The 57671-nt window shown below is 60.2% G+C and carries 56 protein-coding genes and 1 pseudogene (1 of these 57 running past the window's edge); 18 read left to right on the top strand and 39 right to left on the bottom strand.

The window, feature by feature from the left end:
* On the bottom strand, window positions 1-6 hold the beginning of the coding sequence (locus KW838_RS17365) for a hypothetical protein (RefSeq protein ID WP_256358887.1). It extends 198 nt beyond the left edge of the window; 6 of the gene's 204 nt are visible here — the first part of the coding sequence; its start codon is at window positions 4-6; its stop codon lies beyond the left edge, outside the window.
* Between the two features lie 7 nt (window positions 7-13).
* Here KW838_RS17365 and KW838_RS17360 point away from each other — a divergent pair, with 7 nt between their 5' ends.
* Window positions 14-1609 carry a beta (1-6) glucans synthase gene (locus tag KW838_RS17360; protein ID WP_218501956.1) on the top strand — a complete coding sequence of 532 codons (1596 nt, stop codon included), beginning with the start codon at window positions 14-16 and terminating at the stop codon, window positions 1607-1609.
* 126 nt (window positions 1610-1735) lie between these two features.
* Here KW838_RS17360 and KW838_RS17355 read toward each other — a convergent pair whose 3' ends face one another.
* A complete protein-coding gene (locus KW838_RS17355) occupies window positions 1736-2104 on the bottom strand; it encodes a hypothetical protein (RefSeq protein ID WP_218501955.1) in 369 nt (122 codons plus the stop codon).
* A gap of 225 nt (window positions 2105-2329) precedes the next feature.
* On the opposite strand from KW838_RS17355, the gene KW838_RS17350 reads away from it, so the two are divergent.
* Complete coding sequence (locus KW838_RS17350) at window positions 2330-3628, top strand: serine/threonine protein kinase (protein ID WP_218501953.1); 1299 nt, start codon at window positions 2330-2332, stop codon at window positions 3626-3628.
* Window positions 3621-4409, top strand: a complete 789-nt coding sequence (locus tag KW838_RS17345; protein WP_102701995.1) for a VacJ family lipoprotein — start codon at window positions 3621-3623, stop codon at window positions 4407-4409. The genes KW838_RS17350 and KW838_RS17345 overlap by 8 nt, the downstream gene beginning before the upstream one ends.
* 127 nt (window positions 4410-4536) lie before the next feature.
* On the opposite strand, the gene KW838_RS17340 is transcribed toward KW838_RS17345, so the two are convergent.
* Window positions 4537-5451 (bottom strand): DUF808 domain-containing protein, encoded by a 915-nt coding sequence (locus KW838_RS17340; protein WP_218501951.1) that lies wholly within the window; start codon window positions 5449-5451, stop codon window positions 4537-4539.
* Between the two features lie 134 nt (window positions 5452-5585).
* Here KW838_RS17340 and KW838_RS17335 point away from each other — a divergent pair, with 134 nt between their 5' ends.
* Window positions 5586-6194 carry a TetR/AcrR family transcriptional regulator gene (locus KW838_RS17335; protein ID WP_015096199.1) on the top strand — a complete coding sequence of 203 codons (609 nt, stop codon included), beginning with the start codon at window positions 5586-5588 and terminating at the stop codon, window positions 6192-6194.
* Between the two features lie 110 nt (window positions 6195-6304).
* Here KW838_RS17335 and KW838_RS17330 read toward each other — a convergent pair whose 3' ends face one another.
* Together KW838_RS17330 and KW838_RS17325 are read right to left on the bottom strand one after the other, a co-directional pair.
* Complete coding sequence (locus KW838_RS17330) at window positions 6305-6763, bottom strand: transposase (RefSeq protein WP_102701997.1); 459 nt, start codon at window positions 6761-6763, stop codon at window positions 6305-6307.
* A gap of 212 nt (window positions 6764-6975) precedes the next feature.
* Complete coding sequence (locus KW838_RS17325) at window positions 6976-7416, bottom strand: heme-binding protein (protein ID WP_218501949.1); 441 nt, start codon at window positions 7414-7416, stop codon at window positions 6976-6978.
* A 268-nt stretch (window positions 7417-7684) separates the two neighbouring features.
* Here KW838_RS17325 and gcl point away from each other — a divergent pair, with 268 nt between their 5' ends.
* From gcl to KW838_RS17285, 8 genes are all read left to right on the top strand, one after another.
* The gene (gene gcl, locus KW838_RS17320; protein ID WP_008020595.1) at window positions 7685-9460 is read left to right on the top strand and encodes a glyoxylate carboligase; all 1776 of its coding nucleotides are present in this window, start codon (window positions 7685-7687) and stop codon (window positions 9458-9460) included.
* A 137-nt stretch (window positions 9461-9597) separates the two neighbouring features.
* Window positions 9598-10380, top strand: coding sequence for a hydroxypyruvate isomerase (gene hyi, locus KW838_RS17315; RefSeq protein WP_007971414.1), 783 nt, complete (start codon window positions 9598-9600; stop codon window positions 10378-10380).
* 157 nt (window positions 10381-10537) lie between these two features.
* On the top strand, window positions 10538-11431 hold the full coding sequence (locus KW838_RS17310; RefSeq protein ID WP_095963879.1) for a 2-hydroxy-3-oxopropionate reductase: 894 nt from the start codon (window positions 10538-10540) through the stop codon (window positions 11429-11431).
* A 205-nt stretch (window positions 11432-11636) separates the two neighbouring features.
* Window positions 11637-12917: a glycerate kinase gene (locus tag KW838_RS17305; RefSeq protein WP_218501946.1), complete on the top strand. Its 1281-nt coding sequence runs from the start codon at window positions 11637-11639 to the stop codon at window positions 12915-12917.
* Complete coding sequence (gene pyk, locus KW838_RS17300) at window positions 12907-14322, top strand: pyruvate kinase (RefSeq protein ID WP_218501943.1); 1416 nt, start codon at window positions 12907-12909, stop codon at window positions 14320-14322. Before KW838_RS17305 ends, pyk begins: the two co-directional genes overlap by 11 nt.
* Window positions 14323-14467: 145 nt before the next feature.
* Window positions 14468-15382, top strand: coding sequence for an urea transporter (locus KW838_RS17295; protein WP_218501941.1), 915 nt, complete (start codon window positions 14468-14470; stop codon window positions 15380-15382).
* A 21-nt stretch (window positions 15383-15403) separates the two neighbouring features.
* Window positions 15404-16228 (top strand): ion transporter, encoded by an 825-nt coding sequence (locus KW838_RS17290; protein ID WP_218501939.1) that lies wholly within the window; start codon window positions 15404-15406, stop codon window positions 16226-16228.
* Window positions 16229-16411: 183 nt separating this feature from the next.
* Window positions 16412-17410, top strand: coding sequence for a sulfate ABC transporter substrate-binding protein (locus tag KW838_RS17285; RefSeq protein ID WP_102702002.1), 999 nt, complete (start codon window positions 16412-16414; stop codon window positions 17408-17410).
* 162 nt (window positions 17411-17572) lie between these two features.
* Here KW838_RS17285 and KW838_RS17280 read toward each other — a convergent pair whose 3' ends face one another.
* On the bottom strand, window positions 17573-18016 hold the full coding sequence (locus tag KW838_RS17280) for a hypothetical protein (RefSeq protein ID WP_218501937.1): 444 nt from the start codon (window positions 18014-18016) through the stop codon (window positions 17573-17575).
* A gap of 325 nt (window positions 18017-18341) precedes the next feature.
* Between KW838_RS17280 and KW838_RS17275 the strand changes: the two genes are divergently transcribed.
* From KW838_RS17275 to KW838_RS17260, 4 genes are all read left to right on the top strand, one after another.
* The gene (locus KW838_RS17275) at window positions 18342-19547 is read left to right on the top strand and encodes an MFS transporter (protein WP_218501936.1); all 1206 of its coding nucleotides are present in this window, start codon (window positions 18342-18344) and stop codon (window positions 19545-19547) included.
* 46 nt (window positions 19548-19593) lie between these two features.
* Window positions 19594-20481 (top strand): LysR family transcriptional regulator, encoded by an 888-nt coding sequence (locus KW838_RS17270; RefSeq protein WP_218501935.1) that lies wholly within the window; start codon window positions 19594-19596, stop codon window positions 20479-20481.
* A gap of 82 nt (window positions 20482-20563) precedes the next feature.
* Window positions 20564-21031: a helix-turn-helix domain-containing protein gene (locus KW838_RS17265; RefSeq protein WP_102702006.1), complete on the top strand. Its 468-nt coding sequence runs from the start codon at window positions 20564-20566 to the stop codon at window positions 21029-21031.
* Window positions 21028-21603 (top strand): PIN domain-containing protein, encoded by a 576-nt coding sequence (locus KW838_RS17260; RefSeq protein ID WP_126046731.1) that lies wholly within the window; start codon window positions 21028-21030, stop codon window positions 21601-21603. The genes KW838_RS17265 and KW838_RS17260 overlap by 4 nt, the downstream gene beginning before the upstream one ends.
* A gap of 92 nt (window positions 21604-21695) precedes the next feature.
* Here KW838_RS17260 and phnN read toward each other — a convergent pair whose 3' ends face one another.
* The 11 genes from phnN to ccmA all read right to left on the bottom strand — a co-directional run bounded on the left by phnN (window position 21696) and on the right by ccmA (window position 30463).
* Complete coding sequence (phnN, locus tag KW838_RS17255; RefSeq protein ID WP_218502276.1) at window positions 21696-22262, bottom strand: phosphonate metabolism protein/1,5-bisphosphokinase (PRPP-forming) PhnN; 567 nt, start codon at window positions 22260-22262, stop codon at window positions 21696-21698.
* Between the two features lie 833 nt (window positions 22263-23095).
* Window positions 23096-23503: a hypothetical protein gene (locus tag KW838_RS17250; RefSeq protein ID WP_015096214.1), complete on the bottom strand. Its 408-nt coding sequence runs from the start codon at window positions 23501-23503 to the stop codon at window positions 23096-23098.
* A gap of 15 nt (window positions 23504-23518) precedes the next feature.
* Window positions 23519-24721, bottom strand: coding sequence for a c-type cytochrome biogenesis protein CcmI (ccmI, locus tag KW838_RS17245; protein ID WP_218475329.1), 1203 nt, complete (start codon window positions 24719-24721; stop codon window positions 23519-23521).
* Window positions 24714-25187: a cytochrome c-type biogenesis protein gene (locus tag KW838_RS17240; RefSeq protein WP_102702641.1), complete on the bottom strand. Its 474-nt coding sequence runs from the start codon at window positions 25185-25187 to the stop codon at window positions 24714-24716. The genes ccmI and KW838_RS17240 overlap by 8 nt, the downstream gene beginning before the upstream one ends.
* Window positions 25184-25720, bottom strand: coding sequence for a DsbE family thiol:disulfide interchange protein (locus tag KW838_RS17235; RefSeq protein ID WP_218501934.1), 537 nt, complete (start codon window positions 25718-25720; stop codon window positions 25184-25186). Before KW838_RS17235 ends, KW838_RS17240 begins: the two co-directional genes overlap by 4 nt.
* Window positions 25717-27705 carry a heme lyase CcmF/NrfE family subunit gene (locus KW838_RS17230; protein WP_218501933.1) on the bottom strand — a complete coding sequence of 663 codons (1989 nt, stop codon included), beginning with the start codon at window positions 27703-27705 and terminating at the stop codon, window positions 25717-25719. Before KW838_RS17230 ends, KW838_RS17235 begins: the two co-directional genes overlap by 4 nt.
* 3 nt (window positions 27706-27708) lie before the next feature.
* On the bottom strand, window positions 27709-28164 hold the full coding sequence (gene ccmE / locus KW838_RS17225) for a cytochrome c maturation protein CcmE (protein ID WP_007980760.1): 456 nt from the start codon (window positions 28162-28164) through the stop codon (window positions 27709-27711).
* Window positions 28161-28337 carry a heme exporter protein CcmD gene (gene ccmD, locus KW838_RS17220; RefSeq protein WP_007980758.1) on the bottom strand — a complete coding sequence of 59 codons (177 nt, stop codon included), beginning with the start codon at window positions 28335-28337 and terminating at the stop codon, window positions 28161-28163. The genes ccmE and ccmD overlap by 4 nt, the downstream gene beginning before the upstream one ends.
* Window positions 28334-29089 carry a heme ABC transporter permease gene (locus KW838_RS17215; RefSeq protein ID WP_007980756.1) on the bottom strand — a complete coding sequence of 252 codons (756 nt, stop codon included), beginning with the start codon at window positions 29087-29089 and terminating at the stop codon, window positions 28334-28336. The genes ccmD and KW838_RS17215 overlap by 4 nt, the downstream gene beginning before the upstream one ends.
* Before the next feature lie 73 nt (window positions 29090-29162).
* Complete coding sequence (gene ccmB, locus KW838_RS17210; protein WP_007980754.1) at window positions 29163-29831, bottom strand: heme exporter protein CcmB; 669 nt, start codon at window positions 29829-29831, stop codon at window positions 29163-29165.
* Window positions 29828-30463 (bottom strand): cytochrome c biogenesis heme-transporting ATPase CcmA, encoded by a 636-nt coding sequence (ccmA, locus tag KW838_RS17205; RefSeq protein ID WP_102702636.1) that lies wholly within the window; start codon window positions 30461-30463, stop codon window positions 29828-29830. The genes ccmB and ccmA overlap by 4 nt, the downstream gene beginning before the upstream one ends.
* A 199-nt stretch (window positions 30464-30662) precedes the next feature.
* Here ccmA and KW838_RS17200 point away from each other — a divergent pair, with 199 nt between their 5' ends.
* A complete protein-coding gene (locus KW838_RS17200) occupies window positions 30663-32237 on the top strand; it encodes a flagellar hook-length control protein FliK (RefSeq protein ID WP_218501932.1) in 1575 nt (524 codons plus the stop codon).
* Complete coding sequence (locus KW838_RS17195; protein WP_218501931.1) at window positions 32234-32563, top strand: EscU/YscU/HrcU family type III secretion system export apparatus switch protein; 330 nt, start codon at window positions 32234-32236, stop codon at window positions 32561-32563. Before KW838_RS17200 ends, KW838_RS17195 begins: the two co-directional genes overlap by 4 nt.
* 173 nt (window positions 32564-32736) lie before the next feature.
* On the opposite strand, the pseudogene KW838_RS29545 reads toward KW838_RS17195, so the two are convergent.
* The 22 genes and pseudogenes from KW838_RS29545 to flhA form a co-directional block, all read right to left on the bottom strand.
* Window positions 32737-32829: pseudogene (locus tag KW838_RS29545) on the bottom strand (DUF2802 domain-containing protein); the annotation flags it as partial.
* Between the two features lie 30 nt (window positions 32830-32859).
* Entirely contained in the window at window positions 32860-33924 is a 1065-nt protein-coding gene (locus KW838_RS17185) for a DUF6396 domain-containing protein (protein WP_218501925.1), read from the bottom strand.
* A 72-nt stretch (window positions 33925-33996) separates the two neighbouring features.
* Window positions 33997-35061, bottom strand: coding sequence for a sel1 repeat family protein (locus KW838_RS17180; protein ID WP_218501923.1), 1065 nt, complete (start codon window positions 35059-35061; stop codon window positions 33997-33999).
* A gap of 73 nt (window positions 35062-35134) precedes the next feature.
* Window positions 35135-36166, bottom strand: coding sequence for a DUF6396 domain-containing protein (locus KW838_RS17175; RefSeq protein WP_256358885.1), 1032 nt, complete (start codon window positions 36164-36166; stop codon window positions 35135-35137).
* A 3-nt stretch (window positions 36167-36169) separates the two neighbouring features.
* A complete protein-coding gene (locus tag KW838_RS17170) occupies window positions 36170-38131 on the bottom strand; it encodes a phosphatidylserine/phosphatidylglycerophosphate/cardiolipin synthase family protein (RefSeq protein ID WP_218501921.1) in 1962 nt (653 codons plus the stop codon).
* A gap of 2 nt (window positions 38132-38133) precedes the next feature.
* Window positions 38134-41010: a type VI secretion system Vgr family protein gene (locus KW838_RS17165; RefSeq protein WP_218501919.1), complete on the bottom strand. Its 2877-nt coding sequence runs from the start codon at window positions 41008-41010 to the stop codon at window positions 38134-38136.
* A gap of 35 nt (window positions 41011-41045) precedes the next feature.
* A complete protein-coding gene (locus tag KW838_RS17160) occupies window positions 41046-42125 on the bottom strand; it encodes a hypothetical protein (RefSeq protein WP_218501917.1) in 1080 nt (359 codons plus the stop codon).
* Between the two features lie 9 nt (window positions 42126-42134).
* On the bottom strand, window positions 42135-42461 hold the full coding sequence (locus KW838_RS17155; protein WP_371317858.1) for a PAAR domain-containing protein: 327 nt from the start codon (window positions 42459-42461) through the stop codon (window positions 42135-42137).
* A 445-nt stretch (window positions 42462-42906) separates the two neighbouring features.
* On the bottom strand, window positions 42907-43299 hold the full coding sequence (locus KW838_RS17150) for a DUF2802 domain-containing protein (protein WP_218501912.1): 393 nt from the start codon (window positions 43297-43299) through the stop codon (window positions 42907-42909).
* Window positions 43300-43785 (bottom strand): chemotaxis protein CheW, encoded by a 486-nt coding sequence (locus tag KW838_RS17145; protein ID WP_060541431.1) that lies wholly within the window; start codon window positions 43783-43785, stop codon window positions 43300-43302. It lies immediately after the preceding gene.
* A 73-nt stretch (window positions 43786-43858) separates the two neighbouring features.
* Window positions 43859-44794: a CheW domain-containing protein gene (locus KW838_RS17140; RefSeq protein WP_218501909.1), complete on the bottom strand. Its 936-nt coding sequence runs from the start codon at window positions 44792-44794 to the stop codon at window positions 43859-43861.
* A gap of 126 nt (window positions 44795-44920) precedes the next feature.
* Entirely contained in the window at window positions 44921-45709 is a 789-nt protein-coding gene (locus KW838_RS17135; RefSeq protein WP_007980740.1) for a ParA family protein, read from the bottom strand.
* A 43-nt stretch (window positions 45710-45752) separates the two neighbouring features.
* Window positions 45753-46643 carry a flagellar motor protein MotD gene (gene motD, locus KW838_RS17130; protein WP_008052273.1) on the bottom strand — a complete coding sequence of 297 codons (891 nt, stop codon included), beginning with the start codon at window positions 46641-46643 and terminating at the stop codon, window positions 45753-45755.
* 12 nt (window positions 46644-46655) lie between these two features.
* Window positions 46656-47396: a flagellar motor protein gene (locus KW838_RS17125; RefSeq protein WP_007980738.1), complete on the bottom strand. Its 741-nt coding sequence runs from the start codon at window positions 47394-47396 to the stop codon at window positions 46656-46658.
* Window positions 47396-48526 carry a chemotaxis response regulator protein-glutamate methylesterase gene (locus KW838_RS17120; protein WP_102699417.1) on the bottom strand — a complete coding sequence of 377 codons (1131 nt, stop codon included), beginning with the start codon at window positions 48524-48526 and terminating at the stop codon, window positions 47396-47398. The genes KW838_RS17125 and KW838_RS17120 overlap by 1 nt, the downstream gene beginning before the upstream one ends.
* Before the next feature lie 48 nt (window positions 48527-48574).
* Entirely contained in the window at window positions 48575-50863 is a 2289-nt protein-coding gene (locus KW838_RS17115; protein ID WP_218501907.1) for a chemotaxis protein CheA, read from the bottom strand.
* A 46-nt stretch (window positions 50864-50909) separates the two neighbouring features.
* Window positions 50910-51698, bottom strand: coding sequence for a protein phosphatase CheZ (locus KW838_RS17110; RefSeq protein ID WP_102699419.1), 789 nt, complete (start codon window positions 51696-51698; stop codon window positions 50910-50912).
* 21 nt (window positions 51699-51719) lie between these two features.
* Entirely contained in the window at window positions 51720-52091 is a 372-nt protein-coding gene (locus KW838_RS17105) for a chemotaxis response regulator CheY (protein WP_003183998.1), read from the bottom strand.
* Between the two features lie 167 nt (window positions 52092-52258).
* Entirely contained in the window at window positions 52259-52999 is a 741-nt protein-coding gene (fliA, locus tag KW838_RS17100; RefSeq protein ID WP_007894214.1) for an RNA polymerase sigma factor FliA, read from the bottom strand.
* The gene (fleN, locus tag KW838_RS17095) at window positions 52996-53826 is read right to left on the bottom strand and encodes a flagellar synthesis regulator FleN (RefSeq protein WP_007975361.1); all 831 of its coding nucleotides are present in this window, start codon (window positions 53824-53826) and stop codon (window positions 52996-52998) included. Before fleN ends, fliA begins: the two co-directional genes overlap by 4 nt.
* Window positions 53827-53942: 116 nt before the next feature.
* On the bottom strand, window positions 53943-55271 hold the full coding sequence (gene flhF / locus KW838_RS17090) for a flagellar biosynthesis protein FlhF (RefSeq protein ID WP_218501905.1): 1329 nt from the start codon (window positions 55269-55271) through the stop codon (window positions 53943-53945).
* Between the two features lie 11 nt (window positions 55272-55282).
* A complete protein-coding gene (flhA, locus tag KW838_RS17085) occupies window positions 55283-57412 on the bottom strand; it encodes a flagellar biosynthesis protein FlhA (protein WP_102699422.1) in 2130 nt (709 codons plus the stop codon).
* Window positions 57413-57671: the final 259 nt, after the last annotated feature.

Raw genomic sequence — 57671 nt, 5'->3', positions numbered from 1 at the left:
AAGCATGCGGTAAATGCAGGTAACATGCGCCGCTTTGCTCCCACACGGCCTGACCATGTCCGCGACATACCGCTTCCCTTTTGCTGCTTATCTATTCGCTTGCCTGCTCGGGCTGTTCGCCCTTGGCGGCTTCTGGTACGGCCTCGGCAAACCGGTGATCCTGCCGGACGCGGCCAGCGCCACGCACAAGCTGCAATGCGCGTCCTATACGCCGTTCGACAAGGACCAATCGCCGTTCGACCAACCCTTCAAGCTGCGCCCCGAGCGCATGGACGCCGACCTCGCGTTGCTGGCGACCCGTTTCGAGTGCATCCGCACCTATTCCATGACCGGCCTTGAAGCCCTGCCGGACCTTGCACGCAAGCACGGTCTGAAGTTGATGATCGGCGCCTGGGTCAACAGCAACCCGGTGGACACGGAAAAAGAAGTCGACCTGCTGATCGCTTCGGCCAACGCCAACCCGGATGTGGTGAGCGCAGTGATCGTCGGCAACGAAACCCTGCTGCGCAAGGAAGTCACCGGGGCGCAATTGGCGAAGCTGATCAACAAGGTCAAGAGCCAGGTCAAACAGCCCGTCACCTATGCCGACGTCTGGGAGTTCTGGCTCAAGCACCCTGAAATTGCCCCTGCCGTGGACTTCCTGACCATCCATTTGCTGCCGTACTGGGAAGACGATCCTTCGAACATCGACGCCGCCCTGCAACATGTGGCCGAAGTGCGTCAGGTGTTCGGCAACAAATTCGCACCCAAGGACGTACTGATCGGCGAAACCGGCTGGCCGAGCGAAGGCCGCCAGCGCGAAACCGCCCTGCCGAGCCGGGTCAATGAAGCCAAATTCATTCGTGGTTTTGTCGCCATGGCCGAGCAGCAAGGCTGGCATTACAACCTGATCGAAGCCTTCGACCAACCATGGAAGCGCGCCAGTGAAGGCGCGGTCGGCGGCTACTGGGGACTGTTCGATGCCGATCGCCAGGACAAGGGCATACTGGCCGGGCCAGTGACAAACGTCCCGTACTGGTCGCAATGGCTGGCAGTGGGCGGCCTGATCTTTATCGGCACCCTGCTGCTTGGTGGCCGGGTTCGCACGACGCGCGCGGCGCTGGTACTGCCACTGCTCGGCGCATTGGCCGCTTGCTCGATTGGCGCCTGGGGCGACCTGGCACGCGTCACCACTCGCTTCACCAGTGAATGGCTGTGGGTCGGGTTGCTGACCGTGCTGAATCTGCTGGTGCTGGCCCATGCGGCACTGACGCTGAGCCCGCGTGACGGGTGGCGCGGGCAGGCATTCGATTTACTGGAGCGCCGTGCTGGCTGGCTGGTTGCAACGGCAGGTTTCTCGGCGGCCGTGATGATGCTGGAACTGGCTTTCGATCCGCGTTATCGCAGCTTCCCGAGTGTCGCGTTCATCGTGCCGGCGATGGTGTATCTGTGCCGTCCGGTGAACGTGCCGCGCCGGGAAATCGCCCTGCTGACCTTCATCATTGGCGCCGGCATCGCGCCGCAACTGTTTCGTGAAGGTTTACAGAACCAGCAGGCCTGGGGCTGGGCGCTGGTGAGTGTGTTGATGGTGGCGGCGTTGTGGCGCTGCTTGCGGGTTCGCACAGCTTGATGTTGCATTGACCCGACTGGCCTCATCGCGAGCAAGCTCGCTCCCACAATTGATCTTTGTCGCACACGGATTTTGTGTTCACTGAAGATCCACTGTGGGAGCGAGCTTGCTCGCGATAGCGGACTATCAGGCGCTGCGGGAAGCCCTGACCAACCGCAACCCCGCAATCACCACCGCAAACACCGCCAGCGTGGTGTTGTACAACGCCAGCGCCGGAAACCCCAACACCAGCGCCAGCACCGCCAGCCACCAGCCTGCCCGCCCCGGCACGATAAAGCCGATGATCGCCGTGCCCAGCGCAGCCCAGCCCAGAACCCCGAAGTGAATCATCAGCCCCAGGTTCGAACGCACCTGGCATTCCCAGCGGCTCGCCTCATCCACGCAAATGCCGACCCACTGCGCATCCTCCATGAAGCCATAACGCGCGCCATAACTGGCGGCCAGCCAAACAGGCAGCAAAACAAGCAGCAGGATCACGGGCAGGTGGCGGGACATGAAACACTCCAATTGGCGAAAAACGGCGGCCAGCTTAATCGCCCTTAAGCGTTTCGCAAGCGATAACAACTGTTAACTGGGCATTCAATCGCTGCAAAGTGTATCGTCCAGCTACTATAACTTCGAAATCAGGCCTGTTTGGTGCCGAGGGTTGGCACTTTGGCGCAAATCCGGTGGTCATAGCCTGCGAAATTCATTTGGCACCTTCTCCTAAGGGATTTAGTCATGCTCCGTTCCTTGCGCTTCGCCGCCCTGTTTGGCGGCCTTATATTGAGTGCGTCCGCACTGGCGGTCGACGTTGACGCCACCAGTTATGGCTACCCCCTGACCAACCCGTTCGAGGCGACCATTGCGACCACGCCGCCGGACCTGCGTCCGGAGCTACCCCTGGACGATGACATCGATCAGACAGTGCGCAGCGTCACCTTGCGTCCGGAACGGGCGTTCGAATTGCCGGACAATTTCTGGGCGGTCAAGAAACTCGACTACCGCATTGCCACGCAGGATCACGCCGCGCCGCTGATTTTCCTGATCGCCGGCACCGGTGCGCGCTATGACAGTACCCTGAACGAATACCTGAAGAAGCTCTATTACAAAGCCGGCTACCACGTGGTGCAGTTGTCATCGCCCACCAGCTATGACTTCATGAGCGCCGCCTCGCGCTTCGCCACGCCGGGCGTATCCAAGGAAGATGCCGAAGATCTGTACCGGGTGATGCAGGCCGTGCGGGCACAGAACCCGAAAGTGCCCGTCACCGATTACTACCTGACCGGGTATAGCCTGGGGGCACTGGATGCCGCTTTCGTCGCGCACCTGGACGAAACCCGCCGCAGCTTCAACTTCAAGAAAGTCCTGCTGCTCAACCCGCCGGTCAACCTCTACACCTCGATCACCAACCTCGACAAGCTGGTCCAGACCGAGGTCAAGGGCATCAACAACAGCACCACGTTCTATGAACTGGTACTGAACAAACTGACCCGCTACTTCCAGCAGAAAGGCTACATCGACCTCAATGACGCCCTGCTCTACGACTTCCAGCAGTCCAAGCAGCACCTGACCAACGAACAGATGGCCATGCTGATCGGCACCTCGTTCCGCTTTTCGGCGGCGGACATTGCCTTCACTTCGGACCTGGTCAACCGTCGCGGCCTGATCACCCCGCCCAAGTTCCCGATCACCGAGGGCACCACACTCACGCCATTCCTCAAGCGTGCGTTGCAATGCGACTTCGACTGCTACATCACCGAACAAGTCATCCCTATGTGGCGCGCCCGCACCGATGGCGGCAGCCTGCTGCAACTGATTGACCAGGTCAGCCTGTATGCACTGAAGGACTATCTGCACGAAAGCCCGAAAATCGCCGTCATGCACAACGCCGACGACGTGATCCTCGGCCCTGGCGACCTGGGCTTCCTGCGCAAGACCTTCGGTGACCGCCTGACCGTTTACCCGTACGGGGGCCACTGCGGCAACATTAACTACCGCGTCAACAGCGACGCCATGCTGGAGTTCTTCCGTGGCTAAATTTCTCCTGCTTTTCGCAGCGTTACTCTGTGCAGGCGTCGCCCATGCAGACAACAGCAAAGCCAACGCCCCCGTAGTCGTCGACAGTGACGGCTACAAGGAACCATTGAGCAAACTCAAATTCAACCCGGGCCTGGATCAGCGCGAGTTCGAGCGTTCGACGCTCGGTGCACTGGCCGTCTACGATCCGCTGGAAGAGTGGAACCGGCGCGTCTATCACTTCAACTACCGCTTTGACCAATGGGTGTTCCTGCCAGTGGTCAATGGCTATCGCTATGTCACCCCGAGCTTCCTGCGCACCGGCGTCAGCAACTTCTTCAACAACCTCGGCGACGTGCCGAACCTGTTGAACAGCCTGCTGCAACTCAAGGGCCAGCGCTCGCTGGAAACCACCGGACGCCTGCTGCTCAACACCACCATCGGCATCGCCGGCCTATGGGACCCGGCCACCGCCATGGGCCTGCCGCGCCAGAGCGAGGACTTCGGCCAGACGCTGGGCTTCTACGGCGTGCCGGGCGGCGCTTACTTCGTGCTGCCGATCCTCGGTCCGTCGAACCTGCGTGATACCGGCGGCCTGCTGGTGGATTACACGGCCGAGAATGCGATCAACTTCCTCAACGTGGCCGAGGTCAGCTCCAACCATCCGGAAGTCTTGATCCTGCGCGGCATCGACAAGCGCAACCAGACCAGCTTCCGCTATGGCCAGATGAACTCACCGTTCGAGTACGAGAAAGTGCGTTACGTGTACACCGAAGCACGCAAGTTGCAGATCGCCGAGTAAACCCGGCAGCCGAAAAACACTGTGGGAGCGAGCTTGCTCGCGATGAGGTCGTTACATTCAACATTGATGTTGACTGTTACACCGCCATCGCGAGCAAGCTCGCTCCCACATTTGTTTAGCGTTGTCTTCAGCCTTTCAGCGCTTTCCAGATCTTGCTGACAACCATAACCCCAACCAACACCACCGCACCCGCCACAATCCCCGCCACGCCATTGAGCAGCACCGGCACGATAAATCCGCCGCCACCCGCCGCCGCACCGACACTTTCGATCCAGTGATGCACCACCGGCACACCGTGCGTGAGAATCCCGCCGCCGACCAGGAACATCGCCGCCGTGCCGATCACCGACAGGCTCTTCATCATGTAGGGTGCCGCACGCAGAATCCCGCCGCCGATGCTTTTCGCCATCTGCCCGGGTTTCTGGGTCAACCACAGGCCAAGGTCGTCGAGCTTGACGATACCCGCCACCAATCCGTACACACCGACCGTCATGACAATGGCAATGCCCGAAAGCACGATGATCTGCTGGGTCAACGGAGCACCGGCCACGGTGCCGAGGGTGATGGCGATGATTTCCGCCGAAAGAATGAAGTCGGTGCGGATCGCGCCTTTGATCTTGTCCTTCTCGAACGCCACCAGGTCAGTGGCAGGATCGGCCACCGCCTCGACCAGCTGCGCATGCTCGACGGCGTCTTCAGCCTTGCTGTGCAGGAACTTGTGGGCGAGTTTTTCAAAGCCTTCGAAGCACAGATAGGCGCCGCCGACCATCAACAGCGGTGTGACCAGCCACGGAATGAACGCACTGATCGCCAATGCCGACGGCACCAGGATCAGTTTATTGATGAACGACCCCTTGGCGACCGCCCAGACCACCGGGATTTCCCGCTCGGCCCGCACGCCGCTGACTTGCTGGGCATTGAGTGCCAGGTCGTCACCGAGTACGCCGGCCGTTTTCTTGGCGGCCATTTGGGTCATCAGTGAGACGTCATCCAGCACGGCCGCGATGTCGTCGATCAGTACCAGCAAACTGCTTCCTGCCATGAATCGGGTTTCCTTCTGCAATGAATGCGCAGCAGCATAGCGCGGCATCACGGGCTGCGGTGCATTCTTGAGCGCCGCGCGAGGCCGGTGATACCATGCGCAACCGCCAGAACAGGCAAGGAATCACCGGGTTTATGAGCACTATCCGCGAGCGCAACAAACAATTGATCCTGCGTGCCGCCAGTGAGGAGTTCGCCGACAAAGGCTTCGCTGCGACCAAAACCAGCGACATCGCAGCCAAGGCGGGATTGCCCAAGCCCAACGTCTACTACTACTTCAAATCCAAGGAAAACCTCTACCGCGAGGTCCTGGAAAGCATCATCGAACCGATCCTGCAGGCTTCGACACCGTTCAATCCGGACGGCGAACCCGGTGAAGTGCTCAGCGGCTACATTCGCTCGAAAATCCGCATCTCCCGCGACCTGCCTTTCGCCTCCAAGGTGTTCGCCAGCGAAATCATGCACGGCGCGCCCCACCTGAGCAGCGATCTGGTCGAACAGCTCAATGGCCAGGCCAAACACAACATCGAGTGCATCCAGACCTGGATCGACCGCGGACAAATCGCCCCCATCGACCCCAACCACCTGATGTTCAGCATCTGGGCCGCCACCCAGACCTACGCCGACTTCGACTGGCAGATCACCGCCATCACCGGCAAGGCCAGGCTGGATGAAGAAGATTACGAAGCGGCGGCGCAGACGATTATCCGGTTGGTGCTCAAGGGGTGTGAGCCGGAGCGGTAGACCGTAGCGCGGCCTTCGCGAGCAGGCTCGCTCCCACAAGGGTTTTGTGAGCACTGGAGATCCGCTGTGGGAGCGAGCCTGCTCGCGAATAGCGGCACCACGGTTTCAGCTCAAACCCAAACAGCATCCCACAGTGGATAGTCGCCCAGCTTCTCGACCAGCCCTGCCCGCAACGGGTTGGCCACAACATACCGCGCCATCTTCACCAAATCCTCATCTTGCCTCAGTGCTCGGTCGTGATAACCCTGTTGCCAAAGGCAGATCTTCCGGCCGACGGACCGATTGACTGCCTTGGTGCTTAGCGACTTGGTCCTTTGCATCAATCCACTGAGCGAACCCCGCTGCAACTCAACCAACCAATGAAAATGGTCAGGCATGACGACCCAAGCCAATGACTTGGCACAACCTTGCGCCTGAGCATTGCGAAATTGGTCAACGACCAATCTGCCCAAGGTGAAATTCTTGAAGACAGGTCGGCGTTCGAAGGTATTGGCAGTCAATAGGTAGATACGGTTTTGTTCTGCGTAACGGCCGATACGCAGGCGATGTGAGGCAGACAACTTGGGCATTCCCTTTCCACTCTCATGATGAAGTCATGAAAAGGCTAGCCCCGCAATTGCTCGAGGGTAATGCAGACTTTTAGCTGAATGTGACTGAAAGAATGCCTTCGCGAGCAGGCTCGCTCCCACAGTGATATTGCGGTGATCAGACATTTTGTGTCCGCCACCGCCCCTTGTGGGAGCGAGCCTGCTCGCGAAGGCGATTGATCAGGCGCTACAGATCAAGCCGCCACCCCCGCATCCGCCACCAACCCCAACGCCTCGATGGCAGTGATCGCGCACTGCTCGTCGACATCCGACAGATCGCCGCTGATCCCCACCGCCCCCAGCACGTTCCCCTCCTGATCCCGCACCAGCACACCACCCGGTGCCGGCACGACGCTGCCCTGCCCCAGGCTGTTCAACGCGGCGATAAACGCCGGGCGTTGCTGGGCGTCCAGCGCCAGCAGGCGTGACCCCTTGCCCAGCGCAATGGCGCCCCAGGCTTTACCGATGGCGACGTGCGGGCGCAGCAGGCTGGCGCCGTCTTCGCGTTGCAGGGTGATCAGATGCCCGCCGGCATCCAGTACCGCGATGGTCAAGGGCGCCGCGGCGATTGCACGCCCGGCGGTAATAGCCTCGTTGACCAGGTTGACTGCGACTTTCAAGGTTAAAGCGCTCATGGTGCCGTCCTCATTTTGTTATAGGGAAAGTCGTGGGGCTGCGGTTTTGTGCCGCAGCCCGATGCAACAAATAGAACACAATGAATTATTTTTTTGTATACAATAATTCTCGAAAGGCGCCACATGCGACGAAAAGCCACAGTAGAAAGGGCTTCCGACGAATGAAACAAGCGCTTGAGAAAATGGATTGACCTGCGCCGTCCACCGTGAATACACTCTGCGCAAAGCCACTTGTATACAATTACAAAACGTAAAGAGGCACAAAACCATGAGCAAAATGAGAGCAATCGAAGCCGCCGTTCTGGTGATGCGCCGTGAAGGGGTCGATACCGCTTTTGGCATCCCGGGTGCCGCCATCAACCCGCTGTACTCCGCCCTGCAAAAGGTCGGCGGCATCGATCACGTACTCGCTCGCCACGTTGAAGGCGCCTCGCACATGGCCGAGGGCTACACCCGCACCAAGGCCGGCAACATCGGCGTGTGCATCGGTACTTCCGGCCCTGCCGGCACCGACATGGTCACCGGGCTCTACAGCGCCTCGGCCGACTCGATTCCAATCCTCTGCATCACAGGGCAGGCACCCCGCGCCCGTATGCACAAGGAAGACTTCCAGGCTGTCGACATCACCAGCATCGTCAAGCCAGTCACCAAGTGGGCAACCACCGTTCTGGAACCGGGCCAGGTGCCTTACGCGTTCCAGAAAGCCTTCTATGAAATGCGCTCCGGCCGTCCAGGCCCGGTGCTGATCGACCTGCCGTTCGACGTTCAAATGGCGGAAATCGAATTCGACATCGACGCTTACCAGCCACTGCCGCTGGCCAAGCCGACCGCCAGCCGCGTTCAAGTCGAGAAGGCCTTGGCCTTGCTGGATCAGGCCGAACGTCCATTGCTGGTGGCCGGTGGCGGCATCATCAACGCCGATGCCAGCGACCTGCTGGTGGAGTTCGCCGAGCTGACTGGCATTCCAGTGATCCCGACCTTGATGGGCTGGGGCACCATCCCGGACGATCACCCGCTGATGGTGGGCATGGTGGGCTTGCAGACCTCGCACCGCTACGGCAACGCGACCATGCTCAAGTCGGACGTGGTGCTGGGCATCGGTAACCGTTGGGCCAACCGTCACACCGGTTCGGTCGACGTCTACACTGAAGGCCGCAAGTTCATCCACGTCGATATCGAAGGCACTCAGATCGGCCGCGTGTTCACCCCGGACCTGGGCATCGTGTCCGACGCCGCTGCCGCACTGACCGTGTTCATCGAAGTCGCTCGCGAATGGCAAGCCGCCGGCAAGCTGAAGAACCGCAGCGCCTGGCTGCAAGACTGCCAGCAGCGTAAAGCCAGCCTGCAGCGCAAGACTCACTTCGACAACGTGCCGGTCAAGCCGCAACGCGTTTACGAAGAAATGAACCAGGTGTTCGGCAAGGACACCTGCTACGTCAGCACCATCGGTCTGTCGCAGATTGCCGGCGCGCAGTTCCTGCACGTCTACAAGCCGCGTCACTGGATCAACTGCGGTCAGGCAGGCCCTCTGGGCTGGACCATTCCGGCAGCGCTGGGCGTGGTCAAGGCTGATCCGAACCGTAAAGTCGTGGCCCTGTCGGGTGACTATGACTTCCAGTTCATGATCGAGGAATTGGCGGTGGGCGCGCAGTTCAAGCTGCCGTACATCCATGTCGTGGTGAACAACTCGTACCTGGGCCTGATCCGCCAGGCACAGCGCGGTTTCGACATGGACTACTGCGTTCAGCTGTCCTTCGACAACCTGAACGCGCCGGAACTCAACGGCTACGGTGTCGACCACGTCGCGGTGGCCGAAGGCCTGGGCTGCAAGGCACTGCGTGTGTTTGAACCGGCTCAGATCCAGCCTGCCCTGCGCAAGGCCCAGGAACTGATCGAGGAGTTCAAGGTTCCGGTGATCGTCGAGATCATCCTGGAGCGCGTGACCAACATTTCCATGGGTACAGAGATCAACGCCGTCAACGAATTCGAAGACCTGGCGCTGGTCGGCGACGACGCACCGACTGCGATTTCGCTGCTGGACTAACTGCTGACCGCTCCCCCTGTGGGAGCGGGCTTGCTCGCGAAAGCGGTCTGACATTCACAGTTGATGTCGACTGACACTCCGCCTTCGCGAGCAAGCCCACTCCCACAAGGGACCTCATACATATACGGGAGACCACCATGCCGCGTTTCGCAGCCAACCTGTCCATGCTGTTCACCGAACAGGACTTTCTTGCCCGCTTCGAAGCGGCCGCCAAAGCCGGCTTCAGTGGTGTTGAATACCTGTTCCCGTACGACTTCAGCTCCGCCGAAATCAAGGCCAAGCTCGACGCCAACGGTCTGACCCAAGTGCTGTTCAACCTGCCGGCCGGTGACTGGGCCAAGGGCGAGCGCGGTATCGCGTGCCTGCCGGACCGGGTTGAAGAGTTCCGTGCCGGTGTCGACCTGGCCATCGCTTATGCGCAAGTGCTGGGCAACACCCAGGTCAACTGCCTGGCCGGTATCCGGCCGCAGGGCTTTGACGATGCCACCGTGGAGAAAACCTTCGTCGCCAACCTCAAGTACGCGGCCGACAAGCTGCAAGCGGCGGGCATCAAGCTGGTGATGGAAGCGATCAACACCCGTGACATTCCAGGCTTCTACCTGAACAACACGGCGCAAGCCCTGTCGATTCGCGAGCAGGTCGGCAGCGCCAACCTGTTCCTGCAATACGACATCTACCACATGCAAATCATGGAAGGCGACCTGGCCCGCACCCTGCAATCGCACTTGGGCGAGATCAACCACGTGCAGCTCGCGGACAACCCGGGGCGCAACGAACCAGGCACCGGTGAAATCAACTACCGCTTCCTGTTCGAACACCTGGACCGTATCGGGTATCAGGGCTGGGTCGGTTGCGAATACAAGCCGCTGACCACCACGGAAGCGGGCCTGGGCTGGCTCAAAACCCATAACGCGATCTAACACAAATCCCTGTGGGAGCGAGCTTGCTCGCGATAGCGGTGGGACAGTCAACTTCAATGCTGAATGTTATGGCCCCATCGCGAGCAAGCTCGCTCCCACATAAAAGCAGCACTCCCCTATTTGCTTGAAGCAGCAACAAAAACAAGAGGATTTTCTCATGGCTAAAATCGGATTTATCGGCACCGGCATCATGGGCCACCCAATGGCGTTGAACCTGCAGAAAGCCGGTCACAGCCTGTTCCTGTCGGCGCACCACGACGCCGCCCCTGCCGACCTGGTCGCCGCTGGCGCCGTTGCTCTGGCGAACCCGAAAGAAGTCGCCCAGGAAGCCGAGTTCATCATCGTCATGGTGCCGGATACCCCGCAGGTCGACGACGTGCTGTTCCGTGCCGACGGTATCGCTGCTGGCGTGGGCAAAGGCAAAGTGGTGATCGACATGAGCTCGATCTCGCCGACCGCCACCAAGGCTTTCGCCGCGAAGATCAACGAAAAAGGCGCGCAATACCTCGACGCCCCGGTCTCCGGTGGTGAAGTCGGCGCCAAGGCGGCGACCCTGAGCATCATGGTCGGCGGCGATGCCGACGCCTTCGAACGCGCCCTGCCGCTGTTCCAGGCCATGGGCAAGAACATCACTCTGGTCGGTGGCAACGGCGACGGTCAAACCGCCAAGGTGGCCAACCAGATCATCGTGGCCCTGAACATCCAGGCGGTGGCCGAAGCCCTGCTGTTCGCTTCGAAAAACGGCGCCGACCCAGCCAAGGTGCGTGAAGCGCTGATGGGCGGTTTCGCTTCCTCGAAGATCCTCGAAGTGCACGGCGAGCGCATGATCAAGGGCACCTTCGATCCTGGCTTCCGCATCAGCCTGCACCAGAAGGACCTGAACCTGGCCCTGCAAGGCGCCAAGGAGCTGAACATCAACCTGCCGAACACCGCCAACACCCAGCAAGTGTTCAGCACCTGCGCGGCCATCGGTGGCAGCAACTGGGATCACTCGGCGCTGATCAAGGGTCTGGAACACATGGCGAACTTCTCGATTCGCGACAAGAAGTAAGTCCTGCCCCATCCCCATGTGGGAGCGGGCCTGTGGCGAGGGGGCTTGCCCCCGTTGGGCTGCGTAGCAGCCCCAAAATCTCTGATACACCGAAGATCTTGTGAGTGCTACGCACTCAAACGGGGGCAAGCCCCCTCGCCACAGGGCCCGCTCCCACACTGGACCGAGTTGCCCATTCAAATAACAAGAATTCCGGGAGCCCGCCATGTCGGTCGATCCGCAACAATTGCTGCGCGAGCTGTTTGCCACAGCCATCGACGCGGCGCATCCGCAACAAGTCCTCGAAGCCCATCTGCCTGCCGACCGCAGCGGTCGCGTGATCGTCATCGGCGCCGGCAAAGCCGCAGCCGCCATGGCCCAGGTGGTCGAGCGTTGCTGGCAGGGTGAAGTGTCAGGCCTGGTGGTGACCCGTTACGGTCACGGCGCGCCTTGCGAAAAAATCGAAGTGGTCGAAGCCGCGCACCCGGTACCGGACGCTGCCGGCCTGGCCGTGGCCAAGCGCGTGCTGGAACTGGTCAACGACCTCAACGAATCCGACCGCGTGATCTTCCTGCTTTCCGGCGGTGGCTCTGCCCTGCTGGCACTGCCGGCCGAAGGCATCACCCTGGCCGACAAGCAGTCGATCAACAAAGCCCTGCTCAAGTCCGGCGCGACCATCGGCGAGATGAACTGTGTGCGCAAGCACCTCTCGGCGATCAAGGGCGGCCGCCTCGGGAAGGCCTGCTGGCCGGCCACTGTCTACACCTATGCGATTTCCGATGTACCGGGCGACCTCGCCACGGTCATCGCCTCCGGCCCTACCGTGGCCGACCCGAGCACCTCGGCCGAAGCCCTGGCGATCCTCAAGCGTTATGGCATCGAGGTTCCGGCTTCGGTGCGCACCTGGCTGCAAAGCCCCGAATCGGAAACCGTCAAACCCGGCGACCCGAGCCTGGCACGCAGTCACTTCCAATTGATCGCCCGTCCGCAGCAATCCCTTGAAGCGGCGGCGGTGAAATGCCGTCAGGCCGGGTTCAGCCCGCTGATCCTCGGCGACCTCGAAGGCGAATCCCGCGAGGTGGCGAAGGTCCACGCCGGCATCGCGCGACAGATCGTCCTGCACGGTCAGCCGCTGGCGGCGCCCTGCGTGATTCTCTCGGGCGGCGAAACCACCGTCACCGTGCGCGGCAATGGCCGTGGCGGGCGCAACGCCGAGTTCCTGCTGAGCCTGACCGACAGCCTCAAAGGCCTGCCCGGCGTCTACGCACTGGCCGGTGACACCGACGGCATCGACGGCTCGGAAGACAACGCCGGCGCAATCATGACCCCGGACAGCTACACCCGCGCCGCCGCAAAGGGCCTGAGCGCCAGCGACGAGTTGGACAACAACAATGGCTACGGCTATTTCGAGGCGCTCGACGCCCTGATCGTCACCGAGCCGACGCGAACCAACGTCAACGACTTCCGCGCCATTCTGATCCTTGAGAGCACTAAACATGACGCCTGACAAAAAGGTCAAAATCCTCGCCACGCTCGGTCCGGCCATCGACGGCATCGACGACATCCGTGAGCTGGTGCTGGCCGGGGTCAACATCTTCCGCCTGAACTTCAGCCATGGCAATCACGCCGACCACGCTCAGCGTTTCCAGTGGATTCGTGAAGTCGAGCGCCAACTGAATTATCCATTGGGCATCCTGATGGACCTGCAAGGCCCGAAACTGCGGGTCGGCAAGTTCGCCGAAGGCAAGGTGCAACTGGTACGCGGCCAGGCCTTGCGCCTGGACCTCGACGCCACGCCGGGCGATGAGCGCCGGGTCAACCTGCCCCACCCGGAAATCATCGCCGCGCTGGAGCCGGGCATGGACCTGCTGCTGGACGACGGCAAGTTGCGCCTGCGGGTCGTGACCAAATACGCCGACGCCATCGACACCACCGTGCTCAATGGCGGCGAACTGTCGGACCGCAAAGGCGTGAACGTGCCGCAAGCGGTGCTCGACCTGAGCCCGCTGACCGCCAAGGATCGCCGCGACTTGACCTTCGGTCTGGAGCTGGGCGTGGACTGGGTCGCGCTGTCGTTCGTGCAACGTCCCGACGACATCCGCGAAGCCCGCAGCCTGATCGGCGACAAGGCCTTCCTGATGGCCAAGATCGAAAAGCCCTCGGCTGTCGAACAACTGCGCGAGATCGCCGAATTGAGCGATGCGATCATGGTCGCCCGGGGTGACCTGGGCGTGGAAGTGCCGGCCGAAAGCGTGCCGCAGATCCAGAAGAACATCATCAGCACCTGCCGCCAGCTCGGCAAACCGGTGGTGGTGGCCACGCAGATGCTGGAGTCGATGCGCTTCTCGCCAGCGCCTACCCGCGCTGAAGTCACAGACGTGGCCAACGCCGTGGCCGAAGGTGCGGATGCGGTGATGCTGTCGGCGGAAACCGCGTCCGGCGAATACCCGCTCGAAGCCGTGCAGATGATGAGCAAGATCATCCGCCAGGTGGAAAACGGTCCGGACTACCAGACTCAACTCGACGTCAGCCGACCGAAAGCCGAGGCCACCGTTTCCGACGCGATCAGCTGCGCCATTCGCCGTATCAGCAACGTGCTGCCGGTGGCGGTGCTGGTCAATTACAGCGAATCCGGCGCGTCGAGCCTGCGTGCGGCGCGGGAGCGGCCGACCGTGCCGATCCTCAACCTGACGCCGAACCTGCAGACCGCCCGTCGCCTGAGCGTGGCCTGGGGTGTGCACTCGGTGGTCAACGATCGCCTGCGCCAGGTCGATGAAGTCTGCTCCACAGCGCTGGAGATAGCCCAGGCCCAAGGCATGGCGCAGCGTGGCGACACCTTATTGATCACCGCCGGTGTGCCCTTTGGGCAGCCGGGATCGACTAACTCTTTGCGTATCGAGACATTGATCTAGCGCCTGTGCCGGCCTCATCGCGAGCAAGCTCGCTCCCACATTGGTTTTGTGTCGTTTACAAAACCAAGACTGAACAAAGATTCAGTGTGGGAGCGAGCTTGCTCGCGATGCAGGCAACTCGGTTTCACTGACTTTCAGAACTGCCATGCCTGCCAACCATTTCAACACCCACTGCCCCGACTGGGCCGAAGCCTTGCTCAACGGCTTCAGCCAGATCTTTCTCCAGCGTAATCCGTTGTGTGGCCTGCTGTGCCTCCTGGCAATCCTGTTCACTGCGCCCGCCTTGCTCGGCGGCGCCTTGCTCGGCGGTGTCGCCGGGTTGCTCACCGCGCAACGTCGCAACTACGCCAAGGCTGACCGTCAGGCCGGGTTGTTCAGCTACAACGGCGTTCTGCTCGGTCTGTTGCTGAGCCTGTACTTCCCCTGGTCGGCGATGATGCCGCCGCTGATTCTGGCCGCCGGTGGCCTGAGCGCGATGTTCACCCAGCAGTGGCTCAAGCGCGTCCGGTTCAGCCAATACCTCCCCGCCTACACCACCCCATTCGTGGTGCTGAGCTGGTTGCTGCTGTGCTTCGCCACGCCCTCGACAGAGGCGCATTTGATCGAGGTCAGCACCCTGAACATGCTCGCCGCCCCTTTCAAAGGCATCGGCCAGGTGATGTTCCTCGGTCATCCGCTGGCCGGTGCGATGATTGCCGCCGGCTTGCTGATCGCTGATCGCCGCGCCTTCTGCTGGGCGTTGTTGGCGTCTGGTGCGGGCATGGGCTGGAGCCTGCTGCAGCACGACTTCTACACCGCACTGCTGGGCCTCGGCGGCTACAACGCCGTACTCGCCGCCCTCGCCTTCAGCTCGCAACGTCGCCAACCGTGGCTGCCGCTGGTCGGCATCGGCCTGGCGCTGTTGCTGACGCCGGTGTTTGCCGCCATCGGCCTGCCCACGCTGACCGCGCCGTTCATTCTTGCCTGCTGGCTGATCCGCTCGGTTGTTCAGGTGCTCGGCAAAGCCACAGTCGAAAGCGCGCCTTGCGCTACCGGGGAGAATCAACCTAGGCTGCGCTGATCATCGAGTCAGGCGTTATCCATGGACAGCAACAAACACTGGCGTGAAGACCTTTACGTCATGATTTTCCAGACCGACACCCAGGCGGGTCGGCGCTTCGACGGCATCCTGCTGTTGATCATCCTCGCCAGCCTGGTGATCGTGATGCTCGACAGCATCGACAGCGTTCACCGCAACTACGCCGATGTACTCGCCTATATCGAGTGGGGCTTCACGGCGGTCTTCCTCGGCGAGTACATCCTGCGCCTGTACTGTTCGCCCAAACCCCTGCGCTACGCCTTCAGTTTTTACGGACTGGTGGACCTGCTGGCCATCGTGCCCGGCATCCTCGCGCTGTATTACGCCGATGCGCAGTATCTGCTGATAATCCGGATCATCCGCATGCTGCGGATCTTCCGCGTGCTCAAGCTCAGCCCTTATCTCAAGCAAGCCAACTACCTGATGTCGGCGCTACGCGGCAGCAAGCAGAAAATCGTGGTGTTCCTGGTCAGCGTCTGCACACTGGTGACGGTGTTCGGCACGCTGATGTATGTGATCGAAGGCCCGGAACATGGCTTCACCAGCATTCCCAAAGGCATCTATTGGGCTATCGTGACCCTGACCACCGTGGGCTTCGGCGACATCGTGCCGAAGACGCCGCTGGGCCAGGTGATTTCGTCGCTGGTGATGATCACCGGTTACTCGATCATCGCCGTGCCAACCGGGATTTTCACTGCTGAACTGGCCAACGCCATGCGCGGCGATCAACTTCAACACGACTGCCCGGTGTGCAAGAAAAACAGCCACGAACACGGTGCTGCATTCTGCTCCCGTTGCGGCAATGTACTGTTCAAAAAACTGGAATAAGCAAAGAGCTTTTTAATCTTTAAAGGACTAAACGACCCCGGCTATAGTCGCGTGCTCTGAAACCAACAAATAACCCGGAGGAGCTGCCGCAGGCTGCGATCTTTTGATTTTTCGTTGTTTAAAAGCAAGATCAAAAGATCGCAGCCTTCGGCAGCGCCTACAACATAGAACAAGGAATTCGCAGTGAAAAAACTCTTTGGCGCCTCGCTTCTCGCCGCTGGCCTGGCCCTGGGCAACATCGCCCAGGCTGCACCGACGCTGCTCAACGTTTCCTACGACGTGATGCGCGATTTCTACAAGGACTACAACACTGCGTTCCAGAAACACTGGCAAGCCGAGCACAACGAAAACATCACCCTGCAGATGTCCTTCGGCGGCTCCAGCAAACAGGCACGCTCGGTGATCGACGGCCTGCCGGCGGATGTCATCACCATGAACATGGCCACCGACATCAATGCCCTGGCGGACAACGGCAAACTGGTCCCGGAAAACTGGGTCACGCGCCTGCCGAACAACAGCGCGCCGTTCACCTCGGCCACCGTGTTCATCGTGCGCAAGGGCAACCCGAAAGCCCTGAAAGACTGGCCGGACCTGCTCAAGGATGGCGTGCAAGTCATCGTGCCGAACCCGAAGACTTCGGGGAACGGTCGCTACACCTACCTCTCGGCCTGGGGCTACGTGCTGAAAAACGGCGGTGACGAGAACAAGGCCAAGGACTTCGTCGGCAAGCTGTTCAAGCAAGCGCCGGTTCTCGATACCGGTGGCCGCGCCGCCACCACCACCTTCATGACCAACCAGATCGGCGACGTGCTGGTGACCTTCGAGAACGAAGCGGAAATGATCGCCCGCGAGTTCGGCCGTGATCAGTTCGAAGTCATCTACCCAAGCGTTTCCGCCGAAGCCGAGCCACCGGTGTCGGTGGTCGACAAAACCGTCGACAAGAAAGGCACCCGCGCCGCCGCCGAGGAATACCTGAAGTACCTGTGGTCGCCGCAAGGCCAGGAGATCGCTGCCGCCAATTACCTGCGCCCGCGTGACCCGGCCGTGCTGGCCAAGTACACCGACCGTTTCCCGAAAGTGGACTTCCTGTCCGTCGAGAAGACCTTCGGTGACTGGCGTACCGTGCAGAAGACACACTTCAACGATGGCGGGATTTTCGACCAGATCTACAGCGGTAAATGATCTCTGCCCGGCAATGAACAAGGCGACCTGCACAGGTCGCCTTTTTTGTGAACACCCCGAACGACTGTAGGAGCTGCCGCAGGCTGCGATCTTTTGATCTTGATGTTAAAAAACCAGGATCAAAAGATCGCAGCCTGCAGCAGCTCCTACAAGGGTGCACTTCTAGCTCAAATTGCCGCAAAAAATAGCCTGGTGACCATCGACCAGGCTTTGACGTACCACCAAGGCGTAGCCGCCGGCTCGAAGGGTCTCGACGGCGACCGGCGCGCTTTTCCAGAAGCGCTGGTTCGACGCTTGCGAATAGAACCGGGCATTTGGACCTTCATTCATGTCATAGGCTGGTTTCGAACCCAGGTTCCCACAGCTTCCCGGATAGATGTAGGCCGTCAACCGACCCGGCAATGTGCTGCCTATGCCCTCGCCGCTGACCTCAACCCAGAACGTTGTTGCGTTGTCACCGGGCATCATGATCAACCGGGCAATATTCCCGGGATTATCGGATGTAGCATTCAGGGGAACGCTGGTGACCTGACTGTCAGGCACTGTCGAGCACCCAGAGATCCAACCGACCGCTACCACTAACGCCAGCGAAGATACGATTTTCATCGTGATACTCCCGCTTGTAAGGACACATTGAAGTGATCCCCCCAGTAGATTCTAGCTGCCGGGGCTGCGCGGGCTTTTCTTCAGATGGCCGGTTGCCATGTGTCGGCTACGGGACGTGCAGAGAGAACATAAGCACGCTATCGAACAAGATGTAAGTGAATGTATCATTGACCTTCGATCTTCTGACGCAAGGCCATTCGGCGGACGACACACGCGTCCGTCAGTCATTCCGCAATGGAATGATAGCTATCACTCCAATCCCGCTTCCGCCGTTTCAGTCAGCCCGTTAGCCTGCGCGCATTCCTTTCCGTACAGCGAGACCGTTATGAACCCAGCGACCCAGGTGCCCCACGGCACCGCGACAATGACCCGAAGCATGGTGCTGCTGTTCGCTTTCTGCTGCGGCGCCATTGTCGCCAACATCTACTACGCCCAGCCGATCATCGGCCTGATCGCCCCGGACATCGGCCTGACCAACACCATGGCCAGCCTCATCGTTTCCCTGACCCAGATCGGCTATGCGCTGGGGCTGTTTTTCCTGGTGCCGCTGGGGGATCTGCTGGAGAACCGCCGGTTGATGATCATCACCACCCTGGTGGCGATTGCCAGCCTGCTGGGTGCGGCGTTCACCGATCAGCCGAACCTGTTCTTGCTGATTTCGCTGTTGGTGGGGTTCAGCTCGGTTTCGGTGCAGATCCTGATTCCACTGGCCGCACACCTGGCGCCGGAGGAAACCCGTGGCCGTGTGGTGGGCGGGATCATGGGCGGTTTGCTGCTCGGCATTCTGCTGGCCCGGCCAGTGTCCAGCGTGGTGGCCGACCACTTCGGCTGGCGCGCGATGTTTGTGATTGCCGCCGTGTTGATGGCAGCCATCAGCATCGTGCTGGCCGTGACCATTCCCAAGCGTGAGCCCGATCACAGCGCATCCTATGGCCAGTTGCTGGGCTCGCTGTGGACGCTGTTGCGCAAGCAACCGGTGCTGCGTCAGCGGGCGTTTTACCAGGGCTGCATGTTTGCCACGTTCAGCCTGTTCTGGACCGCCGTGCCGCTGGAGCTGGCGCGCAATCACGGTTTGTCGCAAAGCGAAATCGCGATTTTCGCCCTGGTCGGGGCTATCGGCGCCATCGCCGCCCCGATCGCCGGACGCCTGGCCGATGCCGGCCACACCCGCATCGCGTCGTTGCTGGCCCTGCTGTTCGCCAGCCTGAGTTTTATGCCGGCGTTCATTCATCCGGCCTACAGTGTCATCGGCCTGGCCGTGACCGGCGTAGTGCTGGACTTCTGCGTGCAGATGAACATGGTCCTCGGCCAGCGTGCGGTCTACGCACTCGACGGCAAAAGCCGCAGCCGCCTGAATGCGCTCTACATGACCAGCATCTTCATCGGCGGCGCCTTCGGTTCTTCGGTAGCCAGCGCAGTGTACGAACAGGGCGGCTGGCTGTGGATCGTGATCGTCGGCAGCGCATTTCCGCTGCTGGCGTTGTTGCGGTTCTTGAGTGTTTCGCCGAAGGCATCGTTGGCGACGGCTTGAAACCATTGACTTGCGACATCCTCAAGATTTTGCACAAGGACCCTCAATGGACCGCCTCGGCGCAATGGAAACCTTCGTCTACGTGGTGGAAACCGGCTCGTTTTCCGCCGCGGCACGACGCCTGAACATCGGCCAGCCGGCCGTGTCGAAAACCATCGCGCAACTCGAATCGCGTCTGGCGGTGCGGTTGTTGCTGCGCTCGACTCGCAGCCTGACGCCCACCGAAGCCGGGCTGGCCTTTTTCGAGCGGGCCAAGCGTGCCATCGAAGAAGCCGACGAGGCCGACAACGCCGCACGGGGTTGTGCCAGCGGGCTGAGTGGCAACCTGCGTATCTGCGCGGCGGTCACCTTCGGCCGGCTGCACATCGTTCCGCACCTGGGCCCCTTCCTGGAGCAACACCCGAAGCTGAACATCGACCTGATGCTCGACGATCGCAATGTCAATCTGGTGGAAGAAGGCGTCGATATCGCCCTGCGCATGGGCGCGTTGAGCGACTCGGGCCTGACCGCGCGCAGGATCGCCGAATGCCGGCGCATGGTACTGGGTACACCGGCGTACTTCGAAAAACACGGCGACCCCACCTGCCCCGCCGACCTGTGCAAGCATCAGGCAATCGTCTACACCCTCGGTGACGGCGCCAATTGGCAATTCAACAAGGCCGGCGAGAAGCAATCGGTGATCGTCAGCGGCCGGATCCGTGTCAACGCCGCCGAAGGCCTGCGTGAAGCCGTGCTGGCCCATCAAGGACTGACCATGGCTTCGCAATGGATGTTTGCGCCAGAACTGGCCGACGGTTCGGTCCGGGAAGTGATGAAGGACTGGGCATTGCCGAACCAGGACCTGTGGGCGGTGTTCCCTACAGGCAGGATGGCCAGCGCCAAGGCTCGGGCGTTTGTGGAGTATGTGCAGGAGTTGTTGAAGAACGAGGTTTGAAAGCCAGGCGTTTCGTTTATTGCGATTTTCGATTAATTCGAATAGCCTGCTGAGATCGATTATTCTGAAATTGGAAGCCGTCATGTCGACCGTCATTCATCCGCCAATCAATTTGCCCGCGAAACACGAAATACAGGCCGCGATCGAGGGGCAACGCACCCTGGCTGCCTATCTCGCCACACGGTTCGAAACTCAGCACATCCAGATATTCGATGAGCAGAACGAAGCGCATAACATCGAACTGCCCACCTCGGCTCTCCGTTTGCTAGTCGATATTCTGGCGGAACTCGCAGCCGGTAACGCTGTGAAAGTAGTCCCGGTTCACGCTGAACTGACTACGCAAGAAGCGGCAGACCTGCTCAATGTCTCACGTCCACACCTGATCAAACTGCTCGAATCCGGCGAACTGTCCTACCACAAAACCGGCAAGCACCGACGTGTGCGCTTTGCCGACTTGATGGACTATAAAAACCGGCGCGACACCGCCAGCGAGCAGGCAATGCTGCTTCTCGCCGAGCAGGCACAGGCGTTAAGGACAGGATACGAGTGAGGCACTCTTCATTTACCGCTGTATATGACGCTTGCGTGCTTTACCCCGCGCCCTTGAGAGACTTTCTGATGTGGCTCGCGCTCTCCGGGCTTTTCAGGGCGAAATGGTCCGTGGCAATACACGATGAATGGAAACGCAATCTGCTGAAAAACCGCCCGGATCTCAACGCCACGCAATTGAATCGCACCTGCGAGCTAATGGATCTGGCGATTCCCGACGCCTGCGTGTCGGGGTACGAAGCTTTGATACAAGGACTGACGCTGCCCGACGCGGATGACCGACATGTCCTGGCGGCTGCCATTCGTTGCAACGCCAGCGTCATTGTCACCTTCAACCAGAAAGACTTCCCCCGCACCGCGTTGCAACCTTATGGCATCGAGGCCCAGCACCCCGACGAGTTCGTCAATGACCTTTTCGACCTGGATCCGGCAGCAGTGGTCGCCGCGGCACAACGACAGCGCAAGCAACTGAAGGCCCCACCGATGAACACTGACACTTATCTCGATCTATTGTTACGTCAAGGCCTGGTTCAGTCGGTCAAGGCATTGAACAGTTTCCGGGCAATGCTTTGAAAATCACCACGATGTCAACCACGCATCCAGGGTGTGCCCAACACGGGTCAACACCGGCGGCTTCGGCTGTAACTCGACGATGCACTGCAACGTCAGGCACATGGGGATTGCTCGTCAATACAGGCCAGCAAGTGTTCGACCGTAGACTCCAGCGGCCCGGAGTTGTCGAGCAGATGTACGGCCGAGTCTTCTGCCAGCAGCCGCTCGTTGAATCGCACATTGCGCGCCAAGCGCTGATCGATCTCGATCGGCGACTCACGCCCGCGTCCCAGCAGGCGTTGACGCAACACGGCTTGATCCACAGTCAGCAACAGCACCAGCACATTCGGATAGCGCAGGCGGGTTGCCTGCAAATGCCCCCGCGAACCATTGACCAGTACATCCAGGCCGGCGGCCAGCCAATCGTCGATTTCCCGCGGGATGCCATAGGACAACCCATTGGCGTGCCAGCTCAGGGCAAACGCGCCCTGAGCTACCATATCCGCAAACTGCTGCGCACTGACACCCAGCGCCGCCTCGCCCACGGCTTCGGCCGAGCGGGTAATGACCCGCCGAACGATACGGCAGCCGCGTTCGGCCAACCGCGTTCGTGCGGCATCCAGCAGGCTGTCCTTGCCCGAACCTGAAGGCCCGATGAGATAGATCAACCTGCCCGCCATCAAAACACCCTCTTCATTTGTCGCCACACTTGCTGGACCACCGGCAAACCATCCTGACTGCGCCTGCACCCGATCAGCCCGCTGGCCCGGCGAATGATCCATCACCTGCACCCGTTGCACCAGCAGGTTTTCCACCCGATCACGGTATAGGCTCAGGGTGTTCGACCAGTGCCGGTTAAAAACTGTTACCTATGTGCTTGAACTGTTTTGTTACCTATGTGGGTGAGTCATACCCTGCGATCTTTTTATTTTGGTTTTTGACCATGTCGAAGAGGCGGAAGATCAAGATCAAAAGATCGCAGCCTTCGGCAGCTCCTACAGGGGGCGTGTGTTTAGCCGAAAGAGATTGGTCGGCCATAGGGCCGCCCGCGTACAACCCCACCACTCAACAGGCCGAGCGTTAGCTCGCCTGCCGCTCTTGATCCACCCGCCCCCTCGGCAGGCTGAGCGGAGGTGTTCATCCGGGGATGGGCGCGCAGCGCCGTTCGACGCAGTCGAACTCATTGCATGTAGGTCGAAGCGAAGCCGACCGGAGGGCAATGCCCCCGGATGAATACCGCAGCGAAGGAACCCCGAGCCTCAGCGAGGGGCCGTACGTAAGGGGCGAGCGTTTTTTGCTTACTTTTTTAGGCGCTTGTAAAAAAGTGAGTCGCCGTAAGGGCGAAACCGCCAACCGCCGTTACCTAAAAAACGGATATGTACTCAGTCAACAAAAGACCGGTCGGCTGTCAGGCCGCCATCGCTGGCAAGCCAGCTCCCACAGGGGTTCAGCATCAGCCCGGCAATCACATTCGGCAGGCACAAAAAAGCGACCCGAAGGTCGCCTTAGTGCATTACTGCCCGAATTGCCGTCCCAGCCCACCCGGTACACCGTGAATATCAGTCTCCTCCCACGGCCCCTTCGGACTGATCGACCGGCTCCAGCCGTTATCCCAGCGGTAATAGGTACGCTGGCGATAAAACGTATTGGGCTGATCATCCAGCACATAAACCCCAAGCTTCGGATCCCAATGGCTATTGCCCCCCGGTGGTGGCGCAAAGCTGGCAGACGTGCGTGGCAGCGGCTTGGAGGGTTTTACCGGAACAGACGGCTTGCTCGGTACCGGCGACGTCGATGGCGTAGGGCTGGGCTGCGACGGCGGTATCGGCGGCGGAGCCGTTTGCTCCGGTGGTCGCTGGACCGCACAAGCGCTTAACCCCAAAACGACGCTGAGCAGGGCAATACGAGCGATGGCGGTCATGGTAGCGTTTTCCTGTTATTTGTCCGGGCTGTCGATGGTCAGTGTTTGCGGCGCGGTGGTGCTGCTGGCCAAAGGCTGGCTGCGACCGATCCACTCGCCGGCGGTCGGTTTGCCGGCACGGGAAATGCGCGCAACCAGTTGGACTTCAGGGAAGTTCGACAGTTTCAATTGCGGCATCATCGCGTCGGCATCACTCAGCTCGACGGTCACCGGCAGGTCGGCCACGGTCATGCGCTTGACCGCCAGCGGGGCCGGCGGACCGGAGACCGCACGGGCGAAGATGAACACGCTGTCGCCAGGCTGAACCTTGGTTTTGAGCTCCGCAGCCAGATCGACGCTGACCTTGAGCAACGCCGCGGTCTTGGCCGCCGGTGCTTGCGCAACCTTGCCACCACTGGCCACCAGTTTCTCCGTGGCCCGGGTGATCCCGCCTTGCAGCGCCTCCCGGGACGGGTCGTCCGGCGGCAACTGCGCCAACAGGCGATTCCAGTAATCGATGGCGTCCTGATAACGCTCGCCTTCAAACGCAGCAATGCCGAGCAGGCCGAGGCTGGTGACTTCTTTCGGATCGGCCTTGAGCGCTTCGTCGGTCAGGGCCTGGACCTTGTCCGACCACTTCTTGCCATCGGCGAAGTACTGGGCCTGAGCCCATTGACCGAGCAGTTCGGGCTGACGACCGGCCAGGTTCACCGTGCGCTCGAACATCTTCGCCGCGTCCGCCGGGCGATCCTGCGCCATGTAGGTGCGACCGAGGAAGTACATGCCTTCGGCGGAATCCGGTTGAGCGGCGACCACGCGCTCCAGGCGTTGGGTCATCTCTTCCATCGACTTGGGTGCCTGGGAAAATTCGCGGGTCAGTTCGACCTTGTCGCTGGCGCCGTAATGCATGTACAGCCCCAGGCCCAGCACCGGCACCAGAACCGCCGCCAGCAATGGCAAGGGTTTGCCCAGTCGCGACACTCGCGGCGCGTCGACGCCTTCGGTGTCCGCCAGCAACTCACGGGCGGCTTCGGCGCGACCGGCGTCCATTTGCGCCGCATCGAGCACGCCCTCTTCCTGCTGAGTCTGCAACTCAGCCACGCGCTCCTGATAAAGCGCGACGTTCAAGGCGGTACGATCCTCTTCACGCTGGGCACGACGGCTGCGCAGCACCGGGATCAACAGAAAACTCAGGGCAACCAGAAGCAGCAGACCTGCAGCGAGCCAGAAATCAATCATTCTTGGTTTTATCCAACAGGTGGTCGAGGCGCGAGCGCTCCTCGGCAGACAGCGAGCCCGGGGTGCCGGCGCGTTGCACGCGACGACGACGGACGATCACCGCGATGATCACGACACCCCCCAGCAGCAGGCCGGCAGGGCCGAACCAGAGCAAGGCAGTCTTGGCGTTCAACGCAGGTTTGTAGCGGACGAAATCACCGTAGCGGTCGACCATGAAGTCGATGATCTGCTGGTTGTCCTTGCCTTCGCCGAGCATGCGGAAAATCTCTTTGCGCAGGTCGGCGGCAATCGGTGCGTTGGAATCGGCAATGTCCTGGTTCTGGCACTTGGGGCAACGCAGCTCCTTGGTCAGCTCGCGGAAACGCTCGCGGTCACCTTCCTTGGCAAACTCATAGGTGTCGATGGCCGCGTGAGCCACACCGGCCATACTCAAGCCCAGGACAGCGGCAGCAATCCAGCGCTTCATGGCTTGGCCTCGTCGACCAGCGCCTGGTACTTGCCCGCCAGTTTTTCGCGCCAGACCTGCTCGTCGATCACCCCGACGAACTTGTCCCGGATGATGCCCTTGGCGTCGATGAAGAAGGTCTCCGGCGCGCCGTACACACCGAGATTCAGGCCCAGCGAGCCTTCGTCGTCACGGATGTCCAGTACATACGGGTTGTGGAAGTCCGTCAGCCACTTCAAGGCATCAGCGTTGACGTCCTTGTAGTTGATGCCGTAGATCACCACGCCCTGCTGGGCCAGCTTGTTCAGCACCGGGTGCTCGACCCGGCAGGAAATGCACCAGGTGCCCCAGACGTTGACCAGCGCCGGCTTGCCCAGAATGTCGGCACGGGTCAGGGTCTTGTCGCCCTGCACCGCCGGCAGGGAAAACTCCGGGAACGGCTTGTTGATCATGGCCGAAGGCAACTCGGCCGGATCCAGGTACAACCCACGGTAGAGAAACACGGCAACCACCAGAAAAATCGCCAGTGGCAACAACATCAACCAACGCTTCATGCAGTGGCTCCCGACAGGCCCAGTGCTTCGCGCACGCGGCTTTTGACCTTGACCCGATAACGCCGATCCAGCGCCGCCAGCAAGCCACCTGCACCTGTCAGCAAACCACCGAACCAGATCCAGCGCACGAACGGTTTGACGTGTACGCGCACAGCCCAGGCGCCGTTACCCAGCGGTTCACCGAGGGCGACATAGAGGTCGCGGGTGAAACCGGCGTCGATGCCCGCTTCGGTCATCACCGAGTTCTGCACGGTGTACAGGCGTTTTTCCGGATGCAGCACGCTGATTTCCTTACCGTTGCGGATCACCCGGACGGTGCCCTTGTCGGACGTGAAGTTCGGGCCTTCGAAGTGCTTGGCGCCTTCGAAGATGAAGTGATATCCGGCCAGGTCCATGGACTCGCCCGGCGCCAGGCGCAGGTCGCGCTCGGCACTGTTCTGGCTCGACAGCACGACACCCAGCGCACACACGGCAATGCCGAGGTGTGCGATCTGCATGCCCCAGTAGCTGCGGGTCAGGGTGGGCAGGCCTTTGATCAGGCCTTTGTGGCGGGTCTTGTCGACAATGTCACGCGCACCGGCCAACAGCACCCAGGCGGCGAGCATGAAGGTCGCGAGCACTGCCCAGTTGAAGTCGCCGTACGCGACGCCAGCCACCACGGCCATGGCTGCACTGCCGAGCAATACCGGCGTCAGCATGCTCAGCAGCCATTTCACCGGGGTGTCTTTCCAGCGCACGATCACGCCGACCGCCATCACCACCATCAACAACGCCATCAACGGAATGAACAGCGCGTTGAAGTACGGCGGGCCGACCGACAGCTTGGCGCCGGTCATGGCATCGAGAATCAGTGGGTACAAGGTGCCGAGCAGAATCATCGAGGCGGCCACCACCAGCACCAGGTTGTTGCCCAGCAGCAGGGTTTCCCGGGACCAGAGGTTGAAGCCGACCTGGCTCTTGACCACCGGCGCGCGCAGGGCGAACAGCGTCAATGAACCGCCGACCACGAACAGCAGGAAAATCAGGATGAACACGCCGCGTTCCGGATCGGAGGCAAAGGCGTGCACCGAGGTCAACACACCGGAGCGCACGAGGAAAGTACCCAGCAGGCTCAACGAGAACGCAGCAATGGCCAGCAACACCGTCCAGCTCTTGAACACGCCACGTTTTTCCGTGACCGCCAGCGAGTGAATCAGCGCGGTACCCACCAGCCATGGCATGAAGGAGGCGTTTTCCACTGGGTCCCAGAACCACCAGCCGCCCCAGCCGAGCTCGTAGTACGCCCACCAGGAGCCGAGGGTGATGCCGATGCCGAGGAAGGCCCAGGCCACGATCGTCCACGGACGCGACCAGCGCGCCCACGCGGCATCCAGGCGACCGCCCATCAGCGCGGCGATGGCGAAGGCGAAGGCCACCGAGAAACCGACGTAGCCCATGTACAGCATCGGCGGGTGCACGATCAGGCCGATGTCTTGCAGCAAGGGGTTGAGGTCGGCACCGTCGCTGGGCATTTGCGGCAGGATGCGTTTGAACGGGTTGGAGGTCATGATCAGGAACAGCAGGAAACCGGTGCTGATCATGCCCATCACCGCTAGCACGCGGGCCAGCATGACCTGTGGCAACTGCCGGGAGAACACCGACACCGCGAAGGTCCAGCCACCGAGAATCAAGGCCCACAACAGCAGGGACCCTTCGTGGGCACCCCACACCGCGCTGAACTTGTAGTACCACGGCAAGGCGCTGTTGGAGTTGTTGGCCACATAGGCCACGGAGAAGTCATCGACCATGAAGGCGTAGGTCAGGCAACCGAAGGCAAACAGCAGAAAGCTGAACTGCCCCCAGGCGGCCGGCTGGGCCAGGCTCATCCACAGGCGGTCACCGCGCCAGGCACCGAACAGCGGCACCACGGCCTGGGCCAGGGCGAAGCACAGGGCCAGGATCATCGCCAGATGGCCAAGCTCGGGAATAAAGATGCCGGATGTCATGGATCAACCCTCCTTCGCGGGCGTTGGAGCCGATTGACCGCTGTCTTTCAACGCCTTGGTCACTTCCGGCGGCATGTACTTCTCGTCGTGCTTGGCCAGCACTTCATCGGCCACCACCACGCCATCGGCATTGAGCTTGCCCAGGGCGACGATGCCCTGCCCTTCGCGGAACAGGTCCGGAAGGATGCCGCGATAGGTGATGGTCACGGATTTGTTGAAGTCGGTGACGACGAACTTCACGTCCAGCGAGTCGCCGGAACGTTGCAAGGAACCGGCCTCGACCATGCCACCAGCGCGGATGCGCGTGTCATGGGGGGCTTCGCCGTTGGCGATCTGGGTCGGTGTGTAAAACAGGTTGATGTTCTGCTGCAGGGCGCTCAGGGCCAGGCCGACGGCAGCGCCGACCCCGACCAGGATCGCGAGAATGATGATAAGACGCTTTTTGCGCAGCGGATTCACTTGCCGTTCTCCCGGCGCAAACGACGCGCCTCTTGTTGCAGATACCGCTTGCGGGCCAGGATCGGCGCCGCCACGTTGAGGGCCAATACCGCCAGGCAGATGCCATAGGCTGACCAGACATACAGGCCATGATGACCCATGGCGATGAAGTCGCCGAATGAAGCAAAACTCATCGAGCGACCTCCAGGCTGTTTTCCACTTCGGCCTTGACCCAACTGGCCCGGGCTTCACGCTTGAGCACTTCAAGGCGCATGCGCAGCAACAGCACCGCGCCGAAGAAACAGTAGAAACCCAGCGCCGTCAGCAGCAAAGGCAGCCACATCTCGGCAGGCATTGCCGGTTTTTCGGTGAGGGTGAACGTCGCGCCCTGGTGCAGGGTGTTCCACCACTCCACCGAGTACTTGATGATCGGGATGTTGATCACGCCGACAATCGCCAGCACCGCACAGGCCTTGGCCGCGCTGTCACGATTGCTGATCGCGTTGCCCAGCGCAATGAGACCGAAGTACAGGAAAAGCAGGATAAGCATGGACGTCAGGCGTGCATCCCAGACCCACCACGAGCCCCAGGTCGGCTTGCCCCAGATCGCGCCGGTGACCAGCGCCACGGCAGTCATCCACGCACCGATGGGCGCCGCGCACTGCAGGGCGACGTCGGCCAGTTTCATCTTCCACACCAGCCCGACGATGCCGCACACCGCCAGCATCACGTAGATGGACTGCGCCAGCATGGCGGCCGGAACGTGGATATAGATGATGCGGAAGCTGTTGCCCTGCTGATAGTCAGGCGGCGCAAAGGCCAGGCCCCAGACCACGCCAACGCTGATCAGCAGCAACGCCGCGACGCTCAGCCAGGGCAGCATTTTGCCGCTGATGCCGTAAAACCATTTGGGCGAGCCGAGCTTGTGAAACCACGTCCAGTTCATACTGTTTCCATCACGGTTGCTCTTTTCTTTGAAGAGCCAGGGTCTTTACTGGTCATTTTTTAACCAGACCTCATTATTCGCCGACGCTGATCTTCAGGCCAGCAGCTATTGCAAAGGGTGTCAGGGTTATCGCCAGGGCGGTCAGGCTACCAAGCCACAGGAGATAACCGGTCGCCGGCATTCCCTGCAAGGCTGCCTGCAAGGCACCACTGCCAAGGATCAATACCGGGATGTACAACGGCAGAATCAGCAGGGCCAGCAACAGGCCACCGCGCTTCAAGCCGACCGTCAGCGCCGCACCCACTGCACCGAGCAGGCTCAGTACCGGTGTACCGAGCAGCAACGAAAGCAGCAACACCGGCAGACAGGCGGCAGGCAAACCGAGCATCAGCGCCAGCAAGGGCGCCAGCAAAACCAGTGCCAGCCCGGAAAAAGCCCAGTGTGCCAGCACTTTGGCCAAAACCAGAAGAGCCAGGGGGTGCGGCGAAAGGACCCACTGTTCAAGGGATCCGTCTTCGAAATCACTGCGGAAAAGCCCGTCCAGCGAGAGCAGGACCGATAAAAGTGCTGCCACCCAGACCAACCCCGGAGACAAGGTTTGCAACAATTGAGACTCGGGTCCGACCGCCAGCGGGAACAGCGAAACGACGATGGCAAAGAACACCAGCGGATTGGCCAGCTCCGCCGGACGGCGGAACAGCAGACGCGCCTCGCGGGCGACCAACAGGCCGAACACACTCATACGGCCCAGCTCCCCAGATCGATGTCGCGATAACCGGCCGGCATCCGGCTCAGCGTGTGGTGAGTGGTCAATACCACCATGCCGCCGCGTTCGCAGTGGCCGGCCAGGTGTTCTTCGAGTTGCGCCACGCCCTGCTTGTCGAGGGCGGTAAAGGGTTCATCGAGGATCCACAACGCAGGGCTGTCCAGGTACAGGCGTGCCAGCGCGACGCGGCGCTGTTGACCGGCAGACAGGGTGTGGCAAGGCACATCCTCGAATCCGCGCAGCCCGACCGCCGCCAGCGCCTGCCAGATCGCCTCATGGGTCGCTGGATGATGCAAGGCACACAGCCAGCTCAGATTCTCTTCCGGTGTCAGCAAATCCTTGATCCCGGCCGCGTGGCCGATCCACAGCAGGTTGCGCGCCAGTTCGCCGCGTTGCTCGTTCAGCGGCTGACCGTTGAGCAGCACCTGACCGGCGGTCGGCTGCATCAGCCCCGAGAGCAGGCGCAACAGGCTGGTCTTGCCACTGCCGTTGGGGCCACTGATTTGCATCATTTCGCCACTGGCCAGTCTCAAATCGAGATTTTCGAAGAGCAGCCGAAGGTCTCGCTCACAGGCAAGGGCAACGGTTTGCAGGACAGGACTGGTCAAGGGTTCACGGGCCTTATACGGTTCAAGTCGGCACTGGCGCGGCCGTTAAAGAGATGCAGCATAGATGCAATGACGTCTTGTTCTAGAGAGCTGCGTCAAACAATTGCAAAGTTTTCGCCATTTTTGGATACAACGGCGCGGCATTATACATGCCAAGCCCTACTCTAAAGAGTGCATTTTCCTCAGGTTGTGACCGCGTATGACAGGCGAAATGAACATCCTCCCGCTACCGCAGACCCTCCCGGCGACCTCGCGCCCGCAGGTGCTCAGCGGTGAGTTGCTCAAGTTGCTGACGCCGGTGGAGGGGCTGATCAGCGTCGGTCAAACCGCCCAGGCCGAAGTGTTGTCGCTCAAGCAGGCGGATCAGACTTTCCAGATGCTGCTCAAGGTCACCCTCGACAGCGGCCGTCAGACCACGGTCCAGACCACCGGCAATCAACCGCTGGCCCAGGGCACCACGCTGGTCGTCACCCAGCCCTCGGCCGGCAACCTGGCCGTGACGGTGCAACAGGCCATCGCCTCCAGCGTCGCCACCCTCACCCGCCTCGACACCGCACAACTGCCCGTTGGCACCCTGCTGCAAGGCAAGGTGCTGACCTCGCAAGTGCTGCCACAGGTCCCCGGTCAGCCCATGGTGTTTCGCTCGATGGTGAGCCTGCTCAACACCGCACTGAGCGGCAGCACCCTGAACATCGACAGTCCACAGCCCTTGCGCATCGGCACCTTGTTGAGCGCGCAGGTGCAAGACAGCCAGACATTGAAATTCGTGCCCCTGAGCAGCCGCCAGGAACAACTGGCGGTCACCCGGCAACTGGTCGACCAGCAAAGCCGCCAAGGCTCGCTGGACGGCTTGCTCAAACTCCTGCAGAACCTTGCGCCCTCGGACCAGACCTCCGCCGAACTGCGCAGCGCCGCTGCCCGGTTGCTCGCCGGCCTGCCGGATGTCCAGCAACTGAGCACCCCCAAGGGCCTGGCCCTGGCGCTGGCCAGCAGTGGTGCGTTCCTCGAAAGCAAACTGCTGAACGGGCTAAACCCGACACTCGCGCCGGACATGAAAGGCGACCTGCTCAAACTGGTTGCGCAGTTGAGCCAGGGCTTGCCGGCCAACACCAGCCTCGGCGCGATCATCGCCGCCAACACCTTGGCCCAGGCCATGCCGAATTTTGTTCGCAACGCCCTGGGCATGCTCGGCCAGGTCAGTGCCAAACCGTCGCCGGGCGGTTTCCCGCTGCCCGACCGCCTGCTGCAAAGTGCCGAAGGCGAAAACGACCTCGAACACCTGCTACGCCTGGCCGCCGCTGCGGTTTCACGCCTGCAAAGCCATCAGCTGTCGAGCCTGGAACAAACCGGTGTCACCGCCGATGGACGACTGATGAGCACCTGGCAAATGGAAATCCCTATGCGCAACCTGCAGGACATCGTGCCCTTGCAGGTCAAGTTCCAGCGCGAGGACGCCCCCGAGAAAGAACAGCCAAAGGAGCGTCGCGAACAAGGCGAACCCAAGCAACAGCTGTGGCGAGTCGAACTGGCCTTCGCCATGGAGCCCTTGGGGCCGCTGCAAATCCAGGCACAACTGATCAAGGGCAGCCTCTCCAGCCAGCTCTGGGCCGAACGGCCGTACACCGCCAGCCTGATCGAAAACAACCTGGCCGGGCTGCGCGACCGCCTGCTCTCCGCCGGCCTGAACGTCGGTGACCTGGACTGCCACCTCGGCACACCACCCCAAGGCCCGCAAACCCGCCTCGAACAACGCTGGGTCGACGAAACCGCATGAAAAACCCCAACGCCCCACGCCAGGCCATCGCCCTCAAATACGACGGCACCCACGCCCCCACCCTCACCGCCAAGGGCGACGAAGAGCTGGCGGAAGAAATCCTGCGAATCGCCCGCGACTGCGAAGTGCCGATCTACGAAAATGCCGAGTTGGTGAGGCTGCTGGCGCGCATGGAACTGGGGGACAGCATTCCGCAGGAGCTGTATCTGACGATTGCCGAGATTATTGCGTTTGCGTGGAGCTTGAAGGGGAAGTTTCCGGCGGGGCAGGATCCGGATGCGTTGATGGTGGAGAAGGACATCACCGAACGCGGGGATGATTATTGAAGTTTCGAGCCCGCCCTCACAGGGGGCAGAGGTGGCTCCGGATTTTGTGAACGACTCCGAACCATTGTAGGAGCGAGCCTGCTCGCGATGGACTCAAGTGCGACGCGTTTATTCAGAATGCCCGCGTTTTCGTTGACGTCCATCGCGAGCAGGCTCGCTCCTACAGGTAACCAGTTCTTGTGCAACTTGCTCATCAACTCCGCCTCGGCCTGGGTCAAGCCGCAGGATTGGGTCAGTTCGTCGATGCTTAGGTCCATGCCCGCCATCGCGAGAAGTTAGTGCCGGGACAGCATTTATTAGAGGCTCCCGACGGACTTCAGCAGCGGCAAGCCGGTGGCGGGATCAAGTCCCTTTTCGGCGCTGAGTTTCTCGATCAGTTCTGCTGATGGAATGATGGGTACAGCCGAGTCACGCTCTCGTTTCCATTGGAACGTACCGTCCCACTGAGGGAGAGTTGCAGGTGGGAGTGGAACGATGTCATCCAGATCGGGGATCTTTGCCCCGAGGTGTTCGTGTCGAGTCAGGAAATCGGTGATTCTATTGTATCTGTCAACGCGCTCGTCATCCTGATGTACAGCTAAGTGGTACAGTTTATCGGACGCTGGCGGCCCTTCGAAAGCACTCGCCAGATTTCCAGCACTGTTTGCGTCGCCGCTTCGAGTTGCAGACTGGTAACCTTCGAGCGACTCTTGGTAAGCCCCTAAGACCTTCGAGTAACTTGCGTAACTTCTTCCCGCCAAACGATTACCCTGCTCCATCGCACACTTGTACATCGCAAGCATGATTTCGGCCGTATTGGGTACATAGGACAGAAGCCTGCCTATGTAATACTGAGCATCCGGATTCCCCAAATCGGCCGCCCGTCGAAAGTACGCTCTGGACGCGGCAATATCCTGTTTGACGCCATAACCCAACTCCAGGTAATGCGCCATGTCGTAATAAGCCCCAGGGATACCTTGAGCAACATAGTATTCGGCTAGATCGATGACCTCTTTACTAGCGTTAGGAGAGCGGGCTTGTCCGGTTGACAACAGGAACTGCAGATTGGTCGCGGCCTTGTAATGATTGTGTGCAGCCGCGATACGATAATAGCGGGCGATCTCGTCGTAATCCTTCTGCCCTTTACGCTTTTCCAGGTAAAGGCCATACCGATAGAGGATGTCCGCATCCTGATTCAACGCCGGTAATGAATCGCGCTCATATGCACACTTAAACTCCAGTCTACTGTAGGCAAAGTCCACCGACACGGCACCAGGCGTCTGCTCTTCTTTTTTTGAGCAGGCCATGTTCATCAAGAAACTGAACAATACGAGTAGCAGTTTACTCGCCCCCACCAAATTGCTTATTAATTTTCCCGGCATAACTTCACTCGATGACCAATGACTTACCCATCATCACTTCACTTTCTCCGAACTGCATTCCGACGGTAATGATCAGGTATTCCCGGCGGGTTTTGGCAGCGGTAAACCAGTGGCGGGATCAAGTCCCTTTTCGGCGCTGAGTTTTTCGATCAGCTCTGCTGATGGAATGATGGGAACAGCCGAGTCACGCTCTCGCTTCCATTGGAAGGTACCGTCCCACTCGGGGAGGGTCGCAGGAGGGAACGGGACGATATCATCCAGATCGGGGATCTTTGCCCCGAGGTGTTCATGTCGACTCAGGAAAAAACCAATTTTATTGTATCGATTGACACGCTCGTCATCTTGCTGCAATGCCATATAGTAAAGTTCATCAGACGCCGGTGGTCCTTTAAATGCATTCGCAAGACTATACGCGCTAGTGACGTTACCATTTCGGATAGCTGTTTGATGACCGTGCAGAGCCTCTTGGTAAAGCCCTGAGCCTTTCGAGTAAATTGCGTATTTTCTTCCCGCTACGGCATTGTCCTGCTCCATCGCGCACTTGTACATCGCCAGCATGATATCGGCCGTATTGGGTACGTAAGATAAAAGTCTCCCTATATAGTATTGCGCGTCCGGATTCCCCAAATCAGCCGCTCGCCGAAAATAGGCCCTTGACGCCACGACATCCTGTTTGACGCCATAACCCAACTCCAGGTAATGCGCCATGTCGTAATAAGCCCCCGGGATGCCTTGAGCAACATAATATTCCGCCAGATCAATGACCTCTTTACTGGCGTCAGGAGAGCGGGCTTGTCCGGTTGACAACAGGAACTGCAGATTGGTCGCGGCCTTGTAATGATCGTGTGCAGCCGCGATACGATAATAGCGGGCGATCTCGTCGTAATACTTCTGCCCTTTACGCTTTTCCAGGTAAAGGCCATACCGATACAGGATGTCCGCATCCTGGTTCAACGCCGGTAATGAATCGCGCTCATATGCACAGTTAAACCCCAGCCTACTGTAGGCGAAGTCCACCGACACAGCATCAGGCATCTGCTCTTCTTTTTTTGAGCAGGCCATGATCATCAAGAAACTGAACATTGTCAGCAGTAGCTTACTCGCCCCCACCCGATTACTTATTAAATTTCCCTGCATAACTTCACTCGATAACTAATAACTTACCCATCATCCATTCACGTCCTCCGAACTGCCAAACAAAATGCAATGGTCAGGTATTTCCGGCGGACGTCGGCAGCGGCAAACCGGTGGCCGGATCGAGTCCCTTTTCAGCACTTAGCTTCTCGATCAGCTCTGCTGATGGAATGATGGGTACAGCCGAGTCACGCTCTCGCTTCCATTGGAACGTACCGTCCCACTGAGGGAGAGTTGCAGGTGGGAGTGGGACGATGTCATCTAGCTCGGGAATATTCGCCCCTAAATGTTCGTGACGTCGCAGAAATAAGTTAATTTTTCTATATCGTTCGACGCGTTCGGTATCTTGCTCAAGTGCCAAGTAATAAAGCTCATCGGACGCTGGGGGGCCCTCGAATGCGCTAGCCAGTCGACTGGCACTAGCGGCATCACCATACCGAACTGCTATTTGATAGCCTTGCAAGGAGTCTTTGTAATCACCTGATCCTTGCGAATAAATTGAGTATTTTCTTCCTGCCGATCGATTACCCTGCTCCATCGCACACTTGTACATCGCAAGCATGATTTCGGCCGTATTGGGTACATAGGACAGAAGCCTGCCTATGTAATACTGAGCATCCGGATTCCCCAAATCGGCCGCCCGTCGAAAGTACGCTCTGGACGCGGCAATATCCTGTTTGACGCCATAACCCAACTCCAGGTAATGCGCCATGTCGTAATAAGCCCCAGGGATACCTTGAGCAACATAGTATTCGGCTAGATCGATGACCTCTTTACTAGCGTTAGGAGAGTGGGCTTGTCCGGTTGACAATAGAAATTGCAGGTTGGTCGCGGCCTTGTAATGATCGTGCGCAGCTGCGATACGATAATAGCGGGCTATCTCGTCGTAATCCTTCTGTCCTTTACGCTTTTCCAGGTAAAGGCCATACCGGTATAGGACGTCCGCATCCTGATTCAACACAGGCAACGAATCGCGCTCATATGCGCACTTAAATTCCAGCCTATTATAGGCAAAATCTGTCTGCGACATATCGGGCATCTTTTCTTCCTTTTTTGAACAAGCGCTGATAAAAAAACAAAAAACCAAAACAACAAATATTTTTTTCATCAATTAGTCCAAATTCCTCCTGACAGGACTTTCTTGTAAAAACTCAACCAATGATGCAATCGGGGAACTCAGGGTAAATTCTGTTTTTCTTTGCAAACCGTGTACTCTTCTCTCGTCATTTTTTTCAAGAATGTAGTTCCATATCTCGGATATCTCAGCCATATCATTCCCCTTCACCCTCCCCCCCGTATGCACCCCAAACAAATGCTCCCTCAACGGCCGAGTCACCGCAGGATCCTCAATACAAATATTCAACTCACTGTCCACCTGCATGCTGCGCGTATTAATGTTCGCGGAACCCAACGTGGTGAACACGTCATCGACAATCATCAACTTGCTGTGCACATACACATCCATCCAGTTTTCTGGCGGGGAATCAGGTGCCACCAGGGTACAAATGTGCACTTTCAGGCCGGGGATTTCCGTGGGTGAGATGACGGACTGGTTCTTCTGGGGAAATTCATTTTCAAGCTGCGCCACTCTGGCGCGTGCGCGCTCCAGCTTTTCTTTCAAGGTTTCGTAGTACCGGGCCGCCGCCGGGTCATGATCGGTATCGCGTTGATCCTTGAAGATGCGTGCATTGATGGAAGCCAGGCGCTCGGCCAGCCTGGCTTGCGCAAGTTCGGCCAGCAAACCGTCACGCCGCTCGTCCTTGGCGACACCCGGCATCAGCTCCGGACGGCCCAACTGCTTCAACATGCGGAACGTATTGACGGAGCCATCGCCCATCGCCTCGCTGGAGGAATTGGTCACGACGAACAGATACACCGGCCCGTCTTTTTCAAGATCGCGGCCCCCATTGAGCAGGTTTTGCACGACGCTCTTGATCTTGTCCGCCAGCGGCGGCCAGCGAAAGTACTGGTTCTCGATGTAGATGAATCGGGTCGTGTTGTTGACGGCCTTCAGGTAGACCTTTTCGATGTCGCGGATGTCTTCCTGGCTTTGGGTCCTGAGTATCTGCGCCATGACGGGAGGGCCAAAGCCTGGGCGCACGCGCAGTTGTCCGGCGATGTGCTGGCGAGGGCCCAGCAGGTCGATGCGGGTTTCTTTTTTCCAGGCGGTGCAGAAGTTGTCGTTCAAAAATTCAAGCACCGGCCCGGTCACTCGGCTGGAAATGTCCTGCCGGGGTGTTTCGCCGTTGCGCCCGAACTGCGCCTGGTGTCGAGCATATCTGTGATGATCATCGTCCCAATAGGCATCCAGTGTGTTGTGCCCCATCACGAACCCGACGGCGACCTCTGGTTGCTCGTAGTCCACCAGCACCATTTTCTGGTGGTGGCTCGGCTCGGCAACCATCGCCACCGAACTCATGATTTTGTTGATCGTGTCACGATCCTTGTCGAGTGCCTTCCAGTTCAGCCGCCAGGCAATTTCTGCGCGATCCAGCAAGCCGAAGTCGCGTGTGACGAATTCGATGTTCTTGATGCCCAGAGAGGGATCGTTACCCCATCGCATCAGGCGAAAGAAACGCTGGCCCAGCTCGATGGGGCCGGTTTCGGCGCCCGTGTAGGCCAGCCGGACCTGGCGATACCACAACTTGTCATATTCGATTTGTGCATCGTTGCGGTTCTGCTTGAATCTGCCAGACCAATTGGAGACGTTGTCGCCGGGTGTCGGGTTCTCCGAAGTCTGGGCGACACGCAGCGTGTCGTACCAGCACAGGATTCGGACCTGAACCCCTTCATGGGCTTTCTTGATCAGCAGATCGCCAATGCACAGCGAACGGGTATCGCCCCGCTTGAAGTACATCGAAGGCTGAAAACCCCAACAGATGATTTCCACGCTGTTTTTGGCGGTCATGATGGCGTCATAAACCGCGCCAAAGGCGCGCTCGCCGTTCACCAGCGGCTCGAAGGTGGCGGGCACCGGGTCGTATTCGGTGCACTGCACGAACCATGGCAGGTTGAGCTGGCAGGAGGTGGTCTTGCTCGTGGCGATCGGGACTGTGATCGTGGGCAGGGTCATCTTCAAGCCTCCGCTTCTGGAGTATTCAGTTGGGTGTAGGCCATGCGGAACCGGCTACGGCTGTCCCGCGGCGTATCGTCAGGTTGAGGCCGGCGCTCATGGCGGTGGAAACCCTGGTTGGCCCGTTCGGCATTGCCCGGCTCTCCCAGGTAGTCGCCGCCCACCGGCACCTCGTAGCTGACGCCGTTGGCCAGTTCGATGTGATAACGGGAGGTGGTGACGTGGTGGTCGACAGCGATCCGGCCACTGGCGTCCATCACACCGCTTGCAGCCCGAACCCCATCGGCAAAGAGTGTGTAGGGCATGCCCGCCCACGACTGAAACCCGGCTGCACTGCTTTTCCCGACCGCCAACATCAGTGACTGCCTGGCCGAGCCTGCCGGCCAGGCCGGGTTATCGCGGTTAAGTTGTGCCGGGCCCCTGAAGGACCTTTTCAAGCCCCTTACATCAACGGTGCCGGGCGCATGGATGTCGATGTTGCCGTCCTTGATGCGGATGTAGGCGCCACCGCTGGTCAGCAGGATTTCATCCTGAGCGGCAATCTCGACGGAGCGCGCGGTCGAAGTGATACGCACACTGTCCCGGGCGGTGAGCTCGATGGCATCGCTCTGTGCCTGTATTTCTATCTTGCCTTTGGCCGCAAACAGCCTGGCGCCCGCGGCCTTGGCGAACAGGCTGATGCCTTGAGCAACACTGGCCAGCAATGACGAGCCGCCGGCAAGGTTGATGTCCTCTCCGCTCGACAAGGTCAACTGCTTGCCACTATGGACGTGGGTATTTTGCGGCGTCGCGGTGACGATGTCGGCGGGCGCTGACGCGATCAACAACGGCTTGTGAAAGCCGGCCGTACGGCCACGGCCACCCGTACTGATCGCCCCATCGGTATCGCCGCCATTGCGTGGTTGTCGTTGAGTACTGGTGAGAGGTTTGCCCTCGCTGCCATAGTCCAGCCGAGTGTCGATATCAAGCTGATCGAGGCTGTCGACACTGCCCTGCATCGGCAGGGCGTTGTGCTGCTGAGCGGCCTCGGACAATGCCTTGACCCGCGCTTGTGCGTTTGTCAGTTGCGTCCGGGCTTCCTGGACATCGACCTGGCCACCTTGCGCCTTGGTGCGTGGCCAGGTGCTGAGATACAAACCCTGCTGCGCGCGCAGGGCACCGTAGGCATCGGTGCGCAACTCAAAGCCCGTGCCCCGCAGGGCGCCACGCTGATTACCCTGCTGGTCGATCAGATAACCGAGGTTCAACTGGCTGTGGCCATGGCTGCTATGGATCTGGGTCCGTACCTGGCCGGTGGAGTCGTCCATCACCCATTGGTTGTAGCCGAGCCCCTTGATCTCCTGGCTCTTGTAACCACTCATCAACCCGCTCGAGTGCCAGGCGGGCTTGTGTCCGCCATAGACCTGCCCCATCACCAATGGGCGGTCGATGTCGTTGTCGAGGAACGTCACCACGACCTCTTCCCCAGAGCGTGGCACGTTCACGCTGCCCCAGCCCTCGCCACTGCTGGCCTGCATCATGCGCAGCCAGCATGAGCCCAGTTCGCCATCCTTGAGCAGTCGGTCCCAATGAAAGCGTACGCAGATACGGTTGAGATTGTCGGTAAAGACCTCACGACCGCTCGGGGCCACAACGACGGCGGTTTGCGGGCCGGGGTTGGCCGGTTTGGCATGGGTGAAAGGGCTGCGATAAGCAATGTCCAACCGCTGGGTTTCAAAGCGATTCTGGTAAAAGCCTTCGTTAGCCACCTCGAGCATCGACTGACGCTGCTCGGACTCGAAAAGCGCTTTCAGGCTACCGGGCGGGCTGACTCGCTGCGTGCCGACCGGCAGGTTGCTCTGGGCAAAGAACTCGACCGCAATGATCAGGAACTGGCGTTCCTTGGGCGACTTGAATTCATACAATGGATGTTGGGTCAGCTCGAAACCATGACCGGGTTGCATCTGTCGCACGCCACCTTGTCCATGGATGCGTCTTGCAGCCGACTCGTCCTGCTCGATCTGCACACGGCTCAGCCAGTCGCCACGGTCCGGGTTTTGCCAGGCATATTGCCCACGGTATTGATAACGTTCGAGATCGGGCGGCGCCGAAGATGCAGGCAGCGCCGGAGTTCGCGTGATTTGTGATCGGGCATGACAGAGGTAGTCGCTGCTGCTCGATTGCACCACGCCATTGAGCAATCGGGCACCCGGACTCCATTGAGTAATGCTGTCTTGCCGGTCAGCGGCCTGTTGCGTATGAAAACGCAAGGCCGATGGGTTCAAGGTCGGTAAAAGCATGGCGCTGTCAGTGAACACGATGCAGTGGCTATCGTGCGCATGCTCCACGTACCAGAACAAACCTTCCTGTTCGCACCAGCGCTGCACGAAATGGGCATCGGTCTCGTTGAACTGGGTGACGTAGGACAGCAGCGGATATTCCCGTGACAGTTCGAAACGGTACGCGCCACGCGCCTGGCTATAGTGCTGGAATACCTGGGCGAGGAGGTCGGGAAGGCTCACCTCCTGCCAGATCCGGCAATCCACACGGTACTCCAGCAGGCTGAACCAGGGAGCGAAGACCAGTTGCCAGTCGTCCAGACCGCCGTCACTTCCCAGGTAACGCACGCTTTCCACCCAGCCATGCCTGGGGCTCAAGTTACCGTCGTCCAGCTTGATGCTCAGTTGCACCGCCTGACCAATGAGCTGTTCCGGGTCGAACACCGTGGCCTGGTTGATCACGTCAACCGTGTAGCGAGGCACCCGGCCCAGTTGCTCCCGGGCATGGGCGCGCAACGCGAACAGCTCCTGCCCTAGGGGTGTCGTCAGTTGCAACAGGCGTCCAGCCTGGCTCAACGGCTGGACAAACGTGGCCAATGCGGCGTCTGTGATTGAATTCACCGTTCAAACTCCCTGTATTTCAAGTCCATGAGGCTTCAGCCGATCAGCCAGCCCCGAGTCTGGTCGGATAACGTGCGATCCAGTATCCACACGGCGCAGCCAGGTTCAGCGCTTGCGGTCAGCCAGGCGAGGGCGATTTGCACCCATTGCCCGGTCGAAGGTCCGAACCGGGCGCCAATTGTGTTGAGGCGAACCTGGTGCTCGAGGTCCAGGCCTGGCAAGAAACGCCGGGCGTATTCGTTGAGCTGAGTGAGGCGGTTGTCACCGAGTGCGCCCTCCCCGATCAGCACGCTGACTCGCGCCGGATCGATGGCCGTGCGCTCGCACAGCTTTGCCATCAAGAGTTCGAGGGTTTGCGTGTCGGTACGCGCCTGTGCAGTGCGTGCCGGATGATCCAGCTGGATTGGCGCAAAAAGTTTCAAAGCACTGTCGGTCTGCGGGTCCGCAAACTTCGGCCGGCGACGCAGTAACACCGCGCTGACTGCTTCGCCGGCTATCTCATCAGGTATGCAATACGGCGCCTGCTCCTTGCAGCCCCACGTGTCCAGACTCAGGCACAACAGATCCTGCGGCCCGGCACTGTGACCTAGGACCTCGGGCAACCACTGCGCAGGGGCTTGGGTCTGCAGGTCAAAACCACGCAGTGGCATCAGCTCCCGAGGCCACAGGCTCACGGCTCGATCAATCCAGTCCATCGCTCCCACAGCGTCTGGGGCGAACAACACAACCTGGGTGTTCGACCAGTCGATTGAATCGCGCATTGTCGACGCCCATTTTTTCAGGGCGCCCTGCAGGATTTCACTGGAACGCCCCAGCGCCTCGACTGCCGGACGCGCTGCGGCGGGAGTGGCAAGACGGCGAATGGGCCGTCGCAGTCCGCGCGCATCAAGCAGGCGTGGGTCGTGAGAGAAGTCGGTACGCATCCCTGCCAGTTCGCTCACCGGCAACGGTGCGTCATAAGCGCCGCAAGGTAGCCAGACCCAGGCCCGCGCAATACTGACGCAGCTGGAGGCGAAATCCCCTGCGGGAAATACGGCGTCCGCCAGACGTTGAGCCTCCTGCGCCGCCAACCGTCGTTCGGAGATACGGTCGTAGATACTTCTTCGATATTCCATCTCTGTTCCTTAGAGAAGGCCTGTGTCCTCTTGCGTAGCTATCAACCTTGCACCGCAGGCAGTCAGGTCACCGTCACGAGCAACCGCCCTGTCATCGACCAGCAGTGTTTCATCACCACTTTCGATCATGCATTCCCCGTGAGGGCACAAGACTCGATCTCCGACTCTCGCCACCGCGAAACCGTTGATATCCATCCAGGGCGATCCCTGACAAACACGCCCTCCATCAGAGGTCGGGTCGTCGATTACGATGATGGGGCGCAAAGTGACGTCCGTGATTGAACAGGGAAGACTCGGCTCGCAGTCTGAAACCGAGGGCAAATACAAGAGGAGCACGGTACTGACGGAGGTCGACTGCCACAAGTCAGCGCTTTCCTCAAACCAAGTAGTCCGAGTCCCACGACCATGTAGGACGCGTCCCAGGTGCGATCCTGCCCGACATCACGAAGCGCCTGAACGTGAAAACGGATGTGTTGAGATTGCGGGCGGGGATGGCGCTGGGGGGGGCAATGTTTCGCAGGAGCGTTATCCAACGATTTGCCGGGACATTGCGTTTGCGTGAAATCTGAAGGGGAAGTTTCCGGCGGGACAGGACCCGGATGCCCGATGGTGGAGAAGGACATCACCGAACGCGGGGATGACTACTGAGCTTTTGAGGCCGCCTTCGCGAGCAAGCCCGCTCCCACATTCGGTCTTCTGTGAACACAAATTTTGTGTACGACATTGGTACAGTGTGGGAGCGGGCTTGCTCGCGAAAGCGATTTCAACGTGATAGCAAAACTCAGTTCTTGTGAAGCTTGCTCATCAACTCAGCCTCAGCCTGGGTCAAGCCGCAGGACTGGGTCAGTTCGTTGACGCTGGCGCCCATCCCGACCAATCGTGCTGCCTGGGCAAACGACAGGCTGGTCGGGTCGCGCTGTTCCAGCTGAGCGAGTTTGTCCGGCAACGGCGCAACGATCGCCCGCAATTCATGCAGGTCTTCGCCCATGCGCACGTTGCCGTTCTGGTAGTTGTCAACGCGCTTGCCCAGGTCCTTGATGCGCTGGTCGCGCAGCGCATCGCCCTGGGCCTGTTGCGCGGCGATCAGCTTCTGGGCGCGAATGTACGCCAGGAACATTGCCAGCGTGCCTGCCCAGAACAGGAACAGGACAATGACCGCAACCTCGAGAATCAATCAGATATTCTCCAGTTCCGACCATTCTTCTTCGCTCATCATCTTGTCCAGCTCGACCAGGATGAGCAATTCGTTGTTCTTGTTGCACACGCCTTGAATGAACTTGGCGGACTCTTCGTTACCCACGTTCGGCGCGGTTTCGATTTCCGACTGACGCAGGTAAACCACTTCGGCCACGCTGTCGACCATGATCCCGACAACCTGCTTGTCGGCTTCGATGATGACGATACGGGTGTTGTCGCTGATCTCGGCATTCATCAGGCCGAAGCGCTGACGGGTGTCGATCACGGTGACGACGTTGCCGCGCAGGTTGATGATGCCCAGCACGTAGCTCGGGGCACCCGGGACCGGGGCGATTTCGGTGTAGCGCAGGACTTCCTGGACGCGCATCACGTTGATGCCGTAGGTCTCGTTGTCCAGCTTGAAGGTGACCCATTGCAGGATCGGATCTTCGGAACCTTTTGCCGCCGTTGCCTTGTCATTCATACCCTGACCCCTCAAGAAACCGCCCTGGCGGTGTGTGTTCCGTGCGACGCCATCGAGTGACGTCGCCTGTTGTTTATTTAATGTTTGTCGGTTTGTGGTTCGGCTTGCTGCCGGACATGTGCTTTGCCCCGCCACTGGCGATCAACTCCGCCAGGGAGGCGACGTCGAGCAAGGCGCACATGTGTTCAATCACCGTGCCGGCGAGCCATGGCCGCTGACCCCGGTGACTTCTCCATTTGATTTCATTCGGGTCCAGTCGCAACGAGCGGCTGACCTGATGCACCGCCAGGCCCCATTCATAGCCCTGGACCGAAATCACGTATTGCAGGCCCTGCTTGAAATCGTCGCGGTAACGGTCGGGCATGACCCAACGCGCGGTATCGAGCACCTTGAGGTTGCCGGCCTGGCTCGGCAGGATGCCCAGGAACCATTCCGGCTGGCCGAACAACGGCGTCAGCTCGTGACCGGCCAGGGAATAGATCGATCCCAGGCATACCAGCGGTACCGCCAGGGTCAAGCCGGCGACATCGAACAGCAGGCATTCGAAAGGCTCGGCGGCCCAGGACGGACGACCCTCGGTGTCCACCGGTGGCGGCGTATTGCTCGGTGGCAGATGCACTTCGACGACGGGCGGTACCAGTACCTGAGGCTCCTCGATAACAGGAGTCTCCAGCACTTCGGCCTCTTTAATCGGCGCCACCAGGGTTTGCAATAACGGCGCAATGGTCGATACCGGTGCCAGAACGGGTTCCGGTGCTTCGATCACGACGACGGAAGTCCTGGCCAAAGGCGCAGTCATCGCAGTGGCTGCCACCGCGATTTGCTGCGCATCCCGGGCCTGTTCTTCGAGCACGGCCGCCTGGAACTCGTCCAGCACGCCTTGCTCTTCGACGACGCTCAGCGCTTCGACAACCTCGGCCATCTCCTCGGTTGCGTCTTGCAGCAAATTATCCAGATACGACTGCAACGCCAGTTGCGGGCGCGATGTTGTCTTTACCAGTCGATTCATGAGCGCTCACCTGTAGGAGCGAGCTTGCTCGCGATGAACCTGAGAGCGCCACGGGGTGCCAGGTTTCCCGCGTCAGCGTTGACGACCATCGCGAGCAGGCTCGCTCCTACAGGGATCGAGGTCATGTCACGCCACCTGCGCAACAAGTTGCGCCGCCAGCAGATGCTTGAGCAACGCACGGTAAGCGAGAACGCCACGGCTCTTGCCGTCGAACTGCGAAGGCGTCAGCCCGGCACGGCTGGCATCGCGCAGGCGCGTGTCCACCGGGATATAGCCTTGCCAGATTTCGTCGGGAAACTTGTCGCGCAGCACGCGCAAGGTTCCGAGGGACGCCTGGGTGCGGCGGTCAAACAGGGTCGGCACGATGGTGAATGGTAACGCCTGTTTGCGCGAGCGGTTGATCATCGCCAGGGTGTTGACCATGCGCTCGAGGCCCTTGACCGCCAGGTGTTCGGTCTGCACCGGGATCACCAGTTGCTGGCTCGCCGCCAAGGCATTGACCATCAGCACGCCGAGCAAGGGCGGGCTATCGATCACGGCGTAATCGAAGTCCTGCCACAGTTGCGCCAGGCTCTTGGCAATCACCAGGCCCAGACCGCTCTGCCCCGGCGACTGGCGCTCGAGGGTGGCCAGCGCGGTGCTGGACGGCAACAGGGAAATGCGTTCGTCGCTGGTCGACAGCAACAGTTGGCCCGGCAGGCCTTGGGGCACGTTGCCCTTGTGCAGGAACAGATCGTAGTTGCTGTGTTCCAGGCTGTCGGGATCGTAGCCGAAGTAGCTGGTCATGGAGCCGTGGGGGTCGAGATCGACCACGACCACGCGCTTGCCCGCCTCGGCCAGCAACCCGGCTAAAGCGATGGAGGAAGTGGTTTTACCGACACCACCCTTTTGATTGGCGACTGCCCAGACTCTCATTCGGATTGTTCCTCCCGACCGAACGGATCGGCCGAGAAATAGCTCAACGTGTTAATGCGGGCGACGGAGAATTGACGGCGTTCTCTCGTACCGGCGACTTGACCGGGGTCGGTGCAGTTTGTGTGCCAGCACGCTTCAATGCGGCATCCGGTTGCGCATGGGCGGTTCCGGTGCCGGTCAGGCTGCGGCGAACATCGAGGTTGCGCGACACCACAAGCACCACGCGACGGTTGCGTGCGCGGCCTTCGGCGGTGGCGTTGTTGGCCACCGGCTGAAATTCGCCGTAGCCCACCGACGCCAGGCGACCGGGATTCACCCCTTGCATCGCCAGCATGCGCACGATGCTGGCCGAGCGCGCCGAGGACAGCTCCCAGTTGGTCGGGTACTGCGCTGTGCGGATCGGTTGATCGTCGGTGAAACCTTCGACATGGATCGGGTTGTCGAACGGCTTCAGGATCGCCGCGACCTTGTCGATGATGCTGAACGCGATGTCGCTGGGCATGGCATCGCCGCTGCCGAACAACAGGCTGGAATTGAGCTCGATCTCGACCCACAACTCATTGCCGCGCACGGTCATCTGGTTGGAGCTGATCAGGTCACCGAACGCCGCGCTGATGTCGTCGGCGATGCTCTTGAGCGGATCGCTGGCGCCGGAGACACCGGCATCGACCTGGTCACTGTCCTTGACCAGCGGCTTGGCCGGGGTCACGGTCTTCGGCCGCTCGTCACCGATGGGGATCGGCTTGAGCGCGCGATCGGAATCGGTGAAGACGCCGATCAGGGCTTCGGAAATGACCTTGTACTTGCCTTCGTTGATCGAAGAGATGGAGTACATCACCACGAAAAAGGCGAACAGCAAGGTGATGAAGTCGGCATAGGAAACCAGCCAGCGTTCATGATTTACATGCTCTTCATGTTGGCGACGACGTGCCATGAGCCTAGTCCCTTAATCCATGAAGCCCTGAAGCTTCAACTCGATGGAGCGAGGGTTTTCACCTTCGGCGATCGACAGCAGTCCTTCCAGCAACATTTCGCGATAACGCGACTGGCGCAGCGCGATGGCTTTGAGTTTGGCGGCAATCGGCAGCAGCACCAGGTTGGCACTGGCCACGCCGTAGATGGTGGCGACAAAGGCCACGGCGATGCCGTTACCCAGTTGCGACGGATCACCCAGGTTGCCCATGACATGAATCAGGCCCATCACCGCACCGATGATGCCGATGGTCGGCGCATAACCACCCATGCTTTCGAAGACCTTGGCCGCTTCGATATCGCGGCTTTCCTGGGTGTAGAAATCCACTTCCAGAATGCTGCGGATCGCTTCCGGCTCGGCGCCGTCGACCAGCAGTTGCAGGCCTTTGCGGGCGTAATTGTCAGGCTCGGCGTCGGCGATGCCTTCAAGACCCAGCAGGCCTTCCTTGCGGGCGGTCAGGCTCCAGTTCACCACGCGGTCGATGCCACCGGCCAAGTCGACGCGAGGCGGGAACAGGATCCAGGCGAGGATCTGCATGGCGCGCTTGAAGGCGCTCATCGGTGATTGCAGCAGCGCCGCGCCGATGGTGCCGCCGAGCACGATCAACGCTGCCGGGCCGTTGGCCAGGGCGCCCAGATGACCGCCTTCAAGGTAGTTGCCGCCGATGATGGCGACAAAGGCCATGATGATGCCGATCAGGCTTAGAACATCCATCAGATGCACGCCTCGACCAGGTGCTTGCCAATGTCGTCGAGGCTGTACACCGCGTCGGCGAGTTCAGCTTTGACGATGGCCATCGGCATGCCGTAGATCACGCAACTGGCTTCGTCCTGCGCCCAGATCGAACTGCCGCCCTGCTTGAGCAGGCGCGCGCCTTCACGGCCATCGGCGCCCATGCCGGTCAGGACGACCGCCAGAACTTTGTCACCGTAGGACTTAGCTGCCGAACCGAAGGTGATGTCCACGCACGGCTTGTAGTTGAGGCGCTCGTCACCCGGGAGGATTTTCACCGCGCCGCGACCATCGATCATCATCTGCTTGCCACCCGGCGCCAGCAGCGCCAGGCCCGGACGCAGGATGTCACCATCCTCGGCTTCCTTGACGCTGATGCGGCAGAGCTTGTCCAGGCGCTCGGCGAAGGCCTTGGTGAAGGCGGCCGGCATGTGTTGAACCAGCACGATCGGGGCCGGGAAGTTGGCCGGCAATTGGGTCAACACCCGTTGCAGGGCCACCGGGCCACCGGTGGACGTACCGATGGCCACCAGTTTGTAGTTTTTGCGTTTTGGCGCGGGCGACGACGTAGCGGGTGCATGCGTACGCACCGGGATCGGTGCCGGTGCCGGACGCGCGGGCGCGCTGCTGGTAAAACTGCCCACGCTGGAAGGCGCAGGCGTCGGCGCTGGCGCAGCGACGGGCGCCGGAGCGCTGTAGTGACTGACACGACGATTACTGCGCGAGATGCTGAGAATCTTCTCGCACAGCAGTTGCTTGACCTTCTCGGGGTTGCGCGAGATGTCTTCGAAATTCTTCGGCAGGAAGTCCACCGCACCGGCATCCAGCGCATCGAGGGTGACCCGGGCGCCTTCATGGGTCAGCGAGGAGAACATCAGGACCGGGGTCGGGCAGCGTTGCATGATGTGCCGCACGGCCGTGATGCCGTCCATCATCGGCATCTCGTAATCCATGGTGATCACGTCGGGCTTGAGGGCCAGCGCCTGATCGATCGCCTCTTTGCCGTTGGTCGCCGTGCCGACGACCTGGATATTCGAATCCGCTGAAAGAATTTCCGAGACGCGGCGGCGGAAAAACCCCGAATCGTCCACCACCAGGACTTTGACTGCCATAAACACTCCATTAGATGGAGCGAGGCCAGGCGCCCCGCTCCACCAGAATCAAATACGCCGTGTGGCGTAACGCTTGAGCATGCTCGGAACATCGAGAATCAGCGCGATGCGGCCGTCACCGGTGATGGTGGCGCCGGACATGCCCGGAGTTCCCTGGAGCATTTTGCCCAATGGCTTGATGACCACTTCTTCCTGGCCCACCAGTTGATCGACGACAAAGCCGATCCGCTGCGTGCCCACCGAAAGGATCACCACATGGCCCTCGCGCTGCTCTTCGTGAGCGGCGGAGCTGACCAGCCAGCGTTTGAGGTAGAACAATGGCAACGCCTTGTCCCGCACGATCACCACTTCCTGGCCGTCCACGACGTTGGTGGTCGACAGGTCGAGGTGGAAGATTTCGTTGACGTTCACCAGGGGGAACGCAAACGCCTGGTTGCCGAGCATGACCATCAGCGTCGGCATGATCGCCAGGGTCAGCGGCACCTTGATGACGATCTTCGAACCCTGGCCCTTGGCCGAGTAGATGTTGATCGAACCGTTGAGCTGGGAAATCTTGGTTTTCACCACGTCCATGCCCACGCCGCGACCCGACACGTCGGAGATCTCGGTCTTGGTCGAGAACCCCGGGGCGAAGATCAGGTTGTAGCACTCGGTGTCGCTCAGTCGATCGGCCGCATCCTTGTCCATCACGCCGCGTTTCACCGCGATGGAACGCAGGACATTCGGGTCCATGCCTTTACCGTCATCGGAAATCGACAGCAGGATGTGATCGCCTTCCTGCTCGGCCGCCAGGATCACCTTGCCGCCACGGGCCTTGCCCGAGGCTTCGCGCTCTTCCGGCGACTCGATGCCGTGGTCGACGGCGTTGCGCACCAAGTGGACCAGCGGATCGGCCAGGGCCTCGACGAGGTTCTTGTCGAGGTCGGTTTCTTCGCCGACCAGCTCCAGGTTGATCTCTTTCTTGAGCTGGCGAGCCAGGTCGCGAACCAGGCGCGGGAAGCGCCCGAAGACTTTCTTGATCGGTTGCATCCGGGTCTTCATGACCGCGGTTTGCAGGTCGGCGGTGACCACGTCGAGGTTGGACACGGCCTTGGACATGGCTTCGTCGCCGCTGTTGAGACCCAGGCGGACCAGGCGGTTACGCACCAGCACCAGCTCGCCGACCATGTTCATGATCTCGTCCAGACGCGCGGTATCGACGCGTACGGTGGTTTCGGCTTCGCTCGCCGGCTTTTCTGCCGGTGGCGCGGCCGGGGCGCGGGCAGCAACCGGTGCAGCGGCTGCCCGCGCTTCGGCTGCCGGCGCCTCGGCTTTTGGCTCGGGGGCCTTGGCCACAGGTTTCGGCGCCGCCTTGGCTGCCGGTGCCGGTGTCGCAACAGCCACGTTCGAACCGTTGGCCGCCGTCGCGGTGCCGACTTCGCTGAACTTGCCTTTGCCGTGCAATTCGTCGAGCAGCGCTTCGAACTCGTGATCGGAAATCAGATCGCTGCCAGCCGCCGCCGCGCTTGGGGCCGCGGGTGCAGGCACCGAAGCAATGGCCGACTCCAGGGCCTCGACAGCAAAGTTGCCCTTGCCATGCAACTGGTCGAGCAATGCTTCAAATTCGTCGTCAGTAATATCGGAACTGTCACCCGGCGCTTTCGGTGCTTCTGGCGCAGCCGGAGCCTGCGCAATCGCATCGACGGCAAACTGGCCTTTACCGTGCAACTGATCGAGCAACGACTCGAACTCGGCATCGGTGATTTCATCGCTGGCAGCCGCATCGCTTGCAGGTGCCTCGCTTGCAGGTGCGTGGGCAACCGCCGGCGCCTCGGCCTGTGTCTTGACGGCATTGAGCGAGTCCAGCAATTGCTCGAATTCGTTATCGGTAATATCGCCTGAATCGGCTTCGGCCACCGACGCTTCAACCACGGCGGCGACAGGTGCAGCAACCACTTCGTCAGCCGATTGCGGCTCGGCCAGACGGGCCAGCGCCGCCAGCAGTTCAGGTGTCGCAGCCGTGATCGGGCTGCGCTCGCGGACTTCGCTGAACATGCTGTTCACCGCGTCCAGCGCTTCGAGAACCACGTCCATCAATTCCGAGTCGACGCGACGCTCACCCTTGCGCAGGATGTCGAACACGTTCTCGGCGATGTGGCAGCACTCCACCAGCTCGTTGAGCTGGAGGAAGCCGGCGCCCCCTTTTACAGTGTGAAAACCGCGAAAAATTGCATTGAGCAAATCCGCATCATCCGGACGGCTTTCCAGCTCGACCAGTTGCTCGGACAGTTGCTCTAGAATCTCGCCGGCCTCAACCAGGAAATCCTGAAGGATCTCTTCATCGGCGCCGAAGCTCATCAGGGGGGTGCTCCTAAAGGTCTAAAAACCCAAAAAACCTGAAACTCTAAAATCCCAGGCTGGATAGCAAATCGTCCACATCGTCCTGACCGGACACAACGTCTTCTCTTTTATCGGCATGAATCTGCGGACCTTCACCCTGAGAGAGATGTTTTTGTGGATCTTTTTCAGCAAGCATCGCTTCACGGTCATGTTCGATGCCCGCAAAGCGGTCCACCTGACTGGCCATCAGCACGAGCTTGAGCAGGTTGCTTTCAACTTCGGTGACCAGTTGGGTCACACGCTTGATCACTTGCCCCGTGAGGTCCTGGTAATCCTGGGCGAGCAGGATGTCGTTCAGGTTGCCCGACACCGCGCGATTGTCCGTGCCGCTGCGCACCAGGAAGCCGTCGACCCGCCGGGCCAGTTCACGAAACTCTTCGGCACCTACTTCACGACGCATGAAGCGCCCCCAGTCCGTGCTCAAGGCCTGGGCTTCCTCCGCCAGGCTGTTGACCAGCGGCGTGGCATTTTCCACCAGATCCATGGTGCGGTTGGCCGCGGCCTCGGTCAGCTTGACCACATAACCCAGGCGCTCGGTGGCGTCGGTGATCTGCGACACTTCTTCGGCTTGCGGCATGTGCGGGTCAATCTGGAAATTGACGATCGCGCTATGCAGTTCGCGAGTGAGCTTGCCCACTTCCTGATACAGGCCGCGGTCACGGGTCTGGTTGAGCTCATGGATCAATTGCACCGCGTCGCCGAACTTGCCTTTTTCAAGGCTCTCGACCAATTCGACGGCGTGTTTTTTCAGGGTCGACTCAAAATCGCCCAATGAAGTTTCGTTATTGCCCATAGCTCCCCCGTGGCGCACTCATCAACCGATGCGTTCGAAAATCTTCTCGATTTTTTCTTTCAACGCCTGGGCCGTGAAGGGCTTGACCACATAGCCGTTAACGCCGGCCTGGGCCGCTTCGATGATCTGCTCACGCTTGGCTTCAGCGGTCACCATCAGCACCGGCAGGTGCTTGAGCTTTTCATCGGCACGCACGTGACGCAGCAGATCGATGCCGGTCATGCCCGGCATGTTCCAGTCCGTTACCAGAAAGTCGATGCTTCCGCTGTTGAGCACCGGAATGGCGGTAGTGCCATCGTCGGCCTCGACGGTGTTGGTGAACCCAAGGTCACGCAGCAGGTTCTTGATGATCCGCCGCATCGTTGAGAAGTCATCAACGATGAGGATTTTCATGTTCTTGTCCAATTCGACCTCCAAGCAGTCTTAAACGCGCCCAGCACCTGGACGCGCCATTTCAATCAATCCGGCAAAGCACTCAATGACTGTCTGGAGCACAACAGATCGGGACCGGCGCAGTTCAACACCACACCAGTCTCTTTCGCAGTGTCCCCACACTGCCTTCAGCGCGCTCGCCACTCCCCCAAACGCCCCCGCAAGCGGGCCGCGCACTGGCTGTGTAACTGGCTGACCCGAGATTCGCTGACCCCCAGGACCTCACCGATTTCCTTGAGGTTCAACTCTTCGTCGTAGTACAGCGCCAACACCAGTCGCTCACGCTCCGGCAAATTGGCAATCGCATCCGCCAGCGCAGCCTGGAAGCGTTCATCTTCCAGATCGCGTGACGGCTCGAGATGAGCACTCGCGCCATCCTCGTGCAGCCCTTCGTGTTCGCCGTCCTGCAACAGATCGTCGAAACTGAATAACCGGCTGCCCAGGGTGTCGTTCAAAATTCCGTAGTAATCGTCGAGACTCAATTGGAGTTCGGCCGCAACTTCGTGATCTTTAGCGTCACGGCCGGTTTTCGCTTCAATCGAGCGAATGGCGTCGCTGACCATGCGCGTATTGCGGTGAACCGAACGTGGCGCCCAGTCCCCCTTGCGCACTTCATCGAGCATGGCGCCGCGGATTCGAATGCCCGCGTACGTCTCGAAACTGGCGCCTTTGCTGGCGTCATATTTGGTCGACACCTCGAGCAGGCCGATCATCCCGGCCTGGATCAGGTCTTCGACCTGGACACTGGCCGGCAAACGCGCCAGCAAGTGGTAAGCAATGCGTTTAACCAGCGGCGCGTAACGCTCGATCAGCTCGTACTGCGCATCACGAGCCGATTTTTTGTAGAGGTTGTAACCGCTGGCTGTCATAGAACAGGTCCTGCTGTTTGCTGCACGAGACGCTCGACGAAAAACTCCAGGTGCCCGCGCGGGTTGGCAGGCAGCGGCCAGGTATCGACCTTCTGCGCAATGGCCTTGAACGCCAGCGAGCACTTGGAACGCGGGAAGGCCTCGTAGACGGCGCGCTGCTTCTGCACAGCCTTGCGCACGCTTTCGTCGTAGGGCACCGCGCCGACGTATTGTAGGGCGACGTCGAGAAAGCGATCCGTGACCTTGGTCAACTTGGCGAACAGGTTGCGCCCTTCCTGCGGGCTCTGGGCCATGTTGGCCAGGACGCGGAAGCGGTTCATGCCGTAGTCGCGATTGAGCAACTTGATCAAGGCGTAGGCATCGGTAATCGAGGTCGGCTCGTCGCACACCACCAGCAGCACTTCCTGGGCTGCACGAACGAAGCTGACGACCGACTCACCAATGCCCGCAGCGGTGTCGATCACCAATACGTCGAGGTTGTCGCCGATATCACTGAAGGCCTGGATCAGGCCCGCGTGTTGCGCGGGGCTCAGATGCACCATGCTCTGAGTGCCGGATGCGGCCGGAACGATACGGATGCCGCCTGGCCCCTGCAGCAATACATCGCGCAGTTCGCAGCGGCCTTCGATCACGTCGGCCAGGGTACGTTTGGGTGTCAGGCCCAGCAGAACGTCAACGTTCGCCAGTCCCAGGTCGGCGTCCAGCAGCATGACGCGCCGGCCAAGCTCAGCCAAAGCCAGGGACAAGTTCACTGACACGTTAGTTTTCCCGACGCCACCTTTGCCGCCGGTCACCGCGATCACCTGTACGGGATGCATGCTGCCCATGTTATTTCTTTACCTTGTCTTGCATAGACGGAGGCCACATTACTGGCTGCGCGTTCACAAACGGAACAATGCATGGCAGACCATCGATGTAGGTACAAAAACGATTCATTATTACCTCAGCCAACCTGCTTGGTCGGGCTGTGGTAGATGTCAGCGAACATGTCAGCCATGGCTTCTTCGCTGGGTTCTTCCTGCATTTGCACGCTGACGGCGCGACTGACCAACTGATGACGGCGCGGCAGATGGAGATCATCCGGAATCCGCGGGCCATCGGTCAGGTACGCCACTGGCAGCTCATGACTGATGGCCAGGCTCAACACCTCGCCCAGGCTTGCCGTTTCATCCAGTTTAGTCAGGATGCAGCCAGCAAGCCCGCAACGCTTGTAACTGTGATAAGCGGCAGTTAGAACCTGTTTCTGGCTGGTGGTTGCCAGGACCAGATAATTTTTTGAGCGGATGCCACGACCGGCCAGGCTTTCGAGCTGCATGCGCAGTGCCGGGTCGCTGGCCTGCAGGCCGGCGGTATCGATCAGCACCACGCGCTTGCGCAGCAATGGATCCAGCGCCTGCACCAGGGACTGGCCCGGATCGACGTGGGTCACCGGCACATTGAGAATGCGCCCCAGGGTCTTGAGTTGCTCCTGGGCACCGATGCGGAAGCTGTCCATGCTCACCAGCGCAATGTTCTGCGCGCCGTACTTGAGCACGTAACGGGCAGCCAGCTTGGCCAGGGTCGTGGTCTTGCCCATGCCGGCAGGGCCGACCATGGCGATGATTCCGCCCTCTTCCAGCGGCTCGACTTCCGGCGTAACGATCATGCGCGCCAGGTGCGCCAGCAACATGCGCCAGGCCTGACGAGGCTCTTCGATTTCGGTAATCAGCGCCAGCAGATCGCGCGACAGCGGGCCAGACAGGCCAATGCGTTGCAGGCGACGCCAGAGGTTGGCCTGATCCGGACGGCTGCCTTGCAGCTGGTTCCAGGCCAGGGACCCGAGTTGTACTTCCATGAGTTCGCGCAGGCTGTTGAGTTCGAAGCGCATCGAGTCGAACGCGCGCGGGTCCACGCCACCGGACGCGGGTACAGCAGCCGGTGCAGGGCGACGGGGTTCGGCGTAGGTCGGTTCGATCAGCGGCTCGGCGGCGGTCAACGGCAAGCCGGCGAACAGCTGGCGGTTGGTTGCATTGTCGCTCTCGCCATCGCTGCGCAGGCTCAATTCGGCCTGGGCGGTGACGATCCGCGACTGAGTCTTGCGCAGCTCGTCCTCGAGCTCCATGTTCGGGACACGCGGCGCCAGCGCCGACAACTTGTAATCCAGCGCAGCCGTCAGCTCGACGCCCCCGGCAATCCGGCGGTTGCCGATAATGGCTGCATCAGCGCCCAGCTCATCGCGAACCAGCTTCATGGCCTGACGCATATCGGCGGCGAAAAAACGCTTAACTTGCATAAACCACTACCTCAGCCGTTGGGCCCTACTGTCGCAACGATGGTCACTTGCTTGTTGTCAGGGATTTCCTGGTAAGCCAACACGTGCAAACCCGGGACTGCGAGCCGGCCGAATCGCGAGAGCATCGCGCGAACCGGACCGGCCACCAGCAGAATCACCGGCTGACCTTGCATCTCCTGGCGCTGCGCCGCGTCGATCAGCGAGCGTTGCAGCTTCTCAGCCATGCTTGGCTCCAGCAGAACACCCTCTTCCGAGCCTTGTCCTGCCTTTTGCAGACTATTGAGCAATATCTGTTCCAACCTTGGCTCCAGCGTGATAACTGGCAGCTCCGACTCAGTACCTACAATGCTTTGGACGATTGCACGGGAGACGCCAACCCGCACGGCGGCCACCAGCGCGGCGGTATCTTGACTCTTGGCGGCATTGTTGGCGATGGCCTCGGCAATGCTGCGGATATCGCGAACCGGCACTTGCTCGGCCAACAGCGCTTGCAGCACCTTGAGCAGCTGCGACAGCGAAACCACGCCCGGCACCAGCTCCTCAGCCAGCTTCGGCGAGCTTTTGGCCAGCAATTGCATGAGTTGCTGCACTTCTTCGTGACCGATCAGTTCACTGGAATGCTTGTAGAGTATCTGGTTCAAGTGGGTGGCCACCACTGTACTGGCATCGACCACCGTGTAACCGAGGGACTGCGCCTGGGCACGCTGGCTGATTTCGATCCAGACCGCCTCCAGGCCGAAAGCCGGATCTTTGGCGGTAATGCCGTTGAGCGTACCGTAGACCTGCCCCGGGTTGATCGCCAGTTCGCGATCCGGGTAAATCTCCGCTTCCGCCAGGATCACCCCCATCAGGGTCAGGCGATAGGCACTCGGCGCCAGGTCGAGGTTGTCGCGGATATGCACGGTCGGCATCAGGAAGCCCAGATCCTGGGACAGCTTCTTGCGCACACCCTTGATCCGCGCCAGCAACTGGCCGCCCTGGTTGCGATCCACCAGCGGAATCAGGCGATAGCCCACTTCCAGGCCGATCATGTCGATGGGCGTCACGTCATCCCAGCCAAGCTCCTTGGTTTCCTGGGCGCGGGCCGGCGACGGCAGCAGCTCCTGCTGGCGCTTGACCTCTTGCAGGGCCTGCACCTTGGCGACGTTCTGCTTTTTCCAGAACAGGTAGGCGCCACCGGCCGCCAGGGCCGCCATGGTCAGGAACGAGAAGTGCGGCATGCCGGGCACCAGGCCCATGACCGCCATCAAGCCTGCCGCCACCGCCAGCGCCTTGGGCGAGGCGAACATCTGGCGATTGATCTGTTTGCCCATGTCTTCCGAACCGGACGCACGGGTCACCATGATCGCCGCTGCTGTCGATAACAACAGTGATGGCAATTGCGCCACCAAACCGTCACCGATGGTCAACAGCGCATACACCTTGCCGGCATCACCGAAGGTCATGCCGTGCTGGAAGATACCGACCGCCATGCCGCCGATCAGGTTGATGAACAGGATCAACAGGCCGGCAATCGCGTCACCACGGACGAATTTGCTGGCACCGTCCATGGAGCCGTAGAACTCGGCTTCCTGGGCGACTTCCGAGCGGCGGGCCTTGGCCTGGGCCTGATCGATCAGGCCGGCGTTGAGGTCGGCGTCGATCGCCATTTGCTTGCCGGGCATCGCATCGAGGGTGAAACGCGCGCTCACCTCGGAAATCCGCCCCGCACCCTTGGTCACCACGACGAAGTTGATGATCATCAGGATCGCGAAAACCACGATACCGACCACGTAGTTGCCGCCGATCACCACCTCGCCGAACGCCTGGATCACCTTGCCGGCGGCCGCGTGACCGTCCTGGCCGTGGAGCATCACCACCCGCGTGGAGGCCACGTTCAATGCCAGGCGCAACAGCGTCGCCACCAGCAGGATGGTCGGGAACACCGCGAAATCCAGCGGGCGCAAGGCGTAGACGCACACCAGCAGCACGACGATGGACAGGGCAATGTTGAAGGTGAAGAACACGTCCAGCAGGAACGGCGGCACCGGCAACATCATCATCGCCAGCATGACCAGCAGCAACAGCGGCACGCCCAGATTGCCTCGACTGAGGTCGGCAATGTTGCTGCGGGCACTGTTGATTAACTGAGAGCGATCCACCGGTTTTCCCCGTTCCTTTAAAGCAAACTTTTGACGCCTGAAGCAGGCGCAGGGCGGCTACTGCAAGAAGCTTTCCAACTTTTGCAAAGGCTTGGAATAGAGGTTTTCGCAGGTAAAAAAGATCGCAGCCTTCGGTGTAGTGGTTCATTTTTTTTGAACCGCTCTGTAGGAGCATTAAGCCGCCTGTTGCTCATACAGCGCAGGCGGCAAGTTGTTCGAGGCAGAGTGGCAACGGCGATGGTTGTAATGGGAGATGAAG

The organism is Pseudomonas sp. PDM27, assembly GCF_019219205.1.
GTDB lineage: Bacteria > Pseudomonadota > Gammaproteobacteria > Pseudomonadales > Pseudomonadaceae > Aquipseudomonas > Aquipseudomonas laurylsulfatiphila.
Note: the sequence above shows the minus strand (reverse complement) of the source record. Positions and strands in the feature narration are given on the sequence as shown.

Excerpts from the sequence above, each read along its gene's own strand:
- KW838_RS17180 (WP_218501923.1), bottom strand. The coding sequence starts at position 35,061 with ATGCAGGGAAATTTAATAAGTAATCGGGTGGGGGCGAGTAAGCTACTG.
- fleN (WP_007975361.1), bottom strand. The coding sequence starts at position 53,826 with ATGGGCAGCATGCATCCCGTACAGGTGATCGCGGTGACCGGCGGCAAA.
- KW838_RS17340 (WP_218501951.1), bottom strand. The coding sequence starts at position 5,451 with ATGGCAGGAAGCAGTTTGCTGGTACTGATCGACGACATCGCGGCCGTG.
- KW838_RS17185 (WP_218501925.1), bottom strand. The coding sequence starts at position 33,924 with ATGCCGGGAAAATTAATAAGCAATTTGGTGGGGGCGAGTAAACTGCTA.
- KW838_RS17265 (WP_102702006.1), top strand. The coding sequence starts at position 20,564 with ATGTCGACCGTCATTCATCCGCCAATCAATTTGCCCGCGAAACACGAA.
- hyi (WP_007971414.1), top strand. The coding sequence starts at position 9,598 with ATGCCGCGTTTCGCAGCCAACCTGTCCATGCTGTTCACCGAACAGGAC.
- KW838_RS17275 (WP_218501936.1), top strand. The coding sequence starts at position 18,342 with ATGAACCCAGCGACCCAGGTGCCCCACGGCACCGCGACAATGACCCGA.
- phnN (WP_218502276.1), bottom strand. The coding sequence starts at position 22,262 with ATGGCGGGCAGGTTGATCTATCTCATCGGGCCTTCAGGTTCGGGCAAG.
- ccmI (WP_218475329.1), bottom strand. The coding sequence starts at position 24,721 with ATGATTGATTTCTGGCTCGCTGCAGGTCTGCTGCTTCTGGTTGCCCTG.
- KW838_RS17135 (WP_007980740.1), bottom strand. The coding sequence starts at position 45,709 with ATGAGAGTCTGGGCAGTCGCCAATCAAAAGGGTGGTGTCGGTAAAACC.
- motD (WP_008052273.1), bottom strand. The coding sequence starts at position 46,643 with ATGGCACGTCGTCGCCAACATGAAGAGCATGTAAATCATGAACGCTGG.
- KW838_RS17105 (WP_003183998.1), bottom strand. The coding sequence starts at position 52,091 with ATGAAAATCCTCATCGTTGATGACTTCTCAACGATGCGGCGGATCATC.
- KW838_RS17310 (WP_095963879.1), top strand. The coding sequence starts at position 10,538 with ATGGCTAAAATCGGATTTATCGGCACCGGCATCATGGGCCACCCAATG.
- KW838_RS17250 (WP_015096214.1), bottom strand. The coding sequence starts at position 23,503 with ATGACCGCCATCGCTCGTATTGCCCTGCTCAGCGTCGTTTTGGGGTTA.
- KW838_RS17235 (WP_218501934.1), bottom strand. The coding sequence starts at position 25,720 with ATGAAGCGTTGGTTGATGTTGTTGCCACTGGCGATTTTTCTGGTGGTT.
- KW838_RS17125 (WP_007980738.1), bottom strand. The coding sequence starts at position 47,396 with ATGGATGTTCTAAGCCTGATCGGCATCATCATGGCCTTTGTCGCCATC.
- KW838_RS17115 (WP_218501907.1), bottom strand. The coding sequence starts at position 50,863 with ATGAGCTTCGGCGCCGATGAAGAGATCCTTCAGGATTTCCTGGTTGAG.
- KW838_RS17290 (WP_218501939.1), top strand. The coding sequence starts at position 15,404 with ATGGACAGCAACAAACACTGGCGTGAAGACCTTTACGTCATGATTTTC.
- KW838_RS17145 (WP_060541431.1), bottom strand. The coding sequence starts at position 43,785 with ATGAATGACAAGGCAACGGCGGCAAAAGGTTCCGAAGATCCGATCCTG.
- KW838_RS17215 (WP_007980756.1), bottom strand. The coding sequence starts at position 29,089 with ATGAACTGGACGTGGTTTCACAAGCTCGGCTCGCCCAAATGGTTTTAC.
- ccmB (WP_007980754.1), bottom strand. The coding sequence starts at position 29,831 with ATGAGTGTGTTCGGCCTGTTGGTCGCCCGCGAGGCGCGTCTGCTGTTC.
- KW838_RS17160 (WP_218501917.1), bottom strand. The coding sequence starts at position 42,125 with ATGGAATATCGAAGAAGTATCTACGACCGTATCTCCGAACGACGGTTG.
- KW838_RS17195 (WP_218501931.1), top strand. The coding sequence starts at position 32,234 with ATGAAAAACCCCAACGCCCCACGCCAGGCCATCGCCCTCAAATACGAC.
- KW838_RS17335 (WP_015096199.1), top strand. The coding sequence starts at position 5,586 with ATGAGCACTATCCGCGAGCGCAACAAACAATTGATCCTGCGTGCCGCC.
- KW838_RS17325 (WP_218501949.1), bottom strand. The coding sequence starts at position 7,416 with ATGAGCGCTTTAACCTTGAAAGTCGCAGTCAACCTGGTCAACGAGGCT.
- KW838_RS17295 (WP_218501941.1), top strand. The coding sequence starts at position 14,468 with ATGCCTGCCAACCATTTCAACACCCACTGCCCCGACTGGGCCGAAGCC.
- gcl (WP_008020595.1), top strand. The coding sequence starts at position 7,685 with ATGAGCAAAATGAGAGCAATCGAAGCCGCCGTTCTGGTGATGCGCCGT.
- KW838_RS17280 (WP_218501937.1), bottom strand. The coding sequence starts at position 18,016 with ATGAAAATCGTATCTTCGCTGGCGTTAGTGGTAGCGGTCGGTTGGATC.
- KW838_RS17175 (WP_256358885.1), bottom strand. The coding sequence starts at position 36,166 with ATGAAAAAAATATTTGTTGTTTTGGTTTTTTGTTTTTTTATCAGCGCT.
- flhF (WP_218501905.1), bottom strand. The coding sequence starts at position 55,271 with ATGCAAGTTAAGCGTTTTTTCGCCGCCGATATGCGTCAGGCCATGAAG.
- KW838_RS17360 (WP_218501956.1), top strand. The coding sequence starts at position 14 with ATGCAGGTAACATGCGCCGCTTTGCTCCCACACGGCCTGACCATGTCC.
- KW838_RS17200 (WP_218501932.1), top strand. The coding sequence starts at position 30,663 with ATGACAGGCGAAATGAACATCCTCCCGCTACCGCAGACCCTCCCGGCG.
- fliA (WP_007894214.1), bottom strand. The coding sequence starts at position 52,999 with ATGACAGCCAGCGGTTACAACCTCTACAAAAAATCGGCTCGTGATGCG.
- KW838_RS17330 (WP_102701997.1), bottom strand. The coding sequence starts at position 6,763 with ATGCCCAAGTTGTCTGCCTCACATCGCCTGCGTATCGGCCGTTACGCA.
- KW838_RS17110 (WP_102699419.1), bottom strand. The coding sequence starts at position 51,698 with ATGGGCAATAACGAAACTTCATTGGGCGATTTTGAGTCGACCCTGAAA.
- KW838_RS17140 (WP_218501909.1), bottom strand. The coding sequence starts at position 44,794 with ATGAATCGACTGGTAAAGACAACATCGCGCCCGCAACTGGCGTTGCAG.
- KW838_RS17230 (WP_218501933.1), bottom strand. The coding sequence starts at position 27,705 with ATGACATCCGGCATCTTTATTCCCGAGCTTGGCCATCTGGCGATGATC.
- ccmD (WP_007980758.1), bottom strand. The coding sequence starts at position 28,337 with ATGAGTTTTGCTTCATTCGGCGACTTCATCGCCATGGGTCATCATGGC.
- KW838_RS17170 (WP_218501921.1), bottom strand. The coding sequence starts at position 38,131 with ATGACCCTGCCCACGATCACAGTCCCGATCGCCACGAGCAAGACCACC.
- KW838_RS17240 (WP_102702641.1), bottom strand. The coding sequence starts at position 25,187 with ATGAAGCGCTGGATTGCTGCCGCTGTCCTGGGCTTGAGTATGGCCGGT.
- KW838_RS17355 (WP_218501955.1), bottom strand. The coding sequence starts at position 2,104 with ATGTCCCGCCACCTGCCCGTGATCCTGCTGCTTGTTTTGCTGCCTGTT.
- KW838_RS17305 (WP_218501946.1), top strand. The coding sequence starts at position 11,637 with ATGTCGGTCGATCCGCAACAATTGCTGCGCGAGCTGTTTGCCACAGCC.
- KW838_RS17120 (WP_102699417.1), bottom strand. The coding sequence starts at position 48,526 with ATGGCAGTCAAAGTCCTGGTGGTGGACGATTCGGGGTTTTTCCGCCGC.
- KW838_RS17270 (WP_218501935.1), top strand. The coding sequence starts at position 19,594 with ATGGACCGCCTCGGCGCAATGGAAACCTTCGTCTACGTGGTGGAAACC.
- pyk (WP_218501943.1), top strand. The coding sequence starts at position 12,907 with ATGACGCCTGACAAAAAGGTCAAAATCCTCGCCACGCTCGGTCCGGCC.
- KW838_RS17350 (WP_218501953.1), top strand. The coding sequence starts at position 2,330 with ATGCTCCGTTCCTTGCGCTTCGCCGCCCTGTTTGGCGGCCTTATATTG.